General features: G+C 42.3%; 61 protein-coding genes and 1 tRNA gene (2 of these 62 only partly in view). 55 read left to right on the forward strand and 7 right to left on the reverse strand.

Annotated features, from left to right (window positions below; translation table 11 throughout):
* From WAX86_RS04145 to WAX86_RS04155, 3 genes are all read right to left on the reverse strand, one after another.
* On the reverse strand, window positions 1-462 hold the 5' portion of the coding sequence (locus tag WAX86_RS04145; RefSeq protein WP_065170125.1) for an LA_2272 family surface repeat-containing protein. The gene continues 75 nt to the left of window position 1, outside the view; only the first 462 of its 537 coding nucleotides appear in the window; the start codon lies at window positions 460-462; the stop codon falls past the left edge of the window.
* A 244-nt stretch (window positions 463-706) separates the two neighbouring features.
* Window positions 707-783, reverse strand: a tRNA-Arg gene (locus tag WAX86_RS04150).
* Window positions 784-842: 59 nt separating this feature from the next.
* Window positions 843-1,997, reverse strand: coding sequence for a flagellar assembly protein FlgT (locus WAX86_RS04155; protein ID WP_341489140.1), 1,155 nt, complete (start codon window positions 1,995-1,997; stop codon window positions 843-845).
* A gap of 158 nt (window positions 1,998-2,155) precedes the next feature.
* Here WAX86_RS04155 and WAX86_RS04160 point away from each other — a divergent pair, with 158 nt between their 5' ends.
* Both WAX86_RS04160 and WAX86_RS04165 read left to right on the forward strand, forming a co-directional pair.
* Entirely contained in the window at window positions 2,156-2,791 is a 636-nt protein-coding gene (locus tag WAX86_RS04160; RefSeq protein WP_036764254.1) for a FlgO family outer membrane protein, read from the forward strand.
* Between the two features lie 6 nt (window positions 2,792-2,797).
* Window positions 2,798-3,259 carry an LPP20 family lipoprotein gene (locus tag WAX86_RS04165; RefSeq protein WP_264954423.1) on the forward strand — a complete coding sequence of 154 codons (462 nt, stop codon included), beginning with the start codon at window positions 2,798-2,800 and terminating at the stop codon, window positions 3,257-3,259.
* 33 nt (window positions 3,260-3,292) lie between these two features.
* Here WAX86_RS04165 and WAX86_RS04170 read toward each other — a convergent pair whose 3' ends face one another.
* From WAX86_RS04170 to flgA, 3 genes are all read right to left on the reverse strand, one after another.
* Window positions 3,293-3,718, reverse strand: coding sequence for a flagella synthesis protein FlgN (locus WAX86_RS04170; RefSeq protein ID WP_036764252.1), 426 nt, complete (start codon window positions 3,716-3,718; stop codon window positions 3,293-3,295).
* 29 nt (window positions 3,719-3,747) lie between these two features.
* Window positions 3,748-4,068 (reverse strand): flagellar biosynthesis anti-sigma factor FlgM, encoded by a 321-nt coding sequence (gene flgM, locus WAX86_RS04175; RefSeq protein ID WP_005300515.1) that lies wholly within the window; start codon window positions 4,066-4,068, stop codon window positions 3,748-3,750.
* A 123-nt stretch (window positions 4,069-4,191) separates the two neighbouring features.
* Complete coding sequence (gene flgA / locus WAX86_RS04180) at window positions 4,192-4,887, reverse strand: flagellar basal body P-ring formation chaperone FlgA (protein ID WP_115426666.1); 696 nt, start codon at window positions 4,885-4,887, stop codon at window positions 4,192-4,194.
* Window positions 4,888-4,979: 92 nt separating this feature from the next.
* On the opposite strand from flgA, the gene WAX86_RS04185 reads away from it, so the two are divergent.
* The 11 genes from WAX86_RS04185 to flgJ all read left to right on the forward strand — a co-directional run bounded on the left by WAX86_RS04185 (window position 4,980) and on the right by flgJ (window position 14,710).
* Window positions 4,980-5,903 (forward strand): chemotaxis protein CheV, encoded by a 924-nt coding sequence (locus WAX86_RS04185; protein WP_065170132.1) that lies wholly within the window; start codon window positions 4,980-4,982, stop codon window positions 5,901-5,903.
* Between the two features lie 168 nt (window positions 5,904-6,071).
* Window positions 6,072-6,896 (forward strand): protein-glutamate O-methyltransferase, encoded by an 825-nt coding sequence (locus WAX86_RS04190; RefSeq protein WP_341489141.1) that lies wholly within the window; start codon window positions 6,072-6,074, stop codon window positions 6,894-6,896.
* 127 nt (window positions 6,897-7,023) lie between these two features.
* Window positions 7,024-7,431, forward strand: a complete 408-nt coding sequence (flgB, locus tag WAX86_RS04195; protein ID WP_036764251.1) for a flagellar basal body rod protein FlgB — start codon at window positions 7,024-7,026, stop codon at window positions 7,429-7,431.
* A 3-nt stretch (window positions 7,432-7,434) separates the two neighbouring features.
* On the forward strand, window positions 7,435-7,854 hold the full coding sequence (gene flgC, locus WAX86_RS04200) for a flagellar basal body rod protein FlgC (protein WP_136038852.1): 420 nt from the start codon (window positions 7,435-7,437) through the stop codon (window positions 7,852-7,854).
* Between the two features lie 23 nt (window positions 7,855-7,877).
* Window positions 7,878-8,609, forward strand: coding sequence for a flagellar hook assembly protein FlgD (locus tag WAX86_RS04205; RefSeq protein ID WP_341489142.1), 732 nt, complete (start codon window positions 7,878-7,880; stop codon window positions 8,607-8,609).
* Window positions 8,609-9,958 carry a flagellar hook protein FlgE gene (gene flgE / locus WAX86_RS04210; protein WP_341489143.1) on the forward strand — a complete coding sequence of 450 codons (1,350 nt, stop codon included), beginning with the start codon at window positions 8,609-8,611 and terminating at the stop codon, window positions 9,956-9,958. The genes WAX86_RS04205 and flgE overlap by 1 nt, the downstream gene beginning before the upstream one ends.
* Window positions 9,959-10,214: 256 nt before the next feature.
* The gene (gene flgF / locus WAX86_RS04215) at window positions 10,215-10,964 is read left to right on the forward strand and encodes a flagellar basal-body rod protein FlgF (protein WP_138241940.1); all 750 of its coding nucleotides are present in this window, start codon (window positions 10,215-10,217) and stop codon (window positions 10,962-10,964) included.
* Between the two features lie 16 nt (window positions 10,965-10,980).
* Window positions 10,981-11,769: a flagellar basal-body rod protein FlgG gene (flgG, locus tag WAX86_RS04220; protein WP_005300492.1), complete on the forward strand. Its 789-nt coding sequence runs from the start codon at window positions 10,981-10,983 to the stop codon at window positions 11,767-11,769.
* 11 nt (window positions 11,770-11,780) lie between these two features.
* Window positions 11,781-12,560: a flagellar basal body L-ring protein FlgH gene (locus WAX86_RS04225; RefSeq protein ID WP_176284633.1), complete on the forward strand. Its 780-nt coding sequence runs from the start codon at window positions 11,781-11,783 to the stop codon at window positions 12,558-12,560.
* A gap of 47 nt (window positions 12,561-12,607) precedes the next feature.
* Window positions 12,608-13,693, forward strand: a complete 1,086-nt coding sequence (locus WAX86_RS04230) for a flagellar basal body P-ring protein FlgI (RefSeq protein ID WP_036765111.1) — start codon at window positions 12,608-12,610, stop codon at window positions 13,691-13,693.
* 18 nt (window positions 13,694-13,711) lie between these two features.
* On the forward strand, window positions 13,712-14,710 hold the full coding sequence (gene flgJ / locus WAX86_RS04235) for a flagellar assembly peptidoglycan hydrolase FlgJ (RefSeq protein ID WP_341489144.1): 999 nt from the start codon (window positions 13,712-13,714) through the stop codon (window positions 14,708-14,710).
* 56 nt (window positions 14,711-14,766) lie between these two features.
* Here the strand turns inward: flgJ and WAX86_RS04240 are convergent, their stop codons facing one another.
* Window positions 14,767-14,955 carry a flagellar hook protein gene (locus WAX86_RS04240; protein WP_068946849.1) on the reverse strand — a complete coding sequence of 63 codons (189 nt, stop codon included), beginning with the start codon at window positions 14,953-14,955 and terminating at the stop codon, window positions 14,767-14,769.
* 254 nt (window positions 14,956-15,209) lie between these two features.
* Between WAX86_RS04240 and flgK the strand changes: the two genes are divergently transcribed.
* The 42 genes from flgK to ccmE form a co-directional block, all read left to right on the forward strand.
* Window positions 15,210-17,198: a flagellar hook-associated protein FlgK gene (gene flgK, locus WAX86_RS04245; RefSeq protein ID WP_341489145.1), complete on the forward strand. Its 1,989-nt coding sequence runs from the start codon at window positions 15,210-15,212 to the stop codon at window positions 17,196-17,198.
* Between the two features lie 13 nt (window positions 17,199-17,211).
* Window positions 17,212-18,450 (forward strand): flagellar hook-associated protein FlgL, encoded by a 1,239-nt coding sequence (gene flgL, locus WAX86_RS04250; protein ID WP_341489146.1) that lies wholly within the window; start codon window positions 17,212-17,214, stop codon window positions 18,448-18,450.
* 262 nt (window positions 18,451-18,712) lie between these two features.
* On the forward strand, window positions 18,713-20,152 hold the full coding sequence (locus tag WAX86_RS04255) for a flagellin (protein ID WP_341489147.1): 1,440 nt from the start codon (window positions 18,713-18,715) through the stop codon (window positions 20,150-20,152).
* Between the two features lie 144 nt (window positions 20,153-20,296).
* Complete coding sequence (gene fliB / locus WAX86_RS04260) at window positions 20,297-21,487, forward strand: flagellin lysine-N-methylase (RefSeq protein ID WP_341489148.1); 1,191 nt, start codon at window positions 20,297-20,299, stop codon at window positions 21,485-21,487.
* 45 nt (window positions 21,488-21,532) lie between these two features.
* Window positions 21,533-22,921, forward strand: coding sequence for a flagellar filament capping protein FliD (gene fliD / locus WAX86_RS04265; RefSeq protein WP_106224038.1), 1,389 nt, complete (start codon window positions 21,533-21,535; stop codon window positions 22,919-22,921).
* A 14-nt stretch (window positions 22,922-22,935) separates the two neighbouring features.
* Window positions 22,936-23,235: a flagellar biosynthesis protein FliS gene (locus WAX86_RS04270; RefSeq protein ID WP_106141874.1), complete on the forward strand. Its 300-nt coding sequence runs from the start codon at window positions 22,936-22,938 to the stop codon at window positions 23,233-23,235.
* Window positions 23,236-23,244: 9 nt separating this feature from the next.
* A complete protein-coding gene (fliS, locus tag WAX86_RS04275) occupies window positions 23,245-23,640 on the forward strand; it encodes a flagellar export chaperone FliS (protein ID WP_005300459.1) in 396 nt (131 codons plus the stop codon).
* A 291-nt stretch (window positions 23,641-23,931) separates the two neighbouring features.
* Window positions 23,932-25,377, forward strand: a complete 1,446-nt coding sequence (locus tag WAX86_RS04280; RefSeq protein WP_341489149.1) for a sigma-54 dependent transcriptional regulator — start codon at window positions 23,932-23,934, stop codon at window positions 25,375-25,377.
* 321 nt (window positions 25,378-25,698) lie between these two features.
* Window positions 25,699-26,712 (forward strand): ATP-binding protein, encoded by a 1,014-nt coding sequence (locus WAX86_RS04285; protein ID WP_341489150.1) that lies wholly within the window; start codon window positions 25,699-25,701, stop codon window positions 26,710-26,712.
* A gap of 3 nt (window positions 26,713-26,715) precedes the next feature.
* Window positions 26,716-28,176, forward strand: coding sequence for a sigma-54 dependent transcriptional regulator (locus WAX86_RS04290; protein ID WP_341489151.1), 1,461 nt, complete (start codon window positions 26,716-26,718; stop codon window positions 28,174-28,176).
* Window positions 28,177-28,283: 107 nt separating this feature from the next.
* Window positions 28,284-28,595 carry a flagellar hook-basal body complex protein FliE gene (fliE, locus tag WAX86_RS04295; protein WP_068946837.1) on the forward strand — a complete coding sequence of 104 codons (312 nt, stop codon included), beginning with the start codon at window positions 28,284-28,286 and terminating at the stop codon, window positions 28,593-28,595.
* A 38-nt stretch (window positions 28,596-28,633) separates the two neighbouring features.
* On the forward strand, window positions 28,634-30,379 hold the full coding sequence (gene fliF, locus WAX86_RS04300) for a flagellar basal-body MS-ring/collar protein FliF (protein ID WP_106141879.1): 1,746 nt from the start codon (window positions 28,634-28,636) through the stop codon (window positions 30,377-30,379).
* A complete protein-coding gene (gene fliG, locus WAX86_RS04305) occupies window positions 30,369-31,409 on the forward strand; it encodes a flagellar motor switch protein FliG (protein ID WP_036764239.1) in 1,041 nt (346 codons plus the stop codon). The genes fliF and fliG overlap by 11 nt, the downstream gene beginning before the upstream one ends.
* A gap of 11 nt (window positions 31,410-31,420) precedes the next feature.
* Window positions 31,421-32,236, forward strand: coding sequence for a flagellar assembly protein FliH (gene fliH, locus WAX86_RS04310; protein WP_341489152.1), 816 nt, complete (start codon window positions 31,421-31,423; stop codon window positions 32,234-32,236).
* On the forward strand, window positions 32,233-33,546 hold the full coding sequence (gene fliI, locus WAX86_RS04315) for a flagellar protein export ATPase FliI (RefSeq protein WP_341489153.1): 1,314 nt from the start codon (window positions 32,233-32,235) through the stop codon (window positions 33,544-33,546). The genes fliH and fliI overlap by 4 nt, the downstream gene beginning before the upstream one ends.
* 94 nt (window positions 33,547-33,640) lie before the next feature.
* Window positions 33,641-34,093 (forward strand): flagellar export protein FliJ, encoded by a 453-nt coding sequence (fliJ, locus tag WAX86_RS04320; RefSeq protein WP_036764237.1) that lies wholly within the window; start codon window positions 33,641-33,643, stop codon window positions 34,091-34,093.
* A gap of 188 nt (window positions 34,094-34,281) precedes the next feature.
* A complete protein-coding gene (locus WAX86_RS04325; protein ID WP_341489154.1) occupies window positions 34,282-36,051 on the forward strand; it encodes a flagellar hook-length control protein FliK in 1,770 nt (589 codons plus the stop codon).
* Window positions 36,052-36,085: 34 nt separating this feature from the next.
* Window positions 36,086-36,550 (forward strand): flagellar basal body-associated protein FliL, encoded by a 465-nt coding sequence (gene fliL / locus WAX86_RS04330; protein ID WP_069531014.1) that lies wholly within the window; start codon window positions 36,086-36,088, stop codon window positions 36,548-36,550.
* Between the two features lie 7 nt (window positions 36,551-36,557).
* Window positions 36,558-37,601, forward strand: a complete 1,044-nt coding sequence (fliM, locus tag WAX86_RS04335; protein ID WP_005300426.1) for a flagellar motor switch protein FliM — start codon at window positions 36,558-36,560, stop codon at window positions 37,599-37,601.
* 14 nt (window positions 37,602-37,615) lie between these two features.
* Window positions 37,616-38,002, forward strand: a complete 387-nt coding sequence (fliN, locus tag WAX86_RS04340) for a flagellar motor switch protein FliN (RefSeq protein ID WP_005300423.1) — start codon at window positions 37,616-37,618, stop codon at window positions 38,000-38,002.
* Entirely contained in the window at window positions 38,002-38,340 is a 339-nt protein-coding gene (fliO, locus tag WAX86_RS04345) for a flagellar biosynthetic protein FliO (RefSeq protein WP_036764233.1), read from the forward strand. Before fliN ends, fliO begins: the two co-directional genes overlap by 1 nt.
* A 16-nt stretch (window positions 38,341-38,356) precedes the next feature.
* Window positions 38,357-39,145, forward strand: a complete 789-nt coding sequence (fliP, locus tag WAX86_RS04350; protein ID WP_085999124.1) for a flagellar type III secretion system pore protein FliP — start codon at window positions 38,357-38,359, stop codon at window positions 39,143-39,145.
* Window positions 39,142-39,411, forward strand: a complete 270-nt coding sequence (gene fliQ / locus WAX86_RS04355; RefSeq protein ID WP_036764231.1) for a flagellar biosynthesis protein FliQ — start codon at window positions 39,142-39,144, stop codon at window positions 39,409-39,411. The genes fliP and fliQ overlap by 4 nt, the downstream gene beginning before the upstream one ends.
* Before the next feature lie 12 nt (window positions 39,412-39,423).
* Window positions 39,424-40,206 (forward strand): flagellar biosynthetic protein FliR, encoded by a 783-nt coding sequence (gene fliR, locus WAX86_RS04360; RefSeq protein ID WP_341489155.1) that lies wholly within the window; start codon window positions 39,424-39,426, stop codon window positions 40,204-40,206.
* A gap of 71 nt (window positions 40,207-40,277) precedes the next feature.
* On the forward strand, window positions 40,278-41,408 hold the full coding sequence (gene flhB, locus WAX86_RS04365) for a flagellar biosynthesis protein FlhB (RefSeq protein WP_005300415.1): 1,131 nt from the start codon (window positions 40,278-40,280) through the stop codon (window positions 41,406-41,408).
* A 247-nt stretch (window positions 41,409-41,655) separates the two neighbouring features.
* On the forward strand, window positions 41,656-43,761 hold the full coding sequence (gene flhA, locus WAX86_RS04370; protein WP_341489156.1) for a flagellar biosynthesis protein FlhA: 2,106 nt from the start codon (window positions 41,656-41,658) through the stop codon (window positions 43,759-43,761).
* A 39-nt stretch (window positions 43,762-43,800) separates the two neighbouring features.
* The gene (gene flhF / locus WAX86_RS04375) at window positions 43,801-45,387 is read left to right on the forward strand and encodes a flagellar biosynthesis protein FlhF (RefSeq protein WP_341489157.1); all 1,587 of its coding nucleotides are present in this window, start codon (window positions 43,801-43,803) and stop codon (window positions 45,385-45,387) included.
* Window positions 45,380-46,267 (forward strand): MinD/ParA family protein, encoded by an 888-nt coding sequence (locus WAX86_RS04380; RefSeq protein ID WP_068946828.1) that lies wholly within the window; start codon window positions 45,380-45,382, stop codon window positions 46,265-46,267. Before flhF ends, WAX86_RS04380 begins: the two co-directional genes overlap by 8 nt.
* Window positions 46,260-46,982, forward strand: a complete 723-nt coding sequence (locus WAX86_RS04385; RefSeq protein ID WP_106142631.1) for an RNA polymerase sigma factor FliA — start codon at window positions 46,260-46,262, stop codon at window positions 46,980-46,982. The genes WAX86_RS04380 and WAX86_RS04385 overlap by 8 nt, the downstream gene beginning before the upstream one ends.
* A 43-nt stretch (window positions 46,983-47,025) precedes the next feature.
* Window positions 47,026-47,409 carry a chemotaxis response regulator CheY gene (gene cheY, locus WAX86_RS04390; RefSeq protein WP_085999123.1) on the forward strand — a complete coding sequence of 128 codons (384 nt, stop codon included), beginning with the start codon at window positions 47,026-47,028 and terminating at the stop codon, window positions 47,407-47,409.
* A gap of 36 nt (window positions 47,410-47,445) precedes the next feature.
* Window positions 47,446-48,168 carry a protein phosphatase CheZ gene (locus tag WAX86_RS04395; protein WP_005300399.1) on the forward strand — a complete coding sequence of 241 codons (723 nt, stop codon included), beginning with the start codon at window positions 47,446-47,448 and terminating at the stop codon, window positions 48,166-48,168.
* Window positions 48,169-48,177: 9 nt separating this feature from the next.
* Window positions 48,178-50,481, forward strand: coding sequence for a chemotaxis protein CheA (locus WAX86_RS04400; protein WP_341489158.1), 2,304 nt, complete (start codon window positions 48,178-48,180; stop codon window positions 50,479-50,481).
* A 74-nt stretch (window positions 50,482-50,555) separates the two neighbouring features.
* Complete coding sequence (locus WAX86_RS04405) at window positions 50,556-51,809, forward strand: chemotaxis response regulator protein-glutamate methylesterase (RefSeq protein ID WP_341489159.1); 1,254 nt, start codon at window positions 50,556-50,558, stop codon at window positions 51,807-51,809.
* Between the two features lie 11 nt (window positions 51,810-51,820).
* The gene (locus WAX86_RS04410) at window positions 51,821-52,597 is read left to right on the forward strand and encodes a ParA family protein (protein WP_341489160.1); all 777 of its coding nucleotides are present in this window, start codon (window positions 51,821-51,823) and stop codon (window positions 52,595-52,597) included.
* A complete protein-coding gene (locus tag WAX86_RS04415; protein ID WP_341489161.1) occupies window positions 52,587-53,789 on the forward strand; it encodes a chemotaxis protein CheW in 1,203 nt (400 codons plus the stop codon). The genes WAX86_RS04410 and WAX86_RS04415 overlap by 11 nt, the downstream gene beginning before the upstream one ends.
* An 18-nt stretch (window positions 53,790-53,807) precedes the next feature.
* Window positions 53,808-54,302 (forward strand): chemotaxis protein CheW, encoded by a 495-nt coding sequence (locus WAX86_RS04420; RefSeq protein ID WP_036764226.1) that lies wholly within the window; start codon window positions 53,808-53,810, stop codon window positions 54,300-54,302.
* Complete coding sequence (locus WAX86_RS04425; protein WP_036764224.1) at window positions 54,302-54,736, forward strand: DUF2802 domain-containing protein; 435 nt, start codon at window positions 54,302-54,304, stop codon at window positions 54,734-54,736. The genes WAX86_RS04420 and WAX86_RS04425 overlap by 1 nt, the downstream gene beginning before the upstream one ends.
* 373 nt (window positions 54,737-55,109) lie before the next feature.
* Window positions 55,110-55,760, forward strand: coding sequence for a cytochrome c biogenesis heme-transporting ATPase CcmA (ccmA, locus tag WAX86_RS04430; RefSeq protein ID WP_005300381.1), 651 nt, complete (start codon window positions 55,110-55,112; stop codon window positions 55,758-55,760).
* A 2-nt stretch (window positions 55,761-55,762) separates the two neighbouring features.
* A complete protein-coding gene (gene ccmB / locus WAX86_RS04435) occupies window positions 55,763-56,431 on the forward strand; it encodes a heme exporter protein CcmB (RefSeq protein WP_005300379.1) in 669 nt (222 codons plus the stop codon).
* A 225-nt stretch (window positions 56,432-56,656) separates the two neighbouring features.
* Window positions 56,657-57,388 (forward strand): heme ABC transporter permease, encoded by a 732-nt coding sequence (locus tag WAX86_RS04440; protein WP_044176228.1) that lies wholly within the window; start codon window positions 56,657-56,659, stop codon window positions 57,386-57,388.
* Between the two features lie 7 nt (window positions 57,389-57,395).
* Window positions 57,396-57,602 carry a heme exporter protein CcmD gene (ccmD, locus tag WAX86_RS04445; RefSeq protein WP_036764222.1) on the forward strand — a complete coding sequence of 69 codons (207 nt, stop codon included), beginning with the start codon at window positions 57,396-57,398 and terminating at the stop codon, window positions 57,600-57,602.
* Window positions 57,599-57,671: the 5' end (the start) of a cytochrome c maturation protein CcmE gene (gene ccmE, locus WAX86_RS04450; RefSeq protein WP_044176226.1), read on the forward strand. 407 nt of this gene lie beyond the right edge of the window; the window shows 73 of its 480 coding nt (coding positions 1-73); it begins with the start codon at window positions 57,599-57,601; its stop codon lies beyond the right edge, outside the window. The genes ccmD and ccmE overlap by 4 nt, the downstream gene beginning before the upstream one ends.

Below are 57,671 nucleotides of genomic sequence, written 5' to 3' on the forward strand. Positions count from 1 at the left end.
CAGACCGATCTGAACACCTTGGTTGATATGATCTGTTGCGTTAACAAAACCAAACTGTAGACCGTTTAGAGTACCCGCATAGTTGAAAGTACCAAACTGAGCACCGGTAAAGTTACCTGCGGTGTAGTTTGCTAGACCAAAATCCACACCTTTTGCATTGCCATCGTTCCAGTTAGCTAGACCGAATTCAATACCAGTCATCATAGAGCGAGTACGGTTAATACCAAATGCAAGACCGAAGTTTAGACCTTTAAAAGTATCAATATCTGATAGGCCTAGGAACGAGAAGTTAACGCCTGTTACTGAACTTGTGTGACCGTAAAGCGCATTTAAACGCACACCTGTTACGTTACCAGCTGGTAGGTTTACACCTGGTACTGATAACTGAATAGGTGTATCAGCCATTGCTGCAGGGGCTGCCATTGCTGCACATAGTGCAAGAGATGCGATTTTTAATTTCATTTTAATTCCTAATAAATCTCATTTGTGACGGAGTAAAATTCACTGAGGTATATTTGATTCTTTATTATCAATAAAACAATTTTATCTCTTTGTTTATAAAGCTATATTTATCATAGATAGATAAATATAGTAAGAAAAAAATATTGTTTTATATTTTTGCGGGTTCACGAAATACACTAAATTGTATATAAATTTATAATACGAAGTGTAGGAATAGTGTCAGAATTTTATAGGAGATGAGAGATGGCGCTCCCTACTGGAGTCGAACCAGTGGCCTTCCCCTTAGGAGGGGGACGCTCTATCCTGCTGAGCTAAGGGAGCTTCTTGATATGAAACTCCCTCATTATACTGAAAAAAAACAAAAATATAAGAGATTGTCGTTAACGTTTGACTTGCTTGGTCAGTAAATCACCGGTTTGGATGCTAGCAGCAAGATCCGGTTGGTTAATGATAAGTTCTGCTGATTTTTCATAAACACGGCTAACGACTAGGGTAAGTTGGGTGGCAACCATGCGAGTTCTTGGAATCCCCATTTGATCGATAAAGCTGGCACTGTGCCATAATTTTAATCTATCGCCCTCTTTTACCCCATGAATACGTCCCACATTCATTTGAGCCATATTGCCATGAGCACTCACAATTTCAGGTAAGCTTGCGCGGCAGGATAAGGCATTTTCTAAATCAAGCATCATATTACGGCTCACTCGCTCAACGGCTAACCCATAAGGAGATTGCCAGAATCGAGCAGACTTAGTATCTACGGTACTGGTACGAGAAAAAGGCCATAAAGCAATATCGCGGTAATTTTTTTCAAATAAGATCTCTCCCGTTTTACCGTCCATAATAGTCATTGAAGTGGCAAATTGGCGATTCACCTGATCCTTTTTTTTCTTTTTTAATAGCTTTTGCTCTAAGGTCGCAGAAATATCTGTAATTTGCCCACTGATAAGATATTGAGCATCTTTATCTTCTGCCAACATCATCATCATCGATGGGTTATTAGCATTAAATGGAATATGAGTGGTTCCTGCGACAACAAAACTTTGCGACCGTTGCTGGATTTGTCGCTTGAGCATGGTTGTGAAATCCTCTCCAACTTGGTAAATACCACCCATCACCGCTTGCTGCTGAGAAAGTAAAGTGAAGTCACTAAGTAACAGAGGCTTTTTATATTGAGTCTTGTGGCAAGATTTTGCCGCAGGGTAAATATCAATGCGGGCAGTGAGGTAAAACTTGCCGCCTTGTTTATCGGTTTTGAGTACAGATACCTGGCGCACTTCGTTACCACTGAAGCGATACTCTTTATTTTTCTCACTTAAATATGGCTTGATATTACTGAGTGTCGCAATATCAGCACCAGAAAAAATCATTGCTTGATAGATGGCATCTTCTAAAGCGTTAATGCGGGCTGTGCTTTCACTTTCTAAAATAACGGCTTGGCCAGTAACTTCTAGCCATTTAGCGTGAGCGGGCAGAGAAAACACACCACCTAGCATGACACTAAAGTTAAGCAATGCCACCAATATCTTTTTCATTCTTTCATTCTCGGTATATTTTTTGCTTTATTGCAGATCGGTTATGTATCCCTACAAGCAAAGAATGTTCCTAAAGTTAGATGGTATTGAATATATTTAAAGTTTTTATGAATTTTGACGATAAACAGAGTGACGGTAGATCTAACTGGAGCAAAAGAATGAAAATATGGTGGGCCGTAGCGCTAACTTTACTGGTAACCTCTTGTAGCAGTCCCGCTGTATATAACGGACGAGAACCTTATCCTGGTGCGTCATTTTCTTTGACTGAAACACCACGCCATACATTGGATTATTTCATCCAAGGAATGGCCGATCAGTTAGTGCAATCAAACCAATATCTAACCGCTCAAACACCCGTCGCTGTAACGTCATTTGTTGATTTACAGTCAATGAGCGAAACCAATTGGCTTGGTAATGCGGTAACGGAAAGCTTTATGTATCAGTTGCAACACCGTGGTTTTACCGTTGTCGATTATAAAATTACGGGTTCAATTAAAGTGACCCAAGCGGGTGATTTTACGATTAGTCGTGACTGGCGAGAATTAGCGCCACAGCAGTCGGTTGATTATGTATTAACAGGAACCATGTTAAGACAAAGCGGTGGCGTTATGATCAATGCACGTATTGTAGGGATGCGCTCTCGTGTTGTGATTGCTTCTGCTCAAGGTTTTCTACCTGCGGATAGAATCGGTCGTGACCTTGATTTTATGAATAAGATTCAAATGCGTAATGGTGTATTGATTCGAAATGATATCAATAAATTATCAGATAATAATGTGATTTTGAGGCCTTAGAATTCTGTGAATAATAAATCTGTTTGGCTGCTAGGAGCCGTTCTTTTCGTTGCAGGATGCAGTGGTTCAAATAATGTTGGTTTTAGCTCTCCATCATCGTCGTCTTATGGTAGCCAGGTGATTACTGCAGTAGGTTATGCCTCTATTAGTGATCAGCAAGGTAGAAATGATGATGAAAAACGCATTCGAGCTATGCGCGCATCAAAAATTGACGCTTATCGAGAGTTAGCCGAGCAGGTCTATGGTGTGCGTATCAGTGCTCGTGCTGCGATGGAAGATCAACAATTAGGTCTTGAAGTGGCTGATGGTGCAACTGATGGTGTAATTCGCGGAGCTAAAGTCCTTAGAAGCTATCCGGTCGGAGACAGTTACGTTACTGAAATGGAGTTGGATCTTAAGTTGATGGAAACCATGAAAGATCACGGTCAAATCATCCATGTTCCAGCACAAACACAGACGATATTTTAAGTTTAATGCTGGTGGGCGCTCAGGTGTTAAATATTATGCTTTGAGGTTGGTGCCCAGAGAGCGGATATTCTGTGCAATGCCATCACTGTTGTATGTCATTTGCTGTTTACCGCGGCTTTGCTGGAATAAATTATTGAGTTTGTGAAAGCTCAGTTGAGCACGTTGAAGTGCTTCACCATTAATGTCATTTTGTTGCTGGCATTGGCTAACAAGGGATGTTAATTCGATCACTTGCTGGGCTAGCAAAGGGGAGTCAACCAATGACGCTCGCTGTGGATGTTTGGCTATTTGGTGATCTAACAACTGAGCTTTTTGAATACGCTCGAGCTTTTGCTTGGCAAAGTGTTCAATATTAAGCGCATTACGGGCAACGATAGCTTGCTTTTCTTGGCTAAGTATCTGACGTAATGCTTCTAAATTTTCTTGTTGCTGATTAAGCAAAGACTCAATATTTTCCACCTAACGCTCCATTACCGCTCTGTTATGGATTAGATATCTTTCAGTTCATTTTCAAACTTCATGATATTTGAAGCTAATTTATCAGGATCGACTTTGTATGATCCGTTGCTGATCGCTTCTTTGATTTTAGCCACTTTATCGGCATCGAAACTTGGCTCGGTAGCTAATTGCTGATGAATTTGGCCTACCGCTTTACCCTGAGCACTTAATGAAATCTCATCGTGCTGGGTTGGTGTTGTTGATGCTGTTGTATTGCTTGTTGACGATGCATTGTCATTAACTTTTTGTTGTTGACTTCGCATGGTCGTCATCGCTTGACTATTTTGACGTAGTTGATCTATGCCTGCCATTGTGTGAACCCTTATCAGTGTCGAATTATTGTATTCTATAGTATGAACTATCGACTTGATCACCGTTTACTTTAGCACTATTTTGTCAAAATTATAATGAAAGCCTTGTGCTTATCATGGTGGTTAATAAGAGACATCGACCTCACCAACAGCGGAAACTTGGGCTGAGATGATTTTATTGGAGCGATTGTTTTTTACTCGTATTTGTTCGCCAAGGGTACCATCAGATAGAGCAGTACCTTGAGTGATGATCTTTAAGCCCGGTTGCCCGGCACTGATCACAACTTTATCATTACGACAAACCATACAAATATCATTCGCTTGTACGGCTTCACCAATTTTTACATTGCGTTTTACTTTAGCTCCAAATAGCGCCTGTGGTGATTGATAGATTGCCCCTCGTTGAAAGCGACTTTCGATAAGTGCAACAGTCAGGTTACTTGGGGAGAGAACCATTCCTCGGCCTAATGGAACTGAAGCGACAACCCGAGGTAGCAATAGCTGCACGCGCACCGGTACATAGACTTGCCAATTTTCATGATTACATCGAACCAGTACAGTGGCATTGTTATTGATCTCTTGTTTGCCCGGTAACGATGTTTCTAGTGGTTCTGAACAATGAGAAAAACGTAGGCGAGAGTCCAATTGTGCCGCTTCGATACTAAGTTCTCCCTCTTTAGGTGGTGTTATTTGAGTTTGAACAAAAGCTTCAGCACTGTGGCGAATTGTTTCGAGATCAATATCAGCAGCAAATGACATATTGTTACTAAAGATTACCGAAACAAGGCCGATAATAGAGGGGATAAATTTAAAACGCATTATATTGTCCGCTATTTGTTCGTTCTACATCAGATGACAGTGCAGATATTGGCATTTAGTAATACTTCTTTGCAAAACATTATGGAGTCCTTATGACGGGGATACTAGATTCGGTCAATCAACGAACCCAGTTAGTTGGCCAAAACCGATTAGAGTTATTGACGTTTCGTTTGATGCGACGTCAGCGTTATGGGATCAATGTCTTTAAAGTTAAAGAAGTATTGCAGTGCCCGAAGTTAACCACAATGCCTAATTTGCATCCGTTAGTAAAAGGTATTGCACATATTCGTGGTCAAACCATTTCTGTTATCGACATGAGTTTAGCAACGGGTGGTCGTCCAATTGAAGATCTGTCTAACTGCTTTGTGATCATCTCTGAATTTAACCGCTCTGTGCAAGGGTTTTTAGTCACCTCGGTTGAACGTATTATCAATATGAATTGGGAATCCATTCTGCCTCCACCGAAAGGGGCGGGCCGTTCGAACTATTTAACCGCGGTGACTGAAATTGATAATGAGTTAGTTGAGATCTTAGATGTAGAAAAAATTCTAGATGAGATCTCCCCTGCTGATACCGATATTACAGGAACGGTATTAGAAGATTTAGCGACTCAATTACCTGAGGTTAACCGTATTTTGGTTGCCGACGATTCCACTGTTGCGCGTAAACAAGTTCAGCGAGCAATCGAAGCTATCGGTTATGAATGCGTATTGGTAAAAGATGGGCGTGAAGCGCTAAATACCTTAAAAGAGATGGCAAAAGAAGGCAGTATTTACGATCAACTGGCTTTGGTTATCTCTGATATTGAAATGCCTGAAATGGATGGCTATACCTTAACCGCTGAAATTCGCAATAACCCGCAACTGAAAAATCTCCATGTTATTTTGCATACCTCTTTAAGTGGGGTTTTTAATCAGGCAATGGTTGAACGTGTTGGCGCTAATGCCTTTATTCCTAAATTTAACCCAGATGAGTTGGGTTCAGCAGTACTTCAGGCGATCCCACAAACGAACTAATAGAAAGGTTCTATTTAAAGTCTATTTAAGGTTTTTGGGTTAAGAGGTTAAGATTTTCTGGTTAAAGTTTTTTGGGCTGTGGTGTTACTATCTGCCCCAAACCTTATTAATAAAAGCTATCTCATTAATTATTTGGTGAGATTGATATAACAAATAAAAGAGTCTTACATGACAACAACAGTAAACGATAAAGACTATGTTGAGTTTTGTCGTTTTTTAGAAGCTCAATGTGGCATAGTGCTAGGTGACAGTAAGCAGTATTTAGTTCGCAGTCGATTAAGTCCTTTAGTCAGTCGTTTCTCCCTTGCTTCCATTTCAGATCTTATCCAATCTGTCTTAATGGGGCGAAATCGAGAGTTGCGAGTGGCTGCGGTCGATGCGATGACAACCAATGAAACACTGTGGTTTCGCGATATTTATCCATATACCGTTTTAACCGAGCGTATTTTCCCTGAATTAGCTGCACATAAAAGACCGCTTAAAATTTGGTCGGCGGCCAGTTCTTCAGGTCAAGAGCCGTATTCGATTGCCATGAGCGTACTAGAAACTCAGATGAAAAAGCCGGGTTTGCTCAGTGGGGTGCACATTACCGCAACCGATATATCACAAACTATGTTAGATATGTGTCGGACTGGGGTTTATGACAATCTTGCGTTAGGTCGTGGTTTATCACCAGAGCGTCGTCGTATGTTCTTTGATGATAACGGTGATGGACGAATGAAGATTAACGATAAAGTGAAGCGTTTGGTTCAGTTTAGAGCGCAAAACTTAAAAGACAGCTACGCTCTACTGGGCAAGTTTGATGTGATCTTCTGTCGTAATGTTTTGATCTATTTCTCACCTGAAATGAAAGCTAAAGTGCTTAACCAAATGGCGCAAAGCTTAAATCCTGGTGGTTACTTATTACTTGGCGCATCGGAATCGCTAACCGGTCTTACCGATAAATTTGAGATGATTCGCTGCAATCCAGGAATTATCTACAAACTTAAATAACCGCTATTTTTACAATAGAGCAAGTTGGTTATCTCTTCTGTTTCATGGGGTTCTGCTTAGAATCCCATTCCTTTCTTAATTGGCATTATCCTTGCAGTAATAGCGCTAAGTTATTGTGGAGGCATCGATGTCTATTTCTTTTGATAAAGCGCTTGGGATTCACCAATACACGGTAGGGTTACGTTCTAAACGGGCTGAAACAATCGCCAGTAATATCGCTAATGTGAACACCCCAGGTTATAAAGCAAAGGATCTGGATTTCAGTCGAGCATTGCAGGCGGCAAGTTCTGGTCAGCAAGCTGGTCTTGCACAAACCAACGGGCGGCATATTTCTGCCGCACATGCAGGTATTGGCGGAATTGCTGGAGCACAAAAGTTTCGAGTTCCTACCCAACCAGATACCGGGGATGGCAATACTGTTGATACACAACTTGAGCAAAATCTGTTTATGCAAAATGCGCTAGAGTATCAGGCATCACTCGATTTTCTTGGCTCTAAATTTAAAAACTTAACCAAAGCCATTAAGGGAGAGTAGTAGATGAGCTTGTTTAATATCTTTAATGTTACAGGCTCAGCCATGAGTGCTGAATCGGTACGTTTAAATACAACGGCCAGTAACTTAACTAACGCCAATACAGTCAGCAGTTCAGCTGGGGAAACCTATCGTGCCCGCCAGCCTATTTTTGCTGCTGCTTTAGACAGTGCCTCTTATAACAATACTCAAGAAAGTGTTCCTGTTCGATTAGAAGGCATTGTGGAAAGTCAAAAGCCTTTGATTGCTGAATACAATCCCGAGCATCCCAAGGCGAATGCTCAAGGTTATATCTACAAACCCAATGTTAATGTGATGGAAGAGATGGCAAATATGATTTCAGCCTCTCGCTCTTATCAAAATAATGTTCAAGTGGCAGATACCAGTAAGCAGATGCTCATGAGCACCTTGCAGATGGGTAAATAGAGCATCAGTGAGAAGTGACTGTTATGACAAGCATTAATGGCAACGCTGGAAATAATCTCTCTTATTTAGATCAGCTAAAGGGTATGCACGAAAAAAAAGTGCAGCAAGAGCAGAAGACCACAGGTCAAAACGCCTTAAAACAAGAAGATTTTCTCTCTTTGTTAACCAAGCAGTTAGCCCAACAAGATCCGTTTAAACCCGTTAGTAACGATCAGATGATTGCACAGATGGCATCATTTGCAACGGTTGATGGTATTACCAAAATGAACGATCAATTTGGGGTCCTAAATACGGCATTAACATCAAACCAAGCGCTTCAAGCGTCCTCTTTAGTTGGTTTAGATGTTCTGATCCCAAGTGCAACCGCAATGAAAACCCAAGATGGCGCAATGAGTGGTGTCGTACGAGTTAACCAAGGGGTCGATAACGCCATTTTACGAGTGGAAAACGAAAAAGGGGAGTTGGTTAAAACCGTCTCTCTTGGCGCGCAAGCTCCTGGTGAACATCCCTTTAGTTGGGATGGCAAAGATGATAACGGCAACAGTTTGCCGCATGGAAAATACCGTTTTGCCGTTTCTGGCACTAGTGGCGGTAAAAACCAAGAATTTGAAGTATTTACCCATGCAAATGTCAACAGTGTTTTGATGGGTAACCAAGATGGTCAGGTAATGTTAAATCTGGCTGGATTCAGTTCACCATACAAACTTACTGATGTCTTGCAAGTGGGTCAAGCAACCGAAAAAGGAAATGGATAATGAGTGTTAATATCGCATTGAGCGGCTTGGGTGCGGCCCAAAAAGATTTAAATACAACCAGTAATAACATTGCTAACGCAAACACTTATGGCTTTAAAGAGTCTCGTGCTGAGTTTGGTGATGTGTATTCTAATTCCATTTTCTCCAATGCTAAAACCAGCACTGGTGGCGGTGTTCAAACCTCAACGGTTGCTCAGCAATTTCATGAAGGTTCAAGTTTATATACCAATAACCCGTTAGATCTTCGAATCTCAGGTGCGGGTTTTTTTGCTGTTGCTGATAATAAAGCCGAACCTGCTAACAACAGTTTGACGCGAAATGGTGCTTTTCATCTTAATAACCAAAATGAATTAGTGAACTCTGAAGGTAAGTTTTTATTAGGCTATGAGGTGAATAGCGACACGAATACGGTGTCCTCTTATGAGCCTAAATCGATGCAAATTGATGATGTTTTTGGTAAGCCTACGCCATCAAAAAACATGGATATTTCGCTTAACTTACCAAATAAAGAAACCATGCCAAAGAATCATCCGTTTAACTTTGACGACAAGGATTCTTACAGCCGCTCTACCTCGTCTACTATTTATGATTCATTGGGTAAACCTTACAAAATGAATACCTATTATGTGGCGAAGTATAACCCTGCCAATCCGGCAACAGCGAATACGTGGGAAGTTTACCATACGGTGACTAATCCATCGGGCAAAGAGCTGCCTCTAGACGTAGATACAGCAAAGATAGATCCTAAATACGTAGCTGATGGCGCTATTCATGGTACTGCTGCGCACAAAGGCTATATCATGAAATTTGATACCTCAGGCCAACTGCAAGCAGGTTCACCTTCTGTTATTGATATGGTGAATTTCAAAAAGGCTGGTATTGATGTGGGTGGTGCTGATGATTCTCAGGCGTTAACGATGAATTATAAAGAGCCAACCCAATACGCCTCTCCATTTGAGGTGCGTCAATTTAAAGATGTGGATGGCGCGACAACCGGTTATCTTTCTAAAGTTGATATCGACCCTGATGGTAATGTGTTAGCGTCCTATTCAAATGGTAAAGATCGTATTGTTGGTCGCGTTGCCATGGCGCGTGTTTCAAATGAACAAGGTTTAAGTCAGCTTGGTGGTACCTTGTGGAATGTGACGCAAGAATCTGGTGATGCGGTATGGGGTGATGCCTCTCAAGGCTCATTTGGTGCGATCAAAAGTGGTACGCTTGAGCAATCGAATATCGATATGACCCAAGAGCTGGTGGATCTGATTACTGCGCAACGTAATTTCCAAGCCAGCTCACGAGCGCTAGAAGTGAATAATCAATTGCAGCAAAATATTCTGCAAATTCGCTAGTTGCTCCAATAGTATTCATTAACTGCTTATCATTGCCGCTGACTTTAATCACGAGATATTACTTGTTCGATTAAAGAGGCGGCAATTTTTTTCCTCGTATAGATTCAATTTATTGACGGTGAATTTACATCGATTTTGAGATCTCTTTCTTAATCATTTTAGATAGTTAAGCCATTTCTTTTTAAGTTTTATTATATGGAATGATTTTTGCTTAATCAGAGCCATTGCAGATGATTGGATTGAAAGAGAGTCAAACATGGATCGCGCTCTATATTTAGCGATGAATGGTGCCCAACAAGATATGCTTGGGTTACAAGTTCGTGCTAACAACCTCGCTAACGTAAGTACCACGGGTTTTCGTGCCGATTTAGAGCAAGCTCGTAGTATGCAAGCTTATGGTGAAGGTGTTCCCGATCGTGTTTTTACCATGGCTGAGCGTCCGGGCTATAACTTTACTCAAGGCTCGGTTATTACCACTGGACGAGATCTGGATGTTGCCGTTGAAGGCGATGGTTGGCTAGCTGTACAAGATGCTTCGGGTAATGAAGCTTATACTCGTGCGGGTCATTTAAAGATCGATCAGACCGGCATGCTTCAAAACAGTAATGGCCAGCTTGTACTCGGAAAAAATGATTCTCCAATTTTTATCCCTCTGCCTATCAGTAAAATTGAAATTGGCCGTGATGGTACCATTTCTGTACTTCCTCAGGGCGCACCACCCGAAGCGATGGCACAAATTGATCGTATCAAGCTGGTTAAAACAGATAATCATCAGTTATTTAAAGATGCTGATGGTTTATTTAAGTTTAAAGGTGGGCAAGAGCCACAGCAGGCCGATGCCAGTATTCGTTTGCTTAATGGCACCTTAGAAGGCAGTAACGTCAATGCTGTGGGTGAGATGACCGCACTTATCGATCTCCAACGCCACTTTGAAATGCAAGTTAAGTTAATGAAAACCGCAGAAGAGATGGATAAATCCTCGTCTTCGTTGATGCGTATTAGCTAATTAAAAGGAAATCACCATGCATCCTGCATTATGGGTCAGTAAAACAGGGCTTGACGCTCAACAAACTAATATTTCGACTATTTCAAATAACTTAGCTAACGCCTCAACCGTTGGTTTTAAAAAAGGGCGAGCGGTTTTTGAAGACTTATTCTATCAAAATATTAACCAGCCAGGTGGCCAAGCGACTCAAGATTCAACCCTGCCAACCGGCTTGATGTTAGGTGCGGGCTCTAAAGTGGTCGCAACCCAAAAAGTTTTCACTCAAGGTAATACCCAAACCACAAATAACGCCATGGATATGATGATTGAAGGGGATGGTTTTTTCCAGATCCTACTTCCTGATGGCAACATGGGATATACCCGAAATGGTCAGTTTACCATTAACGCTGAAGGCCAATTGGTTACAACTGGTTCTGGTTATGTTGTACAACCTGAAATTGTGGTACCAGAAGATGCGGTGGGTATTACTGTCGGTACGGATGGTGAAGTTTCAGCTCGTATTCGTGGGCAGCAAGAAAACCAAGTACTCGGTCAGCTAACAACCGTTGATTTTATTAACCCAGGAGGTCTTGAGCCGATTGGTCAAAACCTATTTTTACCAACTGGTGCTAGTGGTGATGCTCAAGAAGGCACTCCAGGCTTAGATGGTTTGGGTACGATTCGTCAATCAATGCTAGAAACCTCTAACGTTAATGTGACTGAAGAACTGGTGAATATGATCGAAGCGCAGCGTGTTTATGAGATGAACTCTAAAGTCATTTCGACCGTTGATCAGATGCTGAGTTACGTGAATCAACAGCTATAAGGTTATTACCAATGAAATCTCCCATTGCTGGCTTGCTATTACTGGGGTTGTTACAGCTTGTTGGTTGTGCATCCACACCTAACGTTCCTCAATCTGATATTGAAAAAGGAACCACAACGGTTGATGCGGTTGAAGGGGAGCAAAGCAAGTCAAAAGGGTTAATTGATAAACTTCGTCACCGAGAAGATCCTGTCGCTGGCGATCCCGCTTGGGGTCCGGTTCGTCCCCCGGTACCTGCAGAGCACTATGTCGCAGCAACGGGATCCCTATTTAATCAGACTCATGCTCTTGATCTGTATGACGACACGCGACCACATAGTATTGGCGATATTGTTACTATCTTATTGGAAGAAAAAACGGCAGCGAAAAAGAGTGCCACTTCAGAGCTCGATAAGTCAGCGGATATGAATATGAAGCCAATCGCTTTGGGTGGTAAACCCGTTACGATTCATGACTACAGTTTGTCTTATGATTTTTCTAACGACAATACTTTTTCTGGCTCTAGTACTGCTGATCAAAGTAACAGTATTAAAGGTTCTATTTCGGTAGAAGTAATTGATATTCTTGCTAATGGCAATTTGGTTATTCGCGGTGAAAAATGGTTAACATTAAATTCTGGTGATGAGTTTATTCGTGTGAGTGGCCATATTCGCCCAGATGATATTAGCCAAGACAATACTATCCCATCGACTCGAATTTCGAATGCGCGTATTCAGTATTCAGGTACTGGTGATCGCCAAGATGTACAAGATCAGAACTGGCTCTCTCGATTCTTTAATGTGGCGTTTTAATGGCACTTAATATCGCTTATTTATTTCAGTCAAAAAGTAGGGTGCTTATGCGCTTGTTTGTATTCACTTTAAGTTTGTTATTGGCACTGCCTACCTTTGCCGCTCGCATTAAAGATGTATCGGAAGTGGCCGGGGTACGTAGTAACCAGCTGATTGGTTATGGTTTGGTTGTTGGTCTTGCTGGATCGGGTGAAACTACGCCATTTACCGACCAAAGCTTTAATACCATGTTGAAAAATTTTGGTATCCAACTACCTCCTGGTACTAAACCGAAAACAAAAAATGTGGCCGCGGTGGTGGTGAATGCGACGCTGCCAGCCTTTGCCAAACAAGGCCAGCATGTAGATATTACGGTCTCCTCTATTGGTTCGGCAAAAAGTTTACATGGCGGCACCTTACTTCAAACATTTCTAAAAGGTTTGGACGGTAAAATTTATGCGGTTGCACAAGGAACGCTGGTGGTCGGTGGCTTTAGTATCGAAGGTGCAGATGGTTCTAAAATCGTGTCAAATACGCCAACTGTAGGTCGTATTTCAAATGGAGCAACAGTTGAACAAGAGATTGCGAGCCCATTTGGCCGAGGAGATTATCTAACCTTTAATCTCTTTGATTCGGACTTTACGACAGCGCAGCGTATGGCAGATGCGGTTAATCAATTCTTAGGCCCTGATATGGCATCGGCAATAGATGCAACATCCATTCGAGTTCGTGCTCCTCGTGATGTGAGTCAACGTGTCGCTTTTCTTTCTACCATTGAAAATCTTGAGTTTGAAACCGCAGATAGCGCAGCAAAAATTATTGTGAACTCACGAACAGGAACGATTGTGGTTGGGCAACATGTGCGATTAAAACCGGCGGCTATTACTCATGGTGGCATGACCGTAACCATTAAAGAGAATGCTCAAGTTAGCCAGCCTAATGCGTTTTCACAAGGACAGACAGTTGTAACGCCAAACTCAGATATCAATGTGACAGAGAAAAATGCTCGCATGTTTGTATTCCAACCGGGCGTGACTCTTGATGATCTGGTTCGTGCGGTGAATCAAGTTGGGGCTGGGCCTTCTGATGTGATGGCTATTTTACAGGCATTGAAACAAGCAGGGGCCATTGAAGGTCAGCTGATCATTATTTAATTGGATGGATTGTGCCAAATGAAGCAAATTGAACCTGGATTTATTAATGACCTCACAAACCTAGATCGGCTTCGGGCCGGAATTGGTAAGGACAAAGAGGGATCATTGCGTCAGGCGGCACAACAGTTTGAATCGCTGTTTACCCAAATGCTGTTTAAATCGATGCGTAACGCTAACTCTGCTTTTGAATCAGATTTAATGAGCAGTAATAACACTAAGTTTTTTCAACAGATGCGCGATGAACAAATGGCTTCTGAGTTGAGCACTCAAGGCAATTTAGGCTTAGCCGATATGATTGTGAAACAGCTTGGTGGTGAGAGCGATAACAGCCAGAGCGGCAAAACGTTGCCCGTCGATAAATTTGCCGTTAGACCTATCTCTCAGCCGAGTGAATCTTATTATTTATCGGCTGATGAGCGGGCAAAGTTATATCAAGATAAATACGATATCGAACCTAAAAGTGCAGAACAGGCTAAAACCGCTGCGGCTCCTGACGGTGTAGGTCAGTTAAGTGACATGACAGATAAGGTAAAAACTCAGTCAGAGCCTGGTCGATTTGATTCACCTGAAGGGTTTGTTGCACACATGAAGCCCTATGCGTTTAAAGCCAGTCGAGCCTTGGGTGTGGATCCGGCTATGTTGATTGCCCAAGCGGCATTAGAAACAGGATGGGGCAAAAAGGTGATTCAAAATGCGGCAGGATCGAGCCACAACTTATTTAATATTAAAGCCGATCCTCGTTGGGGGGGGAATAAAGTTGCCACCCGAACACTGGAATATCATAGCGGTATCGCGGTGCAAGAAAATGCTGCGTTTCGTTCGTATCATTCTTATCAAGAAAGTTTTGATGATTTTGTTCAGTTCTTAAAGCAAAACCCGCGTTATGGAACGGCACTAAAGCACACGACCGATCCAAGTCGTTTTGTTAAAGAGATTCACAATGCTGGTTATGCGACCGATCCTAACTACAGTCAAAAAGTCTTAGCGGTAATGAACAAAGTAAAAACTCTATGGTAGAGATTACTATAGATGGGGATGTAACTATCGATAAATGCACTCGTTGGATACAACTCTTATACTACGATATCGACAATATTAGAGACCAGTTTGACCAGATCGTTACTTTCAAACAGAGCATTATCCACTTCTTTATCTGATACCTGCTGGTTGCTGTTATCTGATTCATCATTTTCACCGGTGATCAGTGGCATAACAACTTCTTTGAGTGCATAGCCAATTAAGCCTGTCATCAGTAAGTTCATAACCGATTATCCTTTCATTTTTGTATTAAAATAAATTCAGCAATAGCGAATGAATTATAAATAAAACCCAATAAATAACTACGATTTTTTGCTGCTATTTTTTTATCGCTATGTGTCTTTGTATCTTTATTGAATCTGTGATGCTCATAAAAGAAGGGGGCTATTAGCGCCTGTTTTTTCTATGAGCGGTCTTTGTGGCTAACTTTGGGTATGTTTCTTGCAAAGATGGTGCCATCGTTTACGGTTAGGATAAAATGATGGCTCTGGATTTAATGCAAATTGGTATGAGTGGCCTGCGTACTTCGCAGAAGCAATTGGATGTTGCAAGTCACAATATAAGTAACGTCAACACACCGGGATACAGTCGTCAGGTTGTTGAACAAAAAGCCGATGATGCTTTCTACAATGGCAGCAATTATTACGGCACAGGTGCTTATATCGATAATGTTTCTCGTGCTTACGATCAATTTGCCGCTCGAGAGCTGACCTTGTCGACTACTCACCTAGAAGAAGCCAATGTTCGTCAGCAAAATATGATGATGTTGGATGATTTTACGTCGAAAAGTGCCGTAAATACCGTAAACAGTATGAATGATTTTTATAATTCGGTGCGATCTTTATCTGATCATCCTAACGATCTTGGTGCGCGCCAAACGGTATTAGAACAAGCGAAACAAACCGCTCAGAGTTTTCAAACTAGCCATCAAACGTTGACCAATATGCACCAAGATGTGACCGATCAAATCGGCGTATCATTGGAGCGTATTAATACCTTGGGGCAAGAACTTGCCGCGGTGAATACCAGCTTGCAAGAACAGGCGGCAAGCGGCAAATCAAACGATCTATTTGATAAACAGCGCTCACTGATCAACGAACTAGCCAAATACACCAAAGTGACCGTGTTAGCCGATAAAGGCAGTTTAGCCAATACAGTGATCATCGGAAGTGGTGATACCTTGGTGTCAGGCGTTACTTCAGCAAAATTAAAACTAGTTAACGGTAAGCCAGATACTCAAACCCAGCAAATCGCATTGGTAACAGGCAATAGTGCCAAGGAAATTAAAAGCGATGGCATTGGCGGCAGCTTAGGTTCATTACTGGATATTCGAGACAATGTGATTGATAAAAGTCTGGATGAAATGGGGCGAATGGCGATTGGTTTCTCCAAACAAATTAACGATCTGCAGCAACAAGGTGTGGATTTAAATGGAGAGCAAGGCGCATTGCTATTTAGCGATGTAAACAGTGTCAGTGCGATGCAGCAGCGGGCAATTAAGCCATTAGGCAGTAATGCTGAGATTCAAGTGAGTATTGATGATGTTAATCAGTTAAAAACTGGTGACTATCAGCTTGATATGAATTTTGATGGGACAAATTATAATTACACCGTGACCGATCAAGACGGAAAACAGACGACAATCTCAGATACCTCACAGAAACAATCGCTCTCTGTCGATGGTTTTTCGGTCAATATTGAAAAAGCCTTTTCGACGCCAACCGCAGGACAAAGTGAATCCATTTTAATTCGTCCTGTTCGAGATGGTGCAGCCAATATGACGGTAGAAATGAGCGATCCGAAAAAGCTTGCGGGTCACTCTCAACTTGCCGTTATGCCTCATCAAGCTAATCAAGGCAGTGCGTCTGTTATTAAAACGGTGCCGCAATTGTCTGATGCATTAGCCGGTGACTATGAACTTAAAGTTAATAACAGTGGCAATAAAATTTCTCTGATTAATCAAGCAACGGGTCAACCGATGACTCTGATTGATGATAAAGGCAGTGAAGTGATCGAACTTGGTTACGACAGCGCTAAACCTCAAAACTTAACGGTGAAAACCGATGCGGGTAATCTTTCTGGACTAGCATTGCAAGCAGGGGCTTTAGCCGGTGACAGTTTTCAATTGAATTTAGGTCGAGCCCAAGCAACGGGTGGCAATGGTAACTTCTTAGCGATGCAGCAAGTTCAAGCTCAAAAGTCGATGAATAATGGTAAATCAAGTGTTATCGATCTGTTCCAAAAGCTTTCTACCGATATTGGTATGGCAAAGAAAAACGCAGATCAAACCGCAGAAGTGACACAGTTAGATTTTGATGCCGCGAGCGAGCGAGTATCTAATTTATCAGGGGTCAACCTTGATGAAGAAGCAGCTAACTTGATGAAATTCCAACAGTCTTATATGGCTTCCTCTCGCATTATGTCGGTGGCTAAAGAGACCTTTGATACTTTAATGCGTGCGGTATAGGGAGTGATGACCGATGAGCCGAATTTCAACCTTAAGCCAATACAATAATCTGACTTCAAACCTAATGCGCAAGCAAACCCAATTGAGTCATACCAATAATCAATTGGCAACTGGAAAGCGTGTTGATACATCGGGTGATGATCCTGTTTCTTCCATTAGTATTCAGAACTACAAGCAGCAGCTGACTCAAATTGGGCAATACAAAGATGCTATCACTTTGGCAAATAACCGTTTAGGTGTGTTAGAGACTAATATTGCTGGCGTGGAAGATAACCTTGATGTTACCAAACAGAAAGTGTTGGGAATGTTAAACGGGGCAATGGCAGCCAACGATCGCAAAGCATTTAAAGATGAGCTGCAAAGTTTGTACGATGGCCTACTGAGTTTAGCCAACAGTAAAGATGAAGCGGGTAACTATATTTTTGCTGGCAATCAGATGGACACTAAGCCCTTTATTGAAAAAGACGGTTATATGACCTACCAAGGGGATAGCCAGTCACGCCAAACTCAGATTGATAGCAATATGAACGTCAAAACCAGTTTGCCAGGCGATCAGGTCTTTATGGATATTCCCAACCCATATGGTGATTTTCGGCCAAACTTTGCCGGGCTAACGGAGGGTTCTAAAGCGCATGTATTGAGTGCCGATATTTCAGATTTCTCAAAAGCCAAAGCGATTCAAGTTTCTTTTTCTGATGGTGGTACAACAGCAGGCCCTAACGGTGAGACGGTTAAAGTAACCAATTACACGTTAAGTATTGACGGTACTGAAGTTGTTAAAGATCAGCCTTATGATTCGGAAAAAGGGATTGAATACACAGGTAGTACGGCTGGAGATCCAACGTTTAATTTAAAATTTGCTGAGATGCAAGATGGTGACACCATTACTTTGCAGCCAGCACAGAGTTTTAATATTTTTGACTCTATTCAAGCGGCAATTACTTATGCTGATGCGCCAACATCATCTCCAGAAGCGCAAGCAAACCTGCAACGTGTTATTGATGATTTAGATGCCGGATTTGTGCATATGAACCAGCAGCGCTCTGAGGTTGGTTCCATCATGAAGCAAGTGGAACGCCAGCAAGAGCAGCACCTCGACTTTGAACTTACTCTTAATACCGCGCACGGCGGATTAGAAGATCTCGATTATAGCTCTGCGGTGTTGGATCTTAATCAGCAGGCCATGGCACTACAAGCATCACAAGCTGCGTTTAGTCAGACTAAAAATTTAAGTCTGTTTAATTATTTGTAGTCTAATTAAGTTGTAAGTTTTAGTGCGGAGTAATACTAATACTCAAATGAGGCGGCAATGATTTGCCGCCTTTTACTTTTTTGGGGTTCTGCACCTTTCTCATTTCTCTTCTATTTTTAAAAATTAAATATTTTGAGATTTGATTGAAAATTTTTCTAAAGTTTGATTTTTCTATGCCGTTAACAATAGCAACTAAGTTATTGAATGTTTCTTTATAACCCGGCTATGTACTGGGTGAGATCATACCAAGGAGTGTTATCTTATGGCTGTTACTGTTAATACTAACGTCTCTGCAATGACCGCCCAGCGCTATTTAAATAGCGCGAGCAATGGCGTGGCAAACAGTATGGAAAAATTATCATCGGGCTTGCGCATTAATAGTGCAAAAGACGATGCTGCGGGTTTGCAGATTTCAAACCGTTTAACAAGCCAAACTAATGGCCTGAATGTGGCAATGCGTAACGCTAATGACGGTATCTCTATGGCGCAAACCGCAGAAGGTGCGATGCAAGAATCAACTAATATGTTGCACCGCATGCGCGATCTTGCACTACAATCTGCAAACGGCTCAAACTCAGACGAGGATCGTGCTGCTATTCAAAAAGAAGTGACAGCACTACAAACTGAAATGACCCGTATTGCCGACACTACCACGTTTGGTGGCCAGAATCTGCTTGATGGCTCATTTGGCACAAAAGAGTTCCAAATTGGTGCTAATGCAAATGAGACTATAGGTGTATCTCTTGGTGATATTTCAGCAAATGCTATAGGTAATTTTACTGCAGAAGGAAAGGGTACAAAATTAGGTTCAGAGACTCCTACTTCAGCCGCTGGTTCAGCCGCTGGTGGTAAATTTGCAGTAGTTGCAACCGCTGGAGATTTAAATTTATCTGGTCCCAATGGAACTGGTAAAGTATCAGTAAGTGCCACTGATACAGTTAGTTCTATTGCTGATAATATTAATAGCGCTAATACAGGTATAAAGGCAGAGACAACAGTATCTACGAAGCTAACAGGCTTAACTGATGGTGAAACTGGTACCTTAGAAATCGGTGAAGATAAATTCGATTTAGCTAAATATAAAGGTGATAATAAGAAATTAGCTGAAGATATTGGTAAAGCTGGTTATACAGCAACAGTATCTAAGGATGGTAACGAAATTTCGATTGAAGCTAAAAATGTCGATGGCATTATGATTTCGAATGCGAAGAAACCTGCATCTGGTACGGGAGTTGCTTTAGATGGTGTTGGAGCCGCAGCAGATACAAATAATATTGTTAAAAATGCTGAACTGAAACTATCAGCAAATAGCAATTTCTCTGTTACTAACGCAGATTCTACAAAAGATGTTCTAGCTGAAGTAATTGGTAGTGGTACTGGTACTAAAAACTCGGTTGCAGATATTGATTTAACAACACAAAGTGGTTCACAAGATGCGTTAGCTGTAATTGATGCCGCTATTGAAGGTATCGACTCTCAACGTGCGGATCTAGGTGCGGTGCAGAACCGTTTTAACCATACCTTAAATAACCTTTCTAACATCAATGAAAATGTAAATGCTTCGAACAGTCGTATTAAAGATGTAGACTTTGCAAAAGAGACTACAAATATGACTAAGAACCAAATTCTACAACAGGCAAGTACATCAATTCTTGCTCAAGCGAAGCAGATCCCACAGTCAGCGTTGAGCCTACTAGGCTAATTGATATTTTAACTATGACTCAGAACCCTAATCACATGATGGTTAGGGTTTTTTTGTACTATTTTTATATTCGCGATGTTGGTACAAAATGTGCATTAGAAACAATTCACAGTATCTAGTTCGTAGCCATAAATAAGGTAATAAATGAAATTCATTGAAGCGATCCCTCAATTTGTTGACAATTTCTCTTGTATTGCTGATAAGTGTGAAAATCATTGTTGCCATGGTTGGAATATTAATATTGATAAGCCAACGTATAAATTTATGGTTCATAAAAGTACGTTTAAAGGTCGAAGTAAAAAATGGATTGAACGAATCCCTAATCAATCAGCAAGCTCAGCGTATGCGAGAATAAAGTTGAATGATCAAGGTGTTTGTCCATTTCGAGATCAACAAGGTTTATGTGAAGTACACAAACACCATGGACACGCTTGCCTATCTGATACGTGCAAAATATATCCGCGTCTTACCTTTACTCGAGGAAATCGGGTAGAACAACTGCTTTCACTTTCATGTCCTGAAGCGGCTCGCCAGATATTGTTTAACCCAGAAGCTATGCTATGCCGAGAACAAGAAATTGAGAGTGACTATGCCGCAAAGTCTTATGAACGACCATTTTATTATGATGTGTTACGTCAACTCTATATCGATATTTTGCTAATAGACTCTGTTCCGATGGAAGCCCGTTTGTTTATATTGGGAATGACATTAAAGCTCTTAGAAGCTAGAAAAGATGATCGAGATGAGTTTGAAAAATGCTATCAGGTCTGTATTGAACAAATTACAAATGGCGATTTTCTGGCTACATATACACAAAGTACAACGGCAGAAAGTTTTCATCCTGGTTTTTTAATTCGAGCTTTTAATGCTCAACTTTATATTGGGGTTAAGAGTCAATATAGTTCTGTTATTGAACAGCTTAAAAAAATACACAACAATTTATTAGCCGCATTAGAGCCAGCAGGAGATGATGTTCAACAGCAAGTGAATGTATTACAGCAAGGGTTTCATGGCCATTATTCATCATTTATTGCTGAGTATCCTCAACTTTGGATTAATTACTTCTTATACGGTATGCATTTTTATGATTTTCCAAAAGATGATTGGTATCAGGCTTACAGTAATTTAGTTATCGATTTTGTGATTATTCGTGGCATTTTGATGGCAATAGCATCACAGCGAGAACTTACCCATCAAGATGTTATTGATGTTGTTCATACCTTTCATCGAGCTCGTAGTCACGGGATACATTTATCGGGAAGTATTAAAAATATTATTGAAAATGGTCTCCAAGTTGATGAAAAAGTATTGCCACTAATGTTATTAAAAATTTAGTTATTATTCTTTAGACATAAATTTATCGGGTAATGGAGATATTTTGTGGGATTAAGCGCAGGTGGACTAGCTTCTGGTCTTGATATTACAGGAATGACCCAACAGCTTGTGGCTGCTGAACGAGCACCAAAAGAACAACGAATTAAGGAGCAGCAGCAGAAGGTTGGGGTACAGCTTAGTGGCTATGGACAGATAAAATCTGCGGTCTCTGGACTTGAAGATATGGTGAAGAAATTTACCGAAGATAAAGTCTTTGCTGGTCAATCGGCAGAATCCTCAGAGAGTAGTTTTGTGGATGTTAAGGCATCTGCAGAAGCGAAAAATGGTACTTATAATATTGAAGTACTGGCTCTCGCAAAATCGCATAAAGTAGTATCCAATAACGCCTTTGATTCTGATCCTAAAGCAGAATTAGGCTCAGGAACCTTAGATATAACGGTTGATGGCAAAACAATGTCATTAACGATTGATAAGAATAAAAGTAGCTTAAAAGAAGTGGTTAGCGCGATTAATAACGCATCAGATAACCCTGGTGTTACAGCAACCGTTATTAATGATGAAAAAGGAGCTAAGATTGTTTTTTCTAGCTCACAGACAGGTGTTAAAAACCAAATATCCATTGATGCATCTAAGATGGATGGTGAACTAAAAAAGCTGAGCTTTGATCCTTCAAATATTACCGCTAACCCAGAGATGATTCAGATGCAAGCGGGTGTGGATGCTCAGATAAGAATCGATAACCATACCGTAGTAAGTAACGACAGTAATAAATTTGAAGATGTAATTGAAGGGCTAACACTCGATATTAAAAAGCTCACAAATACGGAAGATGTGAAGTCCGCCAAGATTGATATTACAAATAATACATCTGGAGCGAAGAAAGCGATCAAGGAGTTCATTGATGCTTACAATGGCTTTATTGATACCAGTGAAAGTTTAAGTAAATACAATACTGAAACAAAAAGTAGTGGGCCGCTTAATGGAGATAGCCTAACCCGTTCAATTATTAGCCAAATGCGTAACCTAATGAATAGCGGGGTTGAGGTAAATAATCAATCTTATTATCTCAGTGACTTTGGCGTTACAACGGATCGATACGGAAAGATAGAAATTGATGATGAGAAATTGGATGACGCATTAAAAGATAATTTTAAAGCGTTTAATGCCTTTTTTCATACGAAAGATGATGGTTTCCTTGATAAATCAGAAGCTATTTTTAAAAGTTTTACAAGTAGTACTGACGGTTCGATTACACAAAAAGAAAAAAGTTTAAAAGAACAGCAGCAGCGACTTAATGATGACATGTCCGATCTGAACGAGCGAATGAAAGCATACGAAGAACGTACGTATAAGCAGTTTAGTGCGATGGATGCTGCGATTGGTAAAATGAATAATGAGTTAAATACTATGATGAGTTTGATGGTATTTAAATAAGTTAAGGTGAGTGTGTGGAACAGTTAGACCAGATAGAACAACAAATAATAGCCCTACTGCAATCCTCAAATTACCCTGATGATTTTCCAGAACAGCTAGAACAATTCGTTATTGCTCGACATCAGATTGTTGAATCCATTCTTTCTGACCGCGATAACTTAACGCGTGAACAATTTGATGCTGTGGTATTAAGAACACAGCAAATGAAAGATGTTTTACAGCAACATAAACAAATAATTGCAGATAAATTACTTCAAGCGAAACGGAGTGAGAAAAGTGTTTCACTCTATCAGCGTTATCAGAACAAACTATAGGAATAAGCCATGCGTGGTTCTCTTCAAGCTTATAAAAAAGTATCGGTTAATGCTCAGTTAGCCAGTGCCTCTCCTCACCGTATTATCCAGATGTTATATGCTGGTGCTATTGAGCGTCTTATTCAAGGCAAAGCGGCGATGGAACAAGGTAATATTGCGATGAAGTGCGAACGCCTTTCAAAAGCACTGGATATTATTATGAGTTTACGTGACTGCCTATCTATGGAAGATGGCGGTGATGTTGCCAATAATCTTGATTCGCTTTATGACTATATGATTCGTCAAGTGAGTACGGCAAATGCTGAAAATCAGCCTGAGCCCATTGATGAAGTGATCACTATGTTGCGTGAAATTAAGTCTGCTTGGGATCAGATCCCATCTGAATACCATTATTTGACCAGCTAATCGATGATACAGGGTGCCTAAGCTATAATGTATAGATAGCTTGGGTACTTTATTATTATTTGTTGCTGAATAGTGCCTAAAATATTAGATGCTATTTTCGAAAATAGTGTGAAGTGCGTTGTAAATTACCAAAATTACAGTGTTTTTTTCTTGATACCTTGCATTGTTATCACAGGTTTTCGTCCTTCATTGTTGCCTTATCTTGAACATTTATTACAATAGTGCCCATTACTTGTGGTTTCTATTTGCCACAAATGCATAAATTTGTAAAAAGGCAGGCCATATAGACCTATGCAAGGTATAGCAAAGACTCTCGTTATTGATGACGATCTGCAGCACCGCCGCGATCTTAGTGTGATCCTTGATTTCGTTGGTGAACAGCACTGCGTCATATCATCTGACCAAGTTGATGAGCAAATATGGGATAATACTTGGGGTGCCTGTTTATTAGGTAATTTTCAGTCACATAAAGCACTGACTCGTATTATTGATGCCTTACGAGTGCAGAATCACATCCCGATCATCGCACTTCCTGAACATCGTTCCGAACTTGCTGGTTTACCCAATTTTGTTGGTGAGCTAGCCCAGCCATTTAATTACAGCCAGTTGATGGATGCCTTCCGTCATTGCCAAGAGTTTTTGGGCAAAAAAGCATTTCAAGTTCCTCAGCTTGGCCGTAAAAATACCTTGTTCCGTAGTATGGTGGGCCGAAGTGCAGCGATCAGCCAAGTTCGTCACTTAACAGAACAAGTATCGAAAACGGATGCCAGTGTCTTAATTTTAGGTGAATCAGGTACGGGCAAAGAAGTGGTTGCTCGTAATATTCACTACCACTCTTCTCGTGGCAAAGGTCCGTTTGTTCCAGTTAACTGTGGTGCAATTCCACCAGATCTTTTAGAAAGTGAACTTTTTGGTCATGAAAAAGGGGCATTTACCGGAGCCATTGCAGCTCGTAAAGGTCGTTTTGAATTAGCCGAAGGAGGCACACTGTTCCTTGATGAGATTGGTGATATGCCAATGTCGATGCAAGTGAAGTTACTTCGTGTTCTGCAAGAGCGCTGTTTTGAACGTGTTGGTGGTAACCAAACCATTCAAGCAAACGTACGCATTGTTGCAGCAACGCACCGTAATTTAGATGAGATGATCGCCAACAATAAGTTCCGTGAAGACTTGTATTACCGTCTGAACGTATTCCCAATCGAGATGCCAGCACTACGAGAGCGAATTGAAGATATTCCGCTATTGTTGCAAGAGCTGCTTGCTCGTATGGAAGCTGAAGGGGCAAATGTTGTTCACTTTACACCTCGTGCGATTACTTCTTTAATGGAGCATAAGTGGCCAGGTAACGTGCGCGAATTAGCCAATCTGGTTGAGCGACTCATTATCCTTTACCCAGGTGAAATGGTGGATGTAAATCATTTACCTATGAGCTACCGTCATACGGATTTACCCGAGTTCCATCCAGAACCTCATGTAACATTAGAACAGATGGAGCAAGAAGCTCTGGCTGATATCTTTGCTGAAAGTAATGATGATGCGAACTCTTTAAGTGATCTACCTCCTGAAGGTTTAAACTTAAAAGAGATGTTGGCTGATCTGGAAATTGATATGATCCGTCAAGCATTAGAAGCTCAAAATGGGGTTGTTGCACGTGCTGCCGATATGCTGGGTATGCGTCGTACAACTCTGGTTGAGAAAATGCGTAAATATGGTCTAAGCAAAGATGATATTCGTTAATTTCTAAACATAGACATCTATAAAAAGGCCCTGTTGTTAGTAATACAGCAAGGTCTTTTTTTTATCTCTATGAATCGCCAGTCATTACTTATGTTAGCGTCTGTCTGCAATCTATCTATTTCTTGTTTTCCTGTGTCCAATAGCTCTCTATTTTTTAGAATATCGCTAAGTCTATTTGCCTTGTTAACCTCGGTATTTTTATCTCTGTCATAAATTTGACAATATCCTGACATTGAAGTAATCTCCAACGCTTTGAAAAATATATGTTTTATCTGGCATGTATTTTGCTTAATTAGACTTTTGTCAATATTTGTATTTTTCATGGACGAACTGAAGACCTCTCTATCTTTGTTACAACAAGCGCGTTATCAGCAAGTGTTTGATGTAATGCCAACAGGTGTGTTGCTACTTGATGCAACAGGCCGAATTCACGATGCGAATCCAGAAGCTCATCGCCTATTGGATGAACCATTAATTGGTGAACGTTGGATTGATATCATTAAGCGTGCTTTTGCCCCGCAAGATGATGATGGTCATGAGGTTTCTTTGCACAATGGTCGAAAAGTAAAATTGGCTATCTCAGCTTCCAGTGAAGGGCAGCTAATTTTTATTACGGATATGACCGAAACGCGATTATTGCAGTCACGATTGAGCGAACTTCAGCGTTTGTCTTCTCTTGGCAAGATGGTGGCCTCGTTAGCTCATCAAGTGAGAACCCCTTTGTCGAGCGCTATGCTCTATGCCTCTCATTTAGGTTCAGAACAGTTGGCTCCAGCAACTCGACAGCGTTTTCAAGGCAAGTTAGTGGATAGATTGCACGACCTTGAAAAACAAGTCAGTGATATGTTGCTGTTTGCTAAAGGTGGAGATAACAAAGTCGTTACCCGCTTTTCTTTAGAGAGTTTACTCAATTGCCTTGAAGCCATGATTGAGCAGCCAGTTATCCATCACCAAATTGATTTTAGTATCGATTGTGACGATGAGTCCTGTTGTTTATTGGGAAATGAAAACGCCTTAGCCAGTGCGATCAGTAACTTGGTAATTAATGCGATCCAAAATGCAGGGGATGGCGCTCAAATAGCCATTCAATGCCAATTACAGCAAGGCAATGTTTTGATCTCTGTGGCGGATAATGGTCCTGGGATTCCAGCTGAGTTGCAGCACAAAATACTCGAACCCTTTTTTACCACCCGCAGTCAGGGGACCGGACTTGGATTGGCAGTAGTACAAATGGTGGTTCACGCTCACAACGGACAATTAAATATTGTTTCAGAGCCTGAGCAAGGGGCTTGTTTTACTTTGCAGCTACCTTTAGCTGACACAGATACGGAGTAAAGGATGAATCAAACTTGTGTGCTTGTTGTTGAAGACGATGATGGCCTACGTGAAGCGCTGATTGATACATTAGCGCTTGCTGGATACAACTGGTTAGAAGCCAATAGCGCAGAACAAGCTTTATTGATGCTAAAAGAGCAATCGGTGGATATTGTTGTCTCTGATGTTCAGATGTCGGGTATGAATGGCCTCAGTTTACTCCGTAGTATCAAGCTTGCTTATCCTAAACTCCCCGTGATTTTGATGACAGCTTTTGCCAACATTGAAGACGCGGTTATCGCGATGCGTGAAGGGGCTGTCGATTATATGTCTAAGCCATTTGCCCCTGAAGTATTACTTAATTTAGTTGGCCGTTATGCTCCAATCAAAAATGATTTAGGCCGAGCTATTGTGGCTGACGAAAAGAGTAAACGCTTACTGAATTTAGCAGAAAAAGTAGCAAAAACCGATGCCAATGTGATGGTGTTAGGCCCTAGTGGTTCTGGTAAAGAGGTGATGTCGCGTTATATTCATGAACACTCTTTACGTTGCGATGGTCCATTTATCGCGATTAACTGTGCTGCTATTCCTGAAAATATGCTTGAAGCTACACTGTTTGGTTACGAGAAAGGTGCTTTTACTGGGGCAGTTCAAGCGTGTCCGGGTAAATTTGAACAAGCACAAGGTGGCACCATTTTGCTCGATGAAATCAGTGAGATGGATTTAAGTTTACAGGCGAAGTTATTGCGCGTACTGCAAGAGCGAGAAGTTGAACGCCTTGGTAGTCGTAAGAGCATCAAACTAAATGTACGTGTTCTTGCCACCAGTAACCGAGATTTACGCCAATATGTAGAGCAAGGTCAATTTCGAGAAGACTTATATTACCGATTGAACGTATTCCCAATTACCTGGCCGCCACTGGCTGAGCGTCTAGGTGATATCGCACCATTAGCCCAATTTTTTGCCGAACGCCACTGCATAAAACAGGGCTTACCGGTTCCCCATGTTTCTGAATGTGCGATAAAAAAACTGTGTTGCTACAACTGGCCTGGTAACGTTCGTGAACTCGATAATGTGATTCAACGTGCTTTGATCTTGTGTGAAGAGAAAATTACCCATGATCATATTCTTCTTGAAGGGGTTGACTGGCTTGATGCGGACTGTCTGCAGCAGGCGATTTGTCAGCAGCAACAAGTCTCTGAACTTAGTGAGAGCGAACTGGCATCAGATCAAGCAGCACAAAGTGTTGAACCCGAGCCTGAAGACACTAAGAAACCAGAAGATAATAGCAAGAAAATGATTGTGAGTTGTGCCGATGGTTTAGGGAACGAATTGAGAGAGCAAGAGTTCTCTATTATTTTCGACACCTTGATGGCTTGCGATGGTAAGCGTAAAGATGTAGCAGAACGGTTAGGGATTAGCCCGCGTACACTTCGTTACAAACTGGCGAAGATGCGCAGTGCTGGCATCGAGATCCCAGTTTAGGAAAAAAACGTGCTGCAGCAAGGACTAAGGCAGAAATCTGGCGCTATGTTTGCAAGTAGAACGCCGATCATAAAATCCGACATAAAAATGACATTACGAGACATACGATGAATATCAATGGACTACAAGCTGAAATGCAAGCCATGGGGTTGGAAGCCCAAAATACGGTAAAACCTGCAACAGGACAGCAAGTGAGTGCCGACTTTGGCAACTTACTCAATGATGCCTTAAAGACAGTGAATAATCTGCAAGGGCAGTCCAGTGATCTTGCCACTCGTTTCGATCAAGGTGATCGCAGCGTTTCTTTATCGGATGTCATGATTGCTCGTAATAAATCCAGCGTAGCCTTTGAAGCTACCGTTCAAGTTCGAAATAAGATGGTAGAAGCTTATAAAGAACTGATGAACATGCCTGTTTAATCTCACTATTTAGCTATAAACGATAGGAATGGTATTTCGTGTCTGACTCGCTTTCTAATCAAGAGTTGCTTCCCGGTAATAATGGACAAGCAGCATTGATCTCATCTAATGACACAGCCGATACGGATCTAGGGGAAAAAAAGGCCTCGAAATCTGACAGTATTTTAGGAAACTTAGATCTGCTTCGTCAGGTGATCTTAGTGCTTGCGGTGGCGATCTGTGTTTCTCTTATCATTATGGTGATGATGTGGATCAAAGAGCCTGAAATGCGGCCATTAGGCAACTATGAAACATCAGAGCTTATCACCGTCTTAGATGCATTAGATCAGAAAAAAATAGAGTATCAATTAGATGGTAATACCATTCGAGTCCCTGCGGATCAATACAGTGCCATTAAGTTAACACTTGCCCGTGATGGTTTGAATGCACCAGAAGCTCAAGGTGATGATATCTTATTAAAAAACATGGGCTTTGGTGTTTCTCAGCGGCTAGAACAAGAGCGGTTAAAGCTCAGCCGTGAACGACAACTGGCTCGTGCAATTGAACAGATTAAACAAGTGCGTAAAGCCCAGGTTTTGTTAGCGCTTCCAAAGCAAAGTGTGTTTGTTCGTAATAATCAAGATGCTTCTGCCACCGTCTTTTTAACCTTATCTTCAGGAGCAACATTGGGTCAGCAAGAAGTGGACTCTATTGTCGATATGGTCGCTTCTGCGGTACCAGGATTAAAACCCACTCGCGTAACAGTGACCGATCAACATGGCCGTTTGTTAAGTTCGGGTACCGAAGATCCTAGTGCAACTGCGAAACGTAAAGAGTACGAATTAGAGCGCAAGCAGGAACAAACCCTGCGAGAGAAAATTGATGCGATCTTAATGCCGATTTTGGGGCTTGGAAATTACACTTCACAAGTGGACGTTTCTATGGATTTCAGTTCGCTAGAAGAGACGCAAAAGCAGTTTGATCCATCAAAACCGGCTACACGCAGTGAGTTCACTCTAGAAGATCTTAATAACAGTAATCGAGTTGGCGGAATTCCTGGCGCATTGAGTAATCAACCGCCGGCAGATAGTGCAATTCCTCAAGATGTAAAAGACTTACAATCGGGTAAAAGTTTGTCTGATGGTTCAGTGCATCGTGAAGAGACTCGTAACTATGAGCTTGATACCACCATTCGTCATAAGCGTTCTCAGACTGGCACCATTGCTCGTCAAACCGTATCGGTTGCCGTGGATTATAAAAATATTACCGATCCGAAGACCGGAAAAGTTACTCGCGTACCTGTATCCGATGCGGAGCTAGAAAAAATTCGACGTCTATTGATGGGCGGAGTTGGTTTCTCACAAGCTCGTGGCGATCTCCTTGAAGTGATATCGATGCCATTTGCGTTACCTGAAGAATTAGCATTAGCCAATCCACCAATTTGGGAGAACCCGAACTTCAGTTCTTGGATCCGTTGGATTGCAGCTGCACTGGTGATTATTGTGATGATCATTGTGTTAATTCGCCCAGCGATGCGTAAGTTGCTCTATCCAAATCAAACCGCAGAAGGGATCCCTCTAGACGAAAATGGGGTGCCAATGTTGAACCATCATGGGGATGGTATCACTTTAATTGGTTCTGATTTAGATGCTGGTGATTCGTTAGAATTGAGCACTAGTCAGCTTGAATTACCGAGCTTACATCGAGATGAAGATCTATTAAAAGCTGTTCGCGCATTGGTGGCGAATGAGCCCGATTTAGCGGCACAAGTTATTAAAAATTGGATGAGCGAAAATGGCAAATGATGTAACGCCACCTCCGGCTGAAGGCTTTGATATTAGTCAGCTTTCTGGTACTGAAAAAGCAGCGATTTTATTGTTGAGTTTAAATGAGCAAGATGCTGCTAGTATTATTCGCCATCTAGAACCTAAACAGGTACAACGGGTCGGTGGTGCTATGGCGAGTATAACCGATTTAAACCAAGAGAAAGTGAATTCAGTGCATCGTCATTTTCTGGAAGATATTCAGAAATACACCAGCATTGGTATGGGTAGTGAAGACTTTGTGCGTAATGCTCTTGTTGCCGCTCTGGGTGAAGATAAAGCCAATAACTTAGTGGATCAAATCTTAATGGGCAGTGGCTCCCGTGGTCTTGATTCATTGAAATGGATGGATCCTCGTCAAGTGGCCACCATTATTCAAAATGAACACCCTCAGATTCAAACTATTGTTTTATCGTATCTTGAGCCAGAACAATCTGCCGAAATCTTATCCCAGTTTCCTGAACGAGTTCGGTTGGATCTGATGATGCGTATTGCCCACTTAGAAGAAGTTCAACCTGCAGCGCTCCATGAACTTAATGACATCATGGAGAAACAGTTTGCCGGTCAGTCTGGTGCGCAAGCTGCGAAAATTGGCGGCTTGAAAGCGGCGGCTGAAATTATGAACTATCTCGATAACAGTATGGAAGGTATCTTGATGGATCAAATTCGTGAGCATGACGAAGATACTGCCGTTCAGATCCAAGACCTGATGTTTGTGTTTGATAATTTGATTGAAATGGATGATCGCAGTATTCAGATTTTGCTGCGTGATGTACCTCAAGAGCATCTGCAATGTGCACTGAAAGGTGCAGACGATCCGCTGCGTGATAAGATTTTTGCCAATATGTCAAAACGCGCTGGTGAAATGCTGCGTGAAGATCTTGAAGCAATGGGGCCAATTCGTGTATCCGATGTAGAAGCGTCACAAAAAGAGATTCTAGCAATTGCTCGTCGTTTGGCTGATACCGGGGAGATTATGCTAAATGGCGGCGGCTCCGAAGAATATTTATAACAGAGTAACCCATGGATAATGATCGTCGTCGCGGCTTTGTTCGCATAAATTCAGACCAAGCTGAAGTGTTAGAACGTTGGTGTTTTCCCGATTACAGCGATGAGTTGCCACATCAACATGACAACGCACTAAATTATGAGCTTCAGCGGCAAGTACCAGACCCCGAGCCTCATCATGTGCCAGAGGAAGATTCGCCGCCACCATTAACAGCGGCAGATCTCGATGAAATCCATCAATCTGCTTACGATGATGGATTTGCTGAGGGGCGAAAAGCAGGTTATGACGAAGGATTTAGTCAAGGACAGCAAGATGGGCAGCAGTTAGGTCAGCAGCAAGGTGTTGAACAAGGTCTCGCTCAGGGCTTAGAGCAAGCGCAAACGCACATTGCGACCCAAGTGGATGCGTTAGCTTTAGTGATGGATAATCTCGCTACGCCTATTGCAGTTATGAACGAAGAAGTTCGAGCTCAAGTCTTGCAATTGGCAATATCACTCACTCGAGAGCTGATTCGGGTAGAGGTACAAACCAATTCTCAAGTGATTCTGCAAACCATTAATGATGTTATCGCCAGCTTACCTGTGGTTGAGCGAGAGACACATATTGCGCTTAACCCAGAGGATCACCAGCAAGTTCTAGAGGCATATGGTAGTGAAAATCTTGCTGAACGTAAGTGGAAACTCACCATAGAGCCAGCATTACAACGCGGTGATGTGCAAGTTAGAGCGGGTGATGCTAGTGTGGATTATCGTATGGAACAACGCATTCGTCATTTGCTACAGCAATTTGTCGGGAATAATAACCTCGATCAAGAGAGTGTCGCAGAATGACTCTTGCACAAGAACTTGCCAAGTTTACAACTAAGGGGTTGACGTGTCGCCCCGTTGCATCAGGACGTTTAACTCGGGTAGTGGGGTTAACACTTGAAGCGGTTGGTTGCCGTGCACCTGTTGGAAGTTTATGTAAAGTAGAAACGATTAACGGCGAGTTAGAAGCTGAAGTGATCGGATTCTCTGGTGACACTCTGTTTTTAATGCCCAGCGAGCAGTTAACTGGCGTGATGCCTAGCGCTAAAGTAACGCCTATTTTACAAGAGAGTGGTTTACCTGTAGGTCCTGAATTACTTGGCCGAGTTATTGATGGCGTTGGTAATCCACTTGATGGTCTAGGTGATATTTATACCCAGCACCGAGCCTCTTTTAGTGCTCCTGCAATTAATCCATTAAAACGAAAACCGATAAAAGAACCGTTAGACGTTGGATTAAAAGCTATCAACGGCTGCTTAACTGTAGGTAAAGGTCAGCGAATTGGCTTATTTGCTGGATCCGGTGTCGGTAAGTCGGTCACTCTTGGCATGATGACTAGAGGTACCACAGCACAAGTGGTTGTGGTTGGCCTGATTGGTGAGCGTGGTCGAGAAGTAAAAGAATTTATTGATGAGATTTTAGGTGAAGAAGGGCGTCAGCGCTCAGTCGTTGTGGCCGCGCCTGCCGATGCTTCTCCTTTAATGCGTTTAAAAGGGTGTCAAACAGCGTTAACGATAGCAGAATATTTTCGAGATCAAGGACAGGATGTTCTTTTGTTAATGGACTCTCTTACCCGATTTGCTCAAGCCCAGCGTGAAATAGCCCTTTCTGTTGGAGAGCCTCCGGCAACTAAAGGTTATCCACCTTCAGTATTTGCAAAACTTCCTGCCTTGGTTGAGCGAGCCGGTAATGGTGATGAAAACCAAGGGTCTATTACTGCCTTTTTTACAGTGTTAAGTGAAGGTGATGATTTACAAGATCCCATTGCAGATGCCTCGCGAGCAATCTTAGACGGCCACATCGTTTTGTCTCGTGAAATGGCTGATGCGGGTCATTACCCAGCAATCGATGTGGAGCGCTCTGTCAGCCGTGTAATGCCTGCCATTGTGACCGAAGAGCATATGATTATGGCAAAAGCGGTACGGCAGATCTTATCTATTTGTCGTAAGAATCAAGACCTGGTTGCGATAGGGGCTTATAAACCAGGAACGGATCCCAATATTGATCAAGCCTTTAGTTTAAAACCGCGGTTAGATGGTTTCTTACAGCAAGGAATGAAAGAATCGGTTCCCTATGAAATGTGTGTGAATATGCTTCGTAGCACACTTAGCTAGGATTGAGCTGTTTGGTAGTCAGAAAAACGTCTAATGCGTAACCTGTCACTAATTTAACTAGTCAAATTAATGACGATTAAGGATTTGCTGCTGTATGTCGAATAATTCTCTTAGCTTAATTTTAGAACAAGCAAAAGAACAAGAGCACCAAGCTCAATTAGCTTTAAATCATGCCCATCTAGAGCGAGAAAATTACCTGCAGCAATTGGCCCAAATAGAACAATATCGACTGGATTACTGCACTCAGCTGTCAGAACGAGGGTTGCAAGGCTTAACGGCCAGCTCTTATAACCATTTACAGAAGTTTTTAACCCAGCTTGATGAAACCTTGGCAAAGCAGAAAAGCATTGGTTCGCATTTTGAACAGCAGATAACTGACTGTCAGCAACATTGGCTAGAGATGCAGAAAAAGCGCCGTTCTATTGAATGGTTGATAGAGAAAAAACAGCGTGAGCGACAAATGTGGTTAGATAAGCAAGAGCAAAAAATGATGGATGAATTTGCCACATTACAGTTTGCGCGAAGAATGCAAGCTTCTGGGCGTTAGTCGATAGTATAAAAACTATCCGTTAATAGGCTGGTTAGTGTGATAATAATCACGACTTACCCTCTGTTTTTCTACATATTTTAGAAATTTTCAATATTGGTTTAATTTTTGCATTCGTCTGTGCTTTGGTTTTGTCATAGTCAAGAATTTGGGTATTCGAGTTCGAGAGTAGGAAAGAGAAAGACGTTATGCAATTGTCCCATCTATTATCTCAAGTTAATGCTAAGTCTCATGCAGGCTCTACAGCGACAACTCGCAATGAGCCAACAGATCCAGCCAGTCGTGGTGAAGAGGCTCAGTTTGCAGCATCCCTGCATTCTGCTATGGATGATACATCTGATACTCAGCTTAAAACCAAATCCCAATTAAAGTCTGAACTTGGCGGCGAAGAGGTATTAAAAAAAGAACCGTTTAAAAAAGAGGGGGCGAAAGAAGCGATTTCTTCCGATGAGGTATCAATTGAAATCCAAGCTCCTAGTGCTGTCCTGTTAAGTGAAAATACTACAACGAAATCTGCAGCTAGTGATGACTCTCAAGCTTTATTAGCTCCGGATGAAGTTGGAGAAAAATCACAAACCTCGTCATTATCTGTATCACCATCATCTATTGAAGGGAGCTCTGATCCTCAGACGGTTGCTCAGTCTATGGATGAAGGTCTTGATGTTTTACAACAACTACAGCAGTCCCATAGTCAATTAAATAGTCAACTACGTTCTAAAGAAGTGTTTACTGACCAACAAGATGCAAAGCTAGATACAGAATCGGTTAGTACGGAAGACGGGAGCGATGTTCTACAACAGCTTCAGCAGTCCCATGGCCAATTACATGGTCAACTACACTCTAAAGAAGTGTTTACTGACCAACAAAATGTAAAACTGGATGCAGAATCGGTTAGTACGGAAGACGGGGGCGATGCTCTACAACAGCTGCAGCAGTCCCATGGCCAATTACATGGTCAACTACACTCTAAAAAAGAGCTTACTGACCAACAAGATGTAAAACTGGATACAGATACAACAGCGCCATTAACCGCAAGAATTGATACTGATACGATAGTAGCTTCAACGTCGACGGCTACTCGAAATGCCAACGGTGATAATGTTCCACTTGCAAGTAAGCTAGCCTCTACTGATGAGGTGGAACTTAAGCATCATCGTTCTATCGACACAGGGCTTGATTCACATGAATTTAAAACTACGGTATCAGGTGGTAAAGAATCGACCAAAGAGTTATTAGAGTCGCAGCAAAACAAATCCGTTCATGGGCAAAACGCGCTATTGGCATCGAAAGCAGAACTCTTGCCTCAAGGTGATGCCGTAAAAGCGAGCATTAATCATTCGGTGGCATTATCTCAAGCTCAGACCCAGTCATTACTGGATCAGAGCCATGCTACTGACAGCAAAGAGGCATCAGCACAAGCGGCATTACAGTCACTATCTGCTCATCAAAATGGTGCATCGTCAGCATCATCCTTGCTGGGAAATCGTCAGGACACTTCTCTGAATAATCAGCCACCACTGTTATTAACCAAAGAGCAAGCCGGCGATCAACTGGCGGATAAAGTGCAGATGATGGCGGCGAAAAACCTTAAGCAGATTGATATTCGCCTCGATCCTCCTGAGTTGGGCCGCATGCAGATTAAACTGTCCCTTCATGATGACAACCAAGCTTCGATTCAATTTCAAGTTGCCCATCAACAGACTCGCGATCTGATTGATCAAGCTATGCCAAGACTGCGAGAGTTATTGTTGCAGCAAGGAATGCAGTTGGCTCAAAGTTCTGTTCATCAAGAGACTAGTCAGCAGTTTTCGCAACACTTTAATCAACAAAGTGGTCAAGATTCGTCTGCGTTTGGCTCTAGTGGCCACAGCGATGGTTCTCATGATGGTCACGATGATGGAACTATTATTGAGGGGTATGTTACGACCTCTTCTGACCGAGTTGATTATTACGCATAACGATAAATAACAATAAAAGAGAGACATAAATTTTATGGCTAATGGAAAAAAGAAACTTTTTATTATTTTAGGGGTTATTACCTTATTAGCCGCTGGTGGCTGTACAGCATGGTTTACCTTTGGTAATCAAGTATTAGACGTTGAGCATCAACAGCAGGAGAAAAGCGCAAAGGTTCAGTCTCCTATTTATTACGTTGTTATGCCGCAGCCTTTTACGTTTAATGTCACCGGCGATCCTCGTGATCGAGTTGTGCAAATTCGAGTACAATTGATGGTTCGTGGGGCAGAAAATGAAACCTTGACCAATCAAAATATCCCCTTACTAGAAAGTACGTTATTACAGAATTTTAGTGCTGCAACTGTGGAAGATTTACGTACGGCTTATGGTAGGACAGAGCTCCGCCAGCGAGCTCTTACGGCAGTGCAGTCGAGCATGGAAAAAGTGACAGGAGCACCTGTAGTGGAGCGGGTACTCTTTACCGGATTTGTAATGCAGTAGGTATAGTGTGAGTGATTTATTAACCCAAGATGAAATAGATGCCTTACTGCATGGGGTCGGTGATGTAGACGACGGCCCTGAATCAAACAGCAGTGAAACGGGTGTTATTACCTTTGACTTCTCATCTCAAGATCGCATTGTTCGCGGTCGGATGCCCACCCTTGAATTGATTAATGAGCGCTTTGCTCGTCATATGCGGATCAGCTTATTTAATATGCTGCGCAAAACGGCAGAAGTCTCGATCAATGGGGTTCAAATGATGAAGTTTGGTGAATACCAAAATACGTTATATGTGCCAACCAGTTTGAATATGGTGCGTTTTCGGCCATTAAAGGGTACTGCTTTAGTCACAATGGAAGCGCGTTTGATCTTTATTTTGGTGGAAAACTTTTTTGGTGGTGATGGTCGATTCCACGCCAAAATTGAAGGGCGTGAATTTACTCCAACTGAGCGACGTATTATTCAAATGCTCTTAAAGCTGGTGTTTGAAGATTATCGCGAAGCTTGGTCGCCGGTTATGGGAGTTGAGTTTGAATATTTAGACTCAGAAGTAAACCCAACCATGGCCAACATTGTTAGCCCGACGGAAGTGATCGTAGTGAGTTCTTTCCATATAGAACTAGACGGTGGTGGCGGTGATTTCCATGTGGTAATGCCTTATTCCATGGTTGAACCGATTCGAGAATTACTCGATGCTGGCGTGCAAAGTGACAAGATGGATACGGACGTACGTTGGAGTCGAGCACTGCGTGAAGAGATCATGGATATTCCTGTGAATATTCGCGCCAAATTACTCGATGTGGATCTGACGTTGCGCGATCTAATGGAGTTGCAAGTTGGGGATATTATTCCGGTTGATATGCCTGATACAGCCACAGTGTTTGTGGAAGACTTACCAACCTATCGCGCCAAAATGGGTCGCTCAGGTGATAACGTCGCATTAAAAATTTCAGAAAAATTAAAGCGCCCGGATATGGTGAAGACTGAGTTAGCCTTTCTTGAGCGAGATGCATTAACTCGTACCTTAGCAGCTGTGGCAGATAACGATTAATACTAGGATTTCTTATGTCTCAAAATGATCAACAAATGGCAGATGAGTGGGCGGCAGCATTGGCAGAGCAAGAAGCTCAAGTACAACCTGCACCTCTTGAAGAGTTAACTGACGACAGTGCACCTGTTAGTGATGATGAGCGTCGTAAACTGGACTCTATTTTAGATATTCCCGTAACCATTTCGATGGAAGTAGGACGTACTCAAATTAGCATCCGTAACTTACTACAACTGAACCAAGGCTCGGTTGTTGAGTTGGATCGGGTTGCAGGTGAATCGTTGGATGTGATGGTAAACGGCACATTGATCGCCCATGGTGAAGTGGTAGTGGTGAATGATAAATTCGGTATCCGCTTAACCGATGTGATCAGCCAAACTGAACGCATTAAGAAGTTACGTTAATGAATACGGCACCTGATCTTAATATTGCCACTACGCTAGCATCGTTATTATTGGTTATCGGCCTAATTTTCTTGCTAGCGTGGTTAGTAAAACGAATGCGAGTCACAGGCTTTAAAGGTCGTCAGCAAGAGTTACAAATTGTCTCACAACTGGCGGTTGGCACCAAAGAACGAATCGCGTTAGTGCAAGTTGGGCAAGAACAGGTTCTCGTTGGTATTACCGCTCATAATATTTCACTGCTGACAAAGTTAGAGCACCCTGTCACCTTAGATAAGGTCGCAGGGAGTGATTTTGCTAGTCAATTAAACGCATTTTTAAATAAACATGATAAGTCGTAACATCGTAATAGTGCTGATGTTTGCACTTTTGGGTTTTTGCTCTTTTAATGCTCTTGCCAATACGTCGTCTGCAACAGCAGTTGATAGTTTAAGTCAAAGCGTCCCATTTTTAAGCACCCAAAAAGGCAGCACAGGAATACCTGCGGTTTCGGTAACCGTAAATCCTGATGGCAGTGAAGATTATTCGGTCACATTGCAGATTCTGGCTTTAATGACCGCTTTAGGTTTTTTGCCTGCCATTGTGATTTTAATGACATCCTTTACCCGCATTGTGGTGGTGATGTCGATTTTGCGTCAAGCGTTAGGTCTGCAACAAACGCCATCTAATCAGGTAATTATTGGTATTGCTCTGTTTTTGACTTTCTTTGTGATGTCTCCTGTTTTGGATCGAATTAATGCTCAGGCGGTACAGCCTTATATTAATGAGCAGATCACAGCACCGCAGGCGTTAGAGAAAGCCAAAGTGCCGATGAGAGAATTTATGCTTAAACAGACGCGGGTTAAGGATCTTGAAACCTTTGTTAATATCTCAGGGGCTAAGGTTTCTGACCCGCAACAAGTACCAATGACTGTTCTCATCCCAGCGTTTATTACTTCGGAATTAAAAACGGCATTCCAGATAGGTTTTATGCTGTTTTTGCCTTTTTTAGTTATTGACCTTGTGGTGGCGTCAGTATTGATGGCAATGGGTATGATGATGCTCTCACCTATGATTGTTTCGTTGCCGTTTAAGTTAATGCTATTTGTGTTGGTTGATGGTTGGAATCTGATTTTATCAACGCTTGCAGGGAGTTTTGCCGTATGACGCCAGAAGCTTTTGTCGATATATTTCAGCAAGCCCTCTATATGGTCTTGATTATGGTTTGTGCCATTGTCATTCCGGGGCTTATTGTGGGCTTGGTCGTTGCGGTGTTTCAGGCGGCAACCTCGATTAACGAACAGACATTAAGTTTTCTGCCTCGCTTAATTGCTACTTTGCTCGCGTTAATGTTTTTTGGTCATATGATGACTCGAATGTTGATGGATTATTTTCATCAGATCATCGAGCAGATACCGAACTTGTTGTATTAACCAAGGTTCGTTATGCACTACACCTCTGCAATTTTACTGGATTGGTTAGCCAACTATATGTGGGCGTTTATTCGTATCTCTTCCATGATGATGACGATGACGTTTTTTGGTGCGCGCTTTGTTTCGGCTAAGATTCGACTCTATTTGGCATTAACCATCACATTCGCGGTCGTGCCGGTATTACCCCAAGTTCCCCAAGATATTGCTTTACTCTCTCTGCATGGTTTCATTATTACTACCCAGCAGATTGTTATAGGTGCTGCCATTGGTCTGGTGACACAATTTATTACTCAATCCTTTGTTTTACTAGGGCAAATCCTCGCTATGCAATCGAGCTTGGGTTTCGCCTCTATGGTCGATCCTGCAAACGGTCAAAACACCCCAGTGTTAGGTCAGCTTTATCTGTTTTTAGCCATTATTTTATTTTTGATGTCCGATGGCCATTTAGAGATGTTAGAGCTGATAGTAAAAAGCTTTACTACTTTGCCAATCGGAAAGGCTATGTTCAACGGGCAAGATTATTACCAACTGGCATTGTGGTTTGGTCATATGTTTAAGATGGCGTTAAGTATGGCTCTAGCGGGGATTATTGCGCTCTTAACGGTCAACCTCTCGTTTGGTGTCATGACGCGAGCGGCTCCACAATTAAATATTTTCTCATTAGGTTTCTCTTTTGCGCTGTTAATAGGTTTTGTGATCAGTTGGTTTGTGGTGAGAGGGCTGCTTCCTCACTATGAGCAATATTGGCAGTTTGGCCTAGATAAGATGTGTGATTTGGTGCGATTAAACTGCTAGAGAATTAACGTTGAACTGTATTTATATATCGTTGGAATTGATGAGTATGACAAGAATAGCTCAGGGTTATTATGGCTGATTCTGACGATCAAGAACGTACCGAAGACGCCACGCCCCGAAGGCGGCAACAGGCTCAAGAAAAAGGGCAGGTTCCGCGTTCTCGTGAATTGGCTTCGGTTGCCGTACTGATTGCTGGTGCGGTGGGGTTAATGTGGTTTGGTGGCTCGCTTGGTCAGGCGTTAGCTGCGGTAATGTCACGTCTATTTTCTTTGACCCGAGAAGAAGTGTTTGATCTCGGTGCAATGTCGACGGTGATTTCCGAGGTGATCTGGGGAATTGCAGCTCCTTTAACGCTCGTACTGGTGTTTCTTTTTGTGGCGGCCTTTATTGGCGCTGCCGGGCTAGGTGGGGTTCGTTTTTCTTCAGAAGCGGCGATGCCTAAATTATCAAAAATGAATCCGTTAAGTGGCTTTAAGCGCATGTTCGGGATGCAAAGCTGGGTTGAATTGATCAAATCCATTTTAAAAGTGGGACTGGTCTCTGGTGTTGCTTATTACTTGATGTACGACAGTTTGGATGATTTTTTCCAGTTAGCTCAAGAGAGTTATCCTAACAATATTTATCATGCGTTAAGTACTTTATTGCATTTTATTTTGTTGATCAGCTGCTCGTTATTAGTGGTTGTTGCGATAGATGTGCCATTTCAGATTTATCAATTTAATCAACAACTAAAAATGACTAAGCAAGAGATTAAAGACGAGTATAAAGAGACAGAAGGTAAGCCTGAAGTTAAAGGACGTATTCGTATGCTTCAACGTGAAATGGCTCAGCGCCGTATGATGGCTGATGTTCCTCAAGCGGATGTGATTATTACCAACCCTGAGCATTATTCTGTTGCCTTACGTTATGATCCAAAACTGGATAGTGCGCCCGTAGTAATAGCCAAAGGGGTCGATCATACTGCATTTAAAATTCGAGAAATTGCCAAGGAACATAATATTGATATTGTTCCTGTACCTCCGTTAGCGCGTGCGATTTATCATACTACCGAGCTAGAACAACAAATTCCTGACGGTCTATTTATTGCGGTGGCTCAGGTATTAGCTTATGTCTTCCAGTTAAAACAATATCGTCGAGGGAAAGGACAAAAACCGAAACTATCGCCTGATTCTGAGCAGATTCCAACAGAACTTCGCCACTAGATATTTATAAAATGGAAGTAAATATAGAAAAGTTGAGATATGCCTCACAAAAATAATTTCATTTAAGTTAGTGAAATATCAATAAGATAGCTGTCAAAATAGTGACGTATTTTTAGGCATGATTTTTGCTATAAAAACAGCTTTGTAGCGTTGAAGCAAAATCGTGGCTAACAGGATTGCACTATGCCCTGTCTGCTATGGTTCCCTTCGATTGGTCTTTCCCTTTTATTGTTATTTTATTTACTGAATGAAACTGTCTGTTCCGTTTACCAATAAGCTGCCGTTTGATCGTTTGCAATCCATGCCCGCGATAGGTGCCCCTGTGCTTGTGCTGGCAACCTTAGCTATGGTGGTGTTGCCAATGCCGCCATTGCTATTGGATATGGCATTCACCTTTAATATCGCATTAGCACTTGTGGTGTTATTAGTTACTATTTACACCCGACGACCATTGGATTTTGCCGCCTTTCCAACTGTCTTGTTGATTGCAACACTGCTTCGTTTGGCGCTTAACGTGGCTTCTACGCGAGTGGTTTTGTTGCACGGCCATGAAGGCTCCGATGCGGCGGGTCAGGTTATTGATGCCTTTGGCTCGGTGGTGATTGGTGGTAACTACGCGGTTGGTTTGGTGGTCTTTGTTATTTTGATGATCATTAACTTTATGGTTGTCACTAAAGGTGCTGGACGTATCTCAGAGGTGAGTGCTCGTTTTACCTTAGATGCGATGCCCGGTAAACAGATGGCGATCGATGCCGATTTAAATGCGGGATTAATTGACCAAGAGCAAGCCCGAACTCGACGTGCAGAAGTGACCAAAGAAGCGGATTTTTACGGTTCAATGGACGGTGCCTCTAAGTTTGTAAAAGGGGATGCCATTGCCGGTATTTTAATTCTGTTTATTAACATTATTGGTGGCTTAATCATAGGTATGATGCAGCATCAATTAGGTTTTGCAGAAGCGGCATCTATCTACAGTTTATTGACCATTGGTGATGGCTTAGTCGCTCAGATCCCATCGTTATTACTTTCTATTGCAGCAGCAATGATGGTAACACGACAAAATACCGATGAAGATATGGGTAAAGCTCTGTATTTTCAGATGTTTAATAATCCACAAGCGTTAATGATCACCGGGGTCATTTTGTTTGTGATGGGTATTGTGCCGGGGATGCCTCACATTCCATTTCTACTATTGGCATTACTGATTGGTGCTGTCGCTTATTGGCGTATAACCAAAGAAAAACAAGCGATAGAAAATAATCAATCATCGTCTTCTTCGTTACCTGCTGAATTAACACCGCAACAAGCACCAAAAGAGCTGTCATGGGATGATGTACAACCAGTTGACATGATAGGTCTTGAAGTTGGCTATCGCTTAATTTCTATGGTGGATAAAGAACAAGGCGGTGAGCTGCTTGAACGTATTAAAGGGGTACGTAAAAAGCTTTCTCAAGACTTTGGTTTTTTAATTCCTGCGGTACATATTCGTGACAATCTTGAATTACCGCCCAACTGTTATCGCATTAGCTTGATGGGGGTAACGTGCGGTGAAGCCAATATTCATCCCAATATGGAACTGGCAATTAACCCCGGCCAAGTCTACGGCAATATTGATGGGGAAATGACTAAAGATCCCGCTTTTGGTTTGGATGCGGTTTGGGTTCAAGAGTCACAACGTGAACATGCTCAGGCATTAGGGTACACAGTGGTGGATTCATCGACTGTGCTAGCAACTCATTTGAGCCAAATCTTAACCAACAATGCCGCCCACTTATTGGGCCATGAAGAAGTTCAGAATCTACTGGAAATGCTTGGCCAATCTACGCCGAAATTGGTCGACGGTTTTGTACCTGATCAGCTACCTCTGGGTGTGGTCGTGAAAGTGATGCAAAACTTATTGAATGAGGCCATTCCGCTTCGTGACATTCGAACAATCGTGCAGACGCTATCGGAATACTCCAGTAAAAGCCAAGATACTGACATATTGACCGCAGCCGTTCGAATCGGATTGAAACGACTAATCTGTCAAGATATCAATGGGGTAGAGGCAGAATTACCTGTGATTACTCTAGTGCCTGAACTGGAACAGATATTGCATAAGACGATGCAATCTGCTGGGGGAGAATCGACAGGAATTGAACCAGGCTTAGCTGAACGTTTGCAGCAATCTTTAGCCGATGCAACTCAGCAACAAGAATTTAAAGGGGAACCTGCGGTACTGCTTACATCTGGGGTATTGCGTTCCACTCTTGCAAAATTTGTAAAAAATACCATTCCAACACTACGCGTTCTTTCTTATCAAGAAGTGCCTGATGAAAAACAGATCCGTATCGTCAACGCGGTCGGTCATTAATGTTGGTTATTTACAGCGTTATCAAACGGGAAGATACGAGTGAAAATTAAACGTTTTTTTGCCAAAGATATGCGTACTGCACTTAACGAGGTCAAAGAAGAGCTCGGTTCTGATGCGGTGATCATGTCGAATAAAAAAGTGACTGGCGGCGTTGAAATTGTTGCGGCAGTGGATCCGGATAGTCATCCAGAACCGATGAAATCATCAGCAATGCAATCTGCACGTGATGAACTGGCTTATGGCTTTGGCCAAGCTAAACGTAAATTAGCAGACGATCATGTTCAGTTACAACAAAGTGCGCCATCGAGTCGTTTTGCTAATGTGCTACAAAATTATGCAGAATCTCAACCAAACGGTGATGAGCGCCAAGAAGATTCGCTAACCGCTTTGTTGCAACGTCAGTCAAAGCACCGCCAGCAAGAATCAGAACACAGTTATCATGATGAACCGCGCGAGCTTCAGCGTCACTCTTTATCATCTCGTCATGATGCTTCGGCGCAGTCACAAGGTTATGATTTTCGAGCTCAGAAGCATTCATTAGATATTGGTGATTATCAACGTCCATCATCCAGTCAATATGAACGTGAGCTGCATGTTGGGAATCGAGCTAAGCCTAATTATAGTCAGCGTCCAGCTAAACCGCGCTTGGACCCTTCTCGTTACGAAGCAAAATCTTCCCATCAGTTTGATGATATAGAGACTATGCGCTCTGAGTTAGCCTCTATTCGTTACTTGTTAGAGCATCAGCTGTCAGGATTAATGTGGCAAGAAGTAGAACGCCGCGAGCCGATGCGGGCAATGATGGTTAAGCGTTTGGAAAAGATGGGCTTATCCGATGAATTGGCTGACCAACTCGCCAGTTATATTCCAGAAGAGCTACCACCGCATCAAGCATGGCCAGCATTACTCGATTTATTATCCGATCAAATCCAAACCATCAAAGAAAATGTATTGGAATCTGGTGGTGTGGTAGCGCTGTTAGGCCCAACCGGAGTAGGTAAAACAACGACGATTGCCAAGCTTGCTGCACGAGCAGCCATGGAGTTTGGTCCAGAGCAAATCGCCCTTGTAACAACCGATACTTTTCGTATTGGTGCACACGAACAATTGGCAACATATGGTCGAATTATCGGCTGTCCGGTAAGAGTTGCTAAAGATGCGGAAGAACTTGCCGATATATTACATCAGTTACGTCATCGCCGCTTAGTATTACTGGATACAGCAGGTATGGGTCAGCGTGATATTCGTTTGTCAGAACAGCTTGATACCCTAATGCAAAACAGTGGGGCTCATATTCGTAGCCTATTGGTGATGCCAGCAACGGCTCAGCGTCGAGTGATGCAAGAGACCATTGAACATTTTCGTCGTATCCCATTATCAGGTTGCGTCTTAACCAAATTGGATGAGTCTTTAAGTTTAGGTGAGGTGATTGCGGTCACTATCCAAAATGCATTACCGATTGCTTATCTTGCCGATGGGCAGCGGGTTCCCGAGGATATCAAAGTAGCGACGGGTAAGTTTTTAGTCGCACGAGCAAATGAGTTGTTGGAGCAAGAGCTTAACCAACGACCTCACTTCTGGTCTAGTGATCGTCTTGAGCAAAAGGCGGCAGATTTTTATGATTGAGAACGCAATGTACGATCAAGCTAGCGGCCTGCGCCGTTTAACTCAGATTCCCTCGACCAAAGTGATTGCTGTAACTGGCGGTAAAGGCGGGGTTGGTAAAACCAATATTACCTTAAATATGGCGATTTCAATGGCTAAGCAAGGTAAGCGAGTGATGGTCTTTGATGCCGATCTCGGCCTGGCTAATATTGATGTTATGTTAGGTATTCGAATTGGCCGTAATCTCTCTCATGTGATGGCTGGCTTGTGTGATTTACAAGACATTATTGTCGAGGGACCATACGGAATTAAGATCATTCCAGCCTCTTCGGGTACTCGCAATATGGCTGAATTAGACCCAATGCAGCACTCAGGGCTTATTCGAGCTTTCAGTAGTTTACAAGATGAGGTCGATGTCTTGCTGATTGATACCGCAGCAGGTATCTCTGATATGGTTTTAAGCTTTGCCCGTGCCTCACAAGACGTTTTGGTTGTGGTGTGTGATGAGCCGACCTCAATTACCGATGCGTATGCTCTGATTAAAGTGCTAAACCGGGATTATGGGGTTCAGCGTTTTAAAATTGTCGCAAATATGGTGCGCAGTTATCGTGAAGGGCGCGATCTGTATACTAAGTTAACCCGAGTCACTGAGCGCTTTTTGGACGCTAACTTAGAATTGGTGGCATGTATCCCACTAGATGATGCAGTACGTCAAGCGGTAAGATGTCAAAAGCTGGTGGTAGAGGCTTACCCACGAAGCCCTGCCAGTTTGGCGTTAAACTCGTTAGCAACCAAAGCAACAACTTGGCCGAGCGCAAGTAATCCAGGTGGTCATCTTGAGTTTTTCGTTGAGAGATTACTGGTAAAAAGAAGCCTAGAAGGGGAATGTGCTTGTGAATAGAGCGCTAACTTACGGGCGCTATCAAGAAAGTCCACAAGCTTTTATTGCCCGTCACTCATCGTTGGTTAAACGGATTGCTCATCATTTGATGGCGCGTTTACCACCGAATATTTTGATCGAAGATTTAATTCAAGCGGGCATGATCGGCTTACTTGAAGCTCAGCAAAATTATGACCCGACCAAAGGTGCGAGTTTTGAGACCTTTGCCGGAATTCGTATCCGTGGTGCTATGTTGGATGATATTCGTCGTGGAGATTGGGTTCCGCGCTCTGTTTACAAAAACAGTCGCCGAATCAGTGAAGCGATGGCCCAACTTGAGCATGAATTAGGGCGAGATCCTAATGACCATGAGGTTGCTGAGCACTTAGAGATGTCGCTGGAACAATATCATCAAGCACTTAACGATGTAAATTGTGGTCGTTTAGTTGGTATCGATGATCTCGGTATCTCTGAAGATGCGGTTGCGAATGATGAATTATTAGAAGAAAATCTACCTTTTCAGGGAGTTGTTGATGATGCTTTCCGCCAAGCGTTGGCTGAAGCGATCAAAACGCTACCGGAAAGAGAGGCTCTGGTTTTATCGCTTTATTATGATGAAGAGTTAAACCTAAAAGAGATTGGTGCAGTAATTGGGGTGAGTGAATCTCGCATTTGTCAGATTCATACCCAAGCAATGCAGCGTTTAAAAGCCAAACTAAAAGCTTGGCAAAATTAACTATTTACTTTAGCAAAACACTGTGACCTCAGTGGAGGCAACTTTGAATAAAAATATGAAAATCCTCATTGTTGATGACTTCTCAACAATGCGTCGAATCGTGAAGAACTTACTGCGTGATCTTGGCTTTAATAATACTCAAGAAGCTGATGATGGAGTAACCGCCTTACCTATGTTAAAGCGTGGCGATTTTGACTTTGTCATTACCGACTGGAACATGCCTGGAATGCAAGGGATTGATTTACTTCGCCATATCCGAGCGGATGACAGTTTAAAACATTTACCTGTACTGATGATTACTGCAGAAGCAAAACGCGAGCAGATCATTGAAGCTGCGCAAGCTGGGGTAAATGGTTATATTGTTAAGCCCTTTACTGCCGCTACATTAATAGAAAAATTAGAAAAGATTTTCGAGCGTATGCAGTAAATCTGGTCGTCAGATGTTAATAGGGTAATGACAATAATGATTACACTTGATCAAGCAAAACAGCTCGTTTGTTTGTTAGAGGATGGACAACAAACTGAAGCCAACGCTCTTATGCAGATGATCATCGCAGAAACGCGAGAACCTATGTATGAAGAAGTTGGTAAGATCACCCGACAACTGCACGACTCTTTAACTCATTTTAGGTTAGATCCGCGTTTAAATGATCTGGCGACCAACGAGATCCCAGATGCTCGCGATCGCTTGTCTTTCGTTATTGATAAGACAGAAGCAGCTGCCAACAAAACCATGGATGCCGTCGAAAGTCTTTTACCGATTGCAGACCAATTACATGAAACTTTATTGCAAGTTCGCCCGCAGTGGCAACGTTTGATGGATGGAGAAATTAACTTAGCGGAGTTTAAGTTATTGTGCCACGACATCGATAAGTTGCTGATGCAGGTCGAGGGTGACAGCAGTGAAGTTCGTTCTCAACTGACTGAAATATTAATGGCGCAAGATTTTCAAGACTTAACGGGACAGATTATCCGTCGAGTGATTGCGTTAGTTCAAGAAGTTGAAGAGCGATTAATTGAAATATTGAAAGCCTTTGGTTTAGAAGAACAAGGACCAATGTCAGAAGCTCAACAAGTTGAGCGGGCATTGCGTGCTGAAGGGCCGATTGTTAACACAGAAAAGCATGACAATGTTATGTCGAGCCAAGATGATGTTGATGATTTACTCTCCAGTCTTGGATTTTAAGGGGACATTATGAGCTTTGATTTAGATGAAGATATCCTGCAAGACTTTTTGATTGAAGCAGGAGAAATTCTTGAGTTGCTTTCTGAGCAGCTTGTTGAACTCGAACGCAGTCCTGAGAATTCCGAGTTACTCAATGCTATCTTTCGCGGTTTTCATACCGTAAAAGGCGGGGCTGGATTTTTATCATTAACTGAGTTGGTTGATGTTTGTCACGGTGCTGAAAATGTCTTTGATCTGCTCCGTACCGGTAAACGTCACGTAACATCAGAGTTGATGGATGTCATCTTACAAGCATTAGACACCATTAATGTGATGTTTGCTTTGGTGCAAGATCGTGAACCGTTAGAACAAGCTGACCCAAGTTTACTTGCAGCATTGCATCGTTTTAGTCAACCGGGTGATGATCCTGTGGCAGAGCCAATTGTGGTGACTCCTGTGGTAGAACCTGAACCTGAGATTGTGGTGGTGGAGGTACCCGCCAGTGCATCATCTCATCAAGAGGATCAACCCGTGACCTCTGGCTCAAGTGTTGATGATATCACGCAAGATGAATTTGAACGTTTACTCGATGAGTTACATGGCGTGGGAAAAGGCCCTTCTGTAAATGAAGGATCATCCGCGACACAATCCTCAGCGCCTGTATCAAATTCTGCATCGACATCAACGGAGCCGAGCGATGTGGTACGTTTACACATCGAATCTGACAGTAACGATATTACCGATGATGAATTTGAACGCTTATTGGATGAGTTGCATGGTTCTGGAAAAGGCCCAAGCAGTCATGAAGATACCGTTACAGGTACAGAATCATCGATTGTTGCTGATTCTGCTAATGAACAGACAGCTGCAGAAGTGACATCGGGCGATGAAGAGTTGATGAGTGACGATGAGTTTGAACGTTTACTCGATCAACTTCATGGCATAGGTAAAGGGCCTTCAGCACAAGAGTTAGAAGCTGCAACGTGTTCTGTGGCAGAAATGAATGATCAGAAAGATGAGCCCGCACCTGTTAGTCAACCGGTGAGTTCATCTGAATGTTCAGAGTTACAACCAACACCTGTTGTCGCTCCTATTAGAACAGCAGAACCTGTTGCGGTTCGTGAAACGGCGGTAAAAGAGAAAGCGATCAGTAAACCTGCTGCTGAAACTACTGTACGAGTTGATACTTCAACGTTAGATACCATTATGAACATGGTCGGTGAGTTAGTCTTAGTTCGCAATCGGTTAGTGAGCTTAGGGCTAAACAGTAACGATGAAGAGATGTCAAAAGCGGTCGCTAACTTAGATGTTGTTACCGCTGATCTGCAAGGTGCGGTAATGAAAACGCGCATGCAGCCAATTAAGAAAGTTTTTGGCCGTTTCCCGCGTGTGGTTCGAGATCTTGCTCGTCATCTGAAAAAAGACATTGTGCTTGAGATGCAAGGTGAAGAGACCGATCTGGATAAAAACCTGGTAGAAGCTTTAGCCGATCCACTGGTTCACTTGGTGAGAAACTCAGTGGATCACGGTATTGAGATGCCGGAAGTTCGAGAAAGAATTGGTAAACCAAGAACCGGTACCGTGTTACTGTCAGCCTCGCAAGAAGGAGATCATATTCTGTTAACCATTGAAGATGATGGTAACGGAATGGATGCCAATAAATTGCGAGCCATTGCGGTTGAGCGTGGCATTATGGACAGTGATGCTGCTTCTCGTTTAACCGACAATGAAGCTTATAATCTGATTTTCGCACCGGGTTTCTCAACGAAGAAAGAGATCTCTGATATCTCTGGTCGTGGTGTGGGTATGGATGTGGTAAAAACAGCCATCAGCCAATTAAATGGCTCAATCCATATCGATTCTGCCATGGGTAAAGGAACGCGTATTGAGATTAAAGTACCGTTAACCTTAGCTATCTTGCCAACTTTGATGGTCGGTGTCGCTGATCAACCTTTTGCGTTGCCACTGGCTAGTGTTAATGAGATTTTCCATCTTGATTTACGTAAAACCAATATCGTTGATGGACAGTTAACGACCATAGTTCGAGATAAAGCCGTACCTCTGTTTTATCTCCAAGATTGGTTAGCCCCTCGTTATTATACCGAGCATAAAGATCGCGATCATGGTCATGTTGTGATTGTCCAAATTGGTCATCAACGGATCGGTTTTGTAGTCGACACCTTAGTTGGTCAAGAAGAAGTGGTGATAAAGCCATTAGATGAATTATTGCAAGGCACCCCGGGTATGGCTGGGGCGACTATCACCAGTGATGGTCATATTGCATTGATTTTGGATGTACCTAACCTGCTAAAACACTACGCAGGTCGTAAGTAAGACGGGACACCCGCCAACAAATAGCGCCATAGGAGACTGTGGCGCTAATAACAATTAAAAAGGGGAATATCGTCATGGCTATCAAAGTATTAGTCGTAGATGACTCAAGCTTTTTTCGTCGCAGAGTAAGCGAAATCATCAGTGCCGATCCAAAGTTAGAAGTTATAGGTAGTGCTGCAAATGGTAAAGAGGCCATTGCGCAGACGCGTCAACTGCATCCTGATGTGATCACTATGGATATCGAAATGCCTGTTATGGATGGCATTACTGCGGTTCGAGAAATCATGAAAGTGGCTCCTACCCCTATTTTGATGTTTTCATCTTTAACTCATGAGGGAGCCAAAGCGACCCTTGATGCGTTAGATGCAGGCGCATTAGATTTTCTACCTAAGAAATTTGAGGATATCGCACGTAACCGTGAAGAAGCGGTATCACTCCTACAAAAACGCATTGTGGAATTATCCCATAAGCGCCGTTTTATGCGTCGACCAGTAAGCTCAACACTGACGTCAGGTTTAGCTCATACGTCTCGTACATCTGCAACGACACGTTTAAGCGATACGGCTCGTTCTCATATTTCGAGTTCAGCTCTTTCAACAAGTCATAGCAATTTACGTACAACTAAGCCAACTGTGGCTGCAACAACATCTGCAAACTCAGCTCGTGTACAAGTGGCAAAGCCTCACATTACGGAGCACTCAGTACCTGCCAGTGCGAATAAGCCGGTGATGCGTTTTAAAGCGTCAGGTAAAAAATATCAGTTGGTTGCAATAGGTACTTCAACAGGAGGACCGGTTGCTCTACAGAAAATTTTGACCAAGTTGCCTGCACGTTTTCCATTACCGATTGTGCTGATTCAACATATGCCTTCAACATTTACCCCTGCGTTTGCTGCTCGCTTGGATAATCTGTGCAAGATCAGCGTTAAAGAGGCGCAAGATGGTGACATTTTACAGCCAGGTAAAGCGTATCTAGCTCCTGGTGGTATGCAGATGATGGTTGATGGCCGAGTGGGCGCTGGACGTTTGCGTATTCTTGATGGCGGCGAACGAATGAATTATAAACCGTGTGTCGATGTAACATTCGGTTCAGCAGCCAAGGTTTATCAAGATAAAGTGCTTTCTATTATTTTAACGGGTATGGGAGCCGATGGTCGCGAAGGGGCTCGGATGCTAAAAGCTAACGGTTCGACTATCTGGGCTCAAGATGAAGAGAGCTGTGTAGTCTATGGTATGCCTCAAGCAGTTGCTAAAGCTGGCATTTCGAGCGAAGATCTCCCTTTAGATCGTATTGCCGAGCGAATTTTAGTTGAGCTCGGTTTAGAGTAGGGAGAGATTTTTTGATAGTTTGGAGTATCGCCAACCAAAAAGGTGGGGTGGGTAAAACCACGACAACCGTAACTTTGGCTGGATTATTAAGTGAACGTAAGCAGCGAGTATTATTGGTTGATACCGATCCTCATGCGTCACTGACAACCTACCTCAATTTTGATCCCGATGCGGTGACTGCCAGTCTTTTTGATCTGTTTCAGTTACCCGAGATCACCCGAGATCGAGTCAAACCGCTGATACTCCATACCGATTATCCAAACATCGATATCATTCCTGCTCATATGTCGCTGGCAACATTGGATCGAGTATTGGGTAATCGAAGTGGTATGGGGTTAGTGGTTAAAAAAGCCCTTAATAGCCTTGCGCAAGATTACGATTATGTCTTGATTGACTGTCCACCTATTTTAGGGGTGATGATGGTTAACGCATTGGCAGCCAGTGACCGTATTTTGATTCCGGTTCAAACTGAGTTTCTTGCCATGAAAGGGCTGGAGAGAATGATGCGTACGCTCGATATTATGCAGCGTTCTCGCCCTGCTGGGTTTAACGTTTGTGTTGTTCCTACCATGTACGACAGACGAACGAACGCTTCATTACAAACGTTACAAGAGCTTAAAGAGCGTTATCCTGAACAAGTGTGGGCTTCTGCCGTACCGATTGATACCAAATTTCGAGATGCCAGTTTGCGCCACATGCCACCATCGCAGTATGCCAAAAGTTGTCGTGGAGTCTTTGCCTATAAAACGTTGCTTAACCATTTAGAGCGATTGGAACATGGCAAATAAACCACTATCAAGTGAACAAGCTTTAAATGACTATTTTAGTGATTTGCTTGTTGAAGAATTATGGGATGAACCAAGTTCAGAGGATTTTAATTCAAAGTCTCCTGAGTCTGAAACTCTTGATTTTGAAGATCCTGATTCTAAGGTGTCTACTCTTGAACATTATCCATTAGAGACTACGGCTGACATTAGTAAGGACCGTGAAGATACTGATATCTGTGATAACGCTCAAGATATCACAGCCGATTCTGAGTCAACCCATTTAGCCTCTAAAGAAAAGTGGCTCGATACCGATACCTTAATTAAATGTTCTCGTTCACAGATTCATATTGAGCCAAAGTATGCAGAACCTATATTGACAGAATCGGTATTTGCAGAGCCGATCTTGGCTGAACCTGTATCTGAGAGCCAGCTGCAATTACAGCAATTATTAGATACATGGTCGCAGCAGCAAGATGAACATTGGGTTTCATTGGCTGATGTCCATTCTGAGCCCGCTATTGAGCTCACTATTGAACCGGCTATTGAACCAGAGTTAGAAGAGAACAGCGATGCATTGGTTGTCTCAACTGTAGAGCCTGAAATACTTGCAGATTTCAGTGATAGTAGTGCCGAGCCGATTGCTGAAACATTGCCGATTTTAGAGAGTGATGATGCACTATTTGCTGATGTTGAGACTGAACATCAAGCGCTCGTATTAGAGGCAAGTACGCCGATAAATGAATGGCAGGGGCAATTTACCTCCTCTTCTTTTCAGGCTCTGTTTTTTGAAGTGAACGGTGTCATGTTTGCTGTTGCATTAGAGCAGTTAGGTGGAATTCATCGCTTAGGCGAACTGAATCATTTATTAGGTCGCCCTAAGTGGTATTTAGGTTTACAGAGTTCGCCATCATTACAATTGGATGTGGTCGATACCGCTCGTTGGGTAATGTCCGATAAACTTCGTAATGATGACTATCTGGAAAATTATCAATATATCGTGATGTTAGGTGAGAGTCGGTGGGGATTGGCTTGTGATCAATTGCATGGTACTCAAACCTTATTATCAACCGATATCCAGTGGCGAGAGCAAGCAGGAAAGCGGCCTTGGCTTGCTGGTATGGTTAAAGAAAAAATGTGTGCCCTGATCCATGTTAGTGAGATGATTACCATGCTTAATCAAGGGTGGGACGTCAAAGCACTTACTCATGATTAGAGCCAATGAGGATAAAAAATGTCACAGCTAAATGTAGCGGAAATTCAACAAGACGATAATCGAGACCAAGTATTGCAATGGGTTACATTTCAATTAGAAGATGAAACCTATGGTATTAACGTAATGCAAGTGCGTGAAGTGTTACGTTACTCCGAAATTGCGCCTGTACCTGGTGCTCCTGATTATGTTTTAGGTATTATTAACCTTCGCGGTAACGTTGTGACTGTGATTGACACTCGCTCTCGCTTTGGTTTAATGCCTGGCGATATTTCTGATAACACTCGTATTGTGATTATCGAAGCAGAAAAGCAAGTGATTGGTATTTTAGTCGACAGCGTTGCAGAAGTTGTTTATCTTCGTAGTTCTGAAATCGACAGTACACCGAGTGTGGGTACTGAAGAGAGTGCGAAGTTTATTCAAGGTGTATGTAATCGTGATGGTAATTTGTTGATTTTAGTCGACTTGAATAAATTATTATCTGACGATGAATGGGACGAAATGGCGTATCTATAATGCTTAATGTAATTCTTCAATGGTTACCGCTTTCTGTTGCTGGTTTGGCTTTTATTTTTGCTATGGTGGCATGGCGTAAAGAGCGCCAATTACGAGCAAGTTACGAAACAAAATTTGCTGCAATTGAAACGGTATTAAAAAATTCTCGCCAACAAAACGAGAGTTTATCTAAACAATTGAATGAATTACGTGCCGGTACTATGGGTATGAGCCAGAAAATGATGGATCTAAACCGTCAACTGGAAGTGGTTTCTGATCGACAAATTGACCTGAGCATGCAAGATGCCGATGGTCGTTTGTATTCTAGAGCCAGTAGAATGGCAGAACTTGGTGCTGATCTGCACGAATTAATGCGCGAATGCGACTTACCTAAAGCGGAAGCCGAATTACTTATGCGTTTACAGCAGACTCGCAGCCAAAAACGTCGCTCTTAATCCTACCTATTCAGTTATCCCTTTAATGATTACTTTATGATTAAAGGGATAATTTTCACTTTATTCCCCGTTAAATTACGTATTTGGATATCCCTATTAAACCAATAGGAATTATCGTCTTGTTTTATCATTAGTAGTCATATATAAACGTGCCACTATCTCTGATAAGAATGAACAATCACTGTCATCGCTTAAATCTAGGATCCAAGCAGGGTGCTGTTAGTTTAGAGCGATTGAATAGATAATATTTCATACATTTTATTTACATTTTCTTACTGAGTTTTGATGGCATGTTTTTGCTTGTCTAACCTAATCTTAGGGGGATGTGGTAAGATGTTCGCTTGTGTGTAACACCAAGGATCTTCTACATATTATGCTGTCTATTGAAGACTTAGCCTGTATTCGTGATGAGCGGATGCTGTTTGAACACCTTAACTTTACGATTTCATCTGGTGAATTGGTGCAGATCGAAGGGCATAACGGCGCAGGTAAAACAACATTATTACGAATCATTGCAGGGTTAGGTCGAGCTGATCACGGTGTTGTACGTTGGAAAGGCGAAGATATTGTTACAGCTCGTGAAGATTATCATCACGATTTGCTGTTTTTAGGCCACAGTACTGGGGTTAAAAAAGAACTCAGTGCTTATGAAAATTTAGCGTTTTTCCAAGCGATGCATCCATGGGAATACGATAGTGAGTTACAAGGATCTCCTCGGGTAACTGGAGAGGAAGCCTTGTGGGATGCATTGGCGCACGTTGGTTTAGCCGGTCGTGAAGATGTGTTAGCTGGACAATTATCTGCAGGTCAGCAACGTCGAGTCGCTTTAGCTCGTTTATGGTTGAGCAATCACAAACTTTGGGTATTAGATGAGCCTTTAACTGCCATTGATAAACAAGGCGTCAAAGTGTTAGAGAATCTGTTTTTAGCCCATGCCCAACGTGGTGGTATGGTGCTGCTAACAACTCACCAAGATATGTTCACCGATAGTGACCACTTACGTAAGATTAAGTTAGGACAATAATTATGCTGACTTCGATAACTCAAGTGATCCGTCGTGAATTGTTGATTGCATTTCGTCGTCAGGCTGATGTCTTTAACCCGCTTTGGTTTTTCATTATTGTTATTACTCTTTTCCCACTAGCGGTAGGACCTGAGCCAAAATTACTTGCTCGTATTGCTCCCGGTATTGTTTGGGTGGCGGCACTATTGGCAGCTCTTTTATCGATGGAACGACTGTTTCGTGATGATTTTGCCGATGGATCATTGGAGCAAATGATGTTGATGCCGACCCCTTTGCCTGTGTTAGCCTTTGCCAAAGTGATCGCTCACTGGCTATTAACGGGTCTACCCTTAATTATTATTAGTCCACTGCTTGCGATTTTATTGTCTTTTGATTGGTCGACTTGGCTTGCGGTGGTACTGACGTTATTACTTGGCACGCCAACTTTAAGTTTTGTTGGGGCCATTGGTGTCGCTTTAACTGTTGGTTTGCGAAAAGGTGGGGTTTTATTGAGCTTGCTCATATTACCGCTTTATATACCTGTGCTTATATTTGCAACTTCAGCGATTGATGCTGCCAGCCTTGGTATGGCCTATAACGGACAATTAGCATTAATGGGAGCAATGCTAGTAGGTTCGGCTACCATGGCTCCGTTTGCTATTGCAGCATCACTTCGAATTAGTGTGAATTAACGATAACTGAAGCTCAGAGACTAGAATAAATAGTATCTGAGCTTTTGCTGTTTTGGCTTAAGGATGAATGTGCAATTCAGCGTTAGTTAATTCAATGATTATGGTGAGCGAGTTGAGGTTTTATCCTGATATAAACCATAGTGAAATTATGGTTACTGTAACTCGGTCATTAAAATACGTTTTATAACAATTAATTTATAACCATCAATTTGGGTAGAGTACATTATGTGGAAGTGGTTACATCCCTACGCGAAACCTGAACGATGCTACCAGCTATGCGGTACATTGTTGCCTTGGTTCTCTGTGTTAGCCTTCTCATTAATCTTAGTTGGTACTATTTGGGGCTTAATGTTTGCGCCAACCGATTACCAACAAGGTGACAGTTTCCGTCTGATCTATTGGCATGTTCCCGCCGCTATTTGGTCTATGGGGGCTTATGTGTCGATGGCGATTGCTGCTTTTATTGGCTTAGTATGGCAAATTCGTCTATCTGATATGGCTGCTGCCGCAATGGCGCCTGTTGGTGCGGTATTTACTTTTATCGCATTATTTACGGGGGCGGTCTGGGGTAAGCCAATGTGGGGAACTTGGTGGGTTTGGGATGCTCGCCTCACTTCTGAGCTAATTCTTCTTTTCTTATACCTAGGTGTTATTGCGCTTTATAACGCATTTGATGACCATAAGACAGCAGCAAAGGCTGCGGGCTTACTGGCGATTGTTGGGGTGATCAATATTCCAATTATCCATTTCTCGGTGGAGTGGTGGAACACTCTACACCAAGGTGCAACTATTACTAAATTCGCTAAACCTTCTATGAGCACCGATATGTTGTGGCCTCTGCTTCTTAATATCTTTGGCTATGCGTTTTTCTTTGGTGTGGTCACAATGATCAGTTTGCGTAATGAGATCCTATTACGTGAAAGCCACCGCCCTTGGGTTCGTGAATTGGTGAAGTGAGGTAATTATGCATTTTGATTCGTTTAGTGATTTTCTCGCTATGGGTGGGTATGCAGGCTACGTATGGAGTGGCTACGGTATTTCACTATTAGCGTTGCTGTGGATTTTAGTTTCAAGCTTGCGAAAAAAACGTCGTTTACTGGCCGATATTAAAAACAAAATGGCTCGTGAAGAACGCATTAAGAAAGCGAAAAAATTGGAGAATACTCTATGAACCCAAGACGTAAGAAGCGTCTAACGATCGTTATAGCGATTCTAGTTGGTTTAAGCGCAACAGTTGGTT

Origin of the sequence: Photobacterium damselae subsp. damselae, from assembly GCF_038086725.1 — a bacterium.
Taxonomy (GTDB): Bacteria; Pseudomonadota; Gammaproteobacteria; order Enterobacterales; family Vibrionaceae; genus Photobacterium; species Photobacterium damselae.

Excerpts from the sequence above, each read along its gene's own strand:
- WAX86_RS04155 (WP_341489140.1), bottom strand. The coding sequence starts at position 1,997 with ATGAAAAAGATATTGGTGGCATTGCTTAACTTTAGTGTCATGCTAGGT.
- WAX86_RS04160 (WP_036764254.1), top strand. The coding sequence starts at position 2,156 with ATGAAAATATGGTGGGCCGTAGCGCTAACTTTACTGGTAACCTCTTGT.
- flgM (WP_005300515.1), bottom strand. The coding sequence starts at position 4,068 with ATGGCAGGCATAGATCAACTACGTCAAAATAGTCAAGCGATGACGACC.
- flgA (WP_115426666.1), bottom strand. The coding sequence starts at position 4,887 with ATGCGTTTTAAATTTATCCCCTCTATTATCGGCCTTGTTTCGGTAATC.
- WAX86_RS04185 (WP_065170132.1), top strand. The coding sequence starts at position 4,980 with ATGACGGGGATACTAGATTCGGTCAATCAACGAACCCAGTTAGTTGGC.
- WAX86_RS04190 (WP_341489141.1), top strand. The coding sequence starts at position 6,072 with ATGACAACAACAGTAAACGATAAAGACTATGTTGAGTTTTGTCGTTTT.
- flgB (WP_036764251.1), top strand. The coding sequence starts at position 7,024 with ATGTCTATTTCTTTTGATAAAGCGCTTGGGATTCACCAATACACGGTA.
- flgC (WP_136038852.1), top strand. The coding sequence starts at position 7,435 with ATGAGCTTGTTTAATATCTTTAATGTTACAGGCTCAGCCATGAGTGCT.
- WAX86_RS04205 (WP_341489142.1), top strand. The coding sequence starts at position 7,878 with ATGACAAGCATTAATGGCAACGCTGGAAATAATCTCTCTTATTTAGAT.
- flgE (WP_341489143.1), top strand. The coding sequence starts at position 8,609 with ATGAGTGTTAATATCGCATTGAGCGGCTTGGGTGCGGCCCAAAAAGAT.
- flgF (WP_138241940.1), top strand. The coding sequence starts at position 10,215 with ATGGATCGCGCTCTATATTTAGCGATGAATGGTGCCCAACAAGATATG.
- flgG (WP_005300492.1), top strand. The coding sequence starts at position 10,981 with ATGCATCCTGCATTATGGGTCAGTAAAACAGGGCTTGACGCTCAACAA.
- WAX86_RS04225 (WP_176284633.1), top strand. The coding sequence starts at position 11,781 with ATGAAATCTCCCATTGCTGGCTTGCTATTACTGGGGTTGTTACAGCTT.
- WAX86_RS04230 (WP_036765111.1), top strand. The coding sequence starts at position 12,608 with ATGCGCTTGTTTGTATTCACTTTAAGTTTGTTATTGGCACTGCCTACC.
- flgJ (WP_341489144.1), top strand. The coding sequence starts at position 13,712 with ATGAAGCAAATTGAACCTGGATTTATTAATGACCTCACAAACCTAGAT.
- WAX86_RS04240 (WP_068946849.1), bottom strand. The coding sequence starts at position 14,955 with ATGAACTTACTGATGACAGGCTTAATTGGCTATGCACTCAAAGAAGTT.
- flgK (WP_341489145.1), top strand. The coding sequence starts at position 15,210 with ATGATGGCTCTGGATTTAATGCAAATTGGTATGAGTGGCCTGCGTACT.
- flgL (WP_341489146.1), top strand. The coding sequence starts at position 17,212 with ATGAGCCGAATTTCAACCTTAAGCCAATACAATAATCTGACTTCAAAC.
- WAX86_RS04255 (WP_341489147.1), top strand. The coding sequence starts at position 18,713 with ATGGCTGTTACTGTTAATACTAACGTCTCTGCAATGACCGCCCAGCGC.
- fliB (WP_341489148.1), top strand. The coding sequence starts at position 20,297 with ATGAAATTCATTGAAGCGATCCCTCAATTTGTTGACAATTTCTCTTGT.
- fliS (WP_005300459.1), top strand. The coding sequence starts at position 23,245 with ATGCGTGGTTCTCTTCAAGCTTATAAAAAAGTATCGGTTAATGCTCAG.
- WAX86_RS04280 (WP_341489149.1), top strand. The coding sequence starts at position 23,932 with ATGCAAGGTATAGCAAAGACTCTCGTTATTGATGACGATCTGCAGCAC.
- WAX86_RS04285 (WP_341489150.1), top strand. The coding sequence starts at position 25,699 with ATGGACGAACTGAAGACCTCTCTATCTTTGTTACAACAAGCGCGTTAT.
- WAX86_RS04290 (WP_341489151.1), top strand. The coding sequence starts at position 26,716 with ATGAATCAAACTTGTGTGCTTGTTGTTGAAGACGATGATGGCCTACGT.
- fliE (WP_068946837.1), top strand. The coding sequence starts at position 28,284 with ATGAATATCAATGGACTACAAGCTGAAATGCAAGCCATGGGGTTGGAA.
- fliG (WP_036764239.1), top strand. The coding sequence starts at position 30,369 with ATGGCAAATGATGTAACGCCACCTCCGGCTGAAGGCTTTGATATTAGT.
- fliH (WP_341489152.1), top strand. The coding sequence starts at position 31,421 with ATGGATAATGATCGTCGTCGCGGCTTTGTTCGCATAAATTCAGACCAA.
- fliI (WP_341489153.1), top strand. The coding sequence starts at position 32,233 with ATGACTCTTGCACAAGAACTTGCCAAGTTTACAACTAAGGGGTTGACG.
- fliJ (WP_036764237.1), top strand. The coding sequence starts at position 33,641 with ATGTCGAATAATTCTCTTAGCTTAATTTTAGAACAAGCAAAAGAACAA.
- WAX86_RS04325 (WP_341489154.1), top strand. The coding sequence starts at position 34,282 with ATGCAATTGTCCCATCTATTATCTCAAGTTAATGCTAAGTCTCATGCA.
- fliL (WP_069531014.1), top strand. The coding sequence starts at position 36,086 with ATGGCTAATGGAAAAAAGAAACTTTTTATTATTTTAGGGGTTATTACC.
- fliN (WP_005300423.1), top strand. The coding sequence starts at position 37,616 with ATGTCTCAAAATGATCAACAAATGGCAGATGAGTGGGCGGCAGCATTG.
- fliO (WP_036764233.1), top strand. The coding sequence starts at position 38,002 with ATGAATACGGCACCTGATCTTAATATTGCCACTACGCTAGCATCGTTA.
- fliP (WP_085999124.1), top strand. The coding sequence starts at position 38,357 with ATGTTTGCACTTTTGGGTTTTTGCTCTTTTAATGCTCTTGCCAATACG.
- fliQ (WP_036764231.1), top strand. The coding sequence starts at position 39,142 with ATGACGCCAGAAGCTTTTGTCGATATATTTCAGCAAGCCCTCTATATG.
- fliR (WP_341489155.1), top strand. The coding sequence starts at position 39,424 with ATGCACTACACCTCTGCAATTTTACTGGATTGGTTAGCCAACTATATG.
- flhB (WP_005300415.1), top strand. The coding sequence starts at position 40,278 with ATGGCTGATTCTGACGATCAAGAACGTACCGAAGACGCCACGCCCCGA.
- flhA (WP_341489156.1), top strand. The coding sequence starts at position 41,656 with ATGAAACTGTCTGTTCCGTTTACCAATAAGCTGCCGTTTGATCGTTTG.
- WAX86_RS04380 (WP_068946828.1), top strand. The coding sequence starts at position 45,380 with ATGATTGAGAACGCAATGTACGATCAAGCTAGCGGCCTGCGCCGTTTA.
- WAX86_RS04395 (WP_005300399.1), top strand. The coding sequence starts at position 47,446 with ATGATTACACTTGATCAAGCAAAACAGCTCGTTTGTTTGTTAGAGGAT.
- WAX86_RS04400 (WP_341489158.1), top strand. The coding sequence starts at position 48,178 with ATGAGCTTTGATTTAGATGAAGATATCCTGCAAGACTTTTTGATTGAA.
- WAX86_RS04405 (WP_341489159.1), top strand. The coding sequence starts at position 50,556 with ATGGCTATCAAAGTATTAGTCGTAGATGACTCAAGCTTTTTTCGTCGC.
- WAX86_RS04415 (WP_341489161.1), top strand. The coding sequence starts at position 52,587 with ATGGCAAATAAACCACTATCAAGTGAACAAGCTTTAAATGACTATTTT.
- WAX86_RS04420 (WP_036764226.1), top strand. The coding sequence starts at position 53,808 with ATGTCACAGCTAAATGTAGCGGAAATTCAACAAGACGATAATCGAGAC.
- WAX86_RS04425 (WP_036764224.1), top strand. The coding sequence starts at position 54,302 with ATGCTTAATGTAATTCTTCAATGGTTACCGCTTTCTGTTGCTGGTTTG.
- ccmA (WP_005300381.1), top strand. The coding sequence starts at position 55,110 with ATGCTGTCTATTGAAGACTTAGCCTGTATTCGTGATGAGCGGATGCTG.
- ccmB (WP_005300379.1), top strand. The coding sequence starts at position 55,763 with ATGCTGACTTCGATAACTCAAGTGATCCGTCGTGAATTGTTGATTGCA.
- WAX86_RS04440 (WP_044176228.1), top strand. The coding sequence starts at position 56,657 with ATGTGGAAGTGGTTACATCCCTACGCGAAACCTGAACGATGCTACCAG.
- ccmD (WP_036764222.1), top strand. The coding sequence starts at position 57,396 with ATGCATTTTGATTCGTTTAGTGATTTTCTCGCTATGGGTGGGTATGCA.